Raw genomic sequence first — 57,671 nt, 5'->3', positions numbered from 1 at the left:
ACAATGACTAATAACAATTTCTCAATGCTCATTGATGGAGAAATAATGATGGAGAAAAGAGAGATGAAATAGATCGCCGCCTTGGGATTGAAAATATTCACGATCAATCCGCTCCAAAACGCAGATTTTGCAGCGGTGTCGCTTCCTTGTTCACCTGATGGTGCTATTTCGCCAGAGAATGACCCTTTGATGGATTTATATCCAAGAAAAACCAGATAACTCCCCCCAAAAATACCAATGCCTTGGGTCAACCACGCCGAACGCTCAAGCACCGCCGTTAATCCCGCGATGGAATAACCCATGTGAAATAGCAACCCCACACAAACTCCCACCCCGCAAAGAATTCCGGCTTTTCGGCCTGAAGCAGGGTTTTTTGAGACACCACAACGAAGTCTGGGCCGGGTGAAATAGAAGCCATTAGATGGATGGTCAGGATAGAAAACAGAGCAGTAGCGAAATCCATCATTAACCTCCGTGAATTGAATAACTAACTTTAATGCGATCTTTCTTACGTTTTATGCGGGTCACTTGAAGACCATTTAGCTCAGTGGTACTCACAACGTGCGTACCACCACAAGGTACGGGAGTAAACCCATCGATAGCGATCATGCGAATTTGGGTGCTTTGTGGAATGAATTTACACAGTAAAGGCCGCAGTGATTGCACTTCCGCCAAATCCAGCTCTATAGATTGAATGGCTCTTGGCGCTCGGTTAACCAGTAAATTAATCTGCTCGTTAATCAGCTCTACCGAGAAATTATCGTTAGTTCTCTCACTCTCAATCAGCTCAATATAGGAATCACCGGGGTAATGATGCCCTTTCGCGGGTGATAGGTTGTTATCCATCTCCTCAATGATGTGAGAAATTAAATGCCCTGCAGTGTGTGATTTGGCATTGATCAGGCGACGCTTCATGTCGATACGCTGCACACACTGCATCCCATGACTCACGAGCAGTGAAGGATGGGATTCCAACACATGGGCAATACCCTCTTCTGTCATTTCCGTATGATGAACTCGGTAAGCGACACCGTTAATTTCAAGGCTGCCAAGATCACACGGCTGTCCACCACCTTGAGGGTAAAAAATAGAGCTGTCGCAGTACACAGCAACCGTGTCATCCATTTCCACCACCTGAGTGATCGTTGCGGTACTTTCCGCTTGATAGGTATCCAAAAGGTACTTAGGTATCGTCATAGAATTAACTCCAAACTTGCAGTGCTTTGTTGTGATCTTCCAAACCAATGAAGCATGACCACGTCAATCTGGAGCCTTGTTGAATTTTCTCAACGGAATGAATACGAGTTGGGTTAAATAGAATAAGCTCACCCACTTCTGGAGTGATTTCTAAATAGCCGCCGTTCAACTGTTCAGCTTTAACACCATAGCTACCTTCAATACGTATCGCGTTGTAGGCTTCTTTAGACTCTGGCCATTCGTGCCATAAGCGTAATTCGCCACCTTGCTCCGAAGTTTCCAAATACACATTGGCGGCAAGCTGGTTGGTAATACCGGAATGCATTCCACTCACCAAGTCCCAGCTCAGCACATCATTGTGTGGCTCAGCATAAGAACCCGCTTTGAACTCTCTAACTAATCCAGCAAAAAGCTTATGACCACCAATTTCGGCAAGGTTGCAGTATGAAGGCCACACTTCACTGAGTTCTAACCGCAAACGGTCAATTGGAGAAAGAAATGGACTCACTTCCTTGCGCATTTCTTTAATCCAGATGTTTGCGAATTCACGATAACGGCTCAAAGAAACCTCATCATTCTGACATTCGAAAAACGCCTGACCTATGCGACCAATTTTCGGCGCGTTAACGTAATTACCAAAGAATGCGCTGCGCTTAATTTTGTTAGCGATGTCGTGCGCGGCCTGTTGCGAGAAATATCCGGGCACGCGAACCGCATCAATGGTTCGATCGAATAAACCATCCAAGTGCCATTTTTCGAGCTCACTGGTGATGATGATATTTTCTGACTGCCGGTACTTGAGTACAGAGGCAAGATTAGATGGGGACATTGAATTACCTAGCGTTGTGTCGTTGTTTTAGTGATTGACATGCTAAGTAATCGTTAGAAATGAATAAAATACAGATAAATTCAGAATAAAAAGATAAAACTGGAATAGTTCCAGTGATGCCGAACAAGCCATGATGGAAACGTCACGCGCTACCCTCACCCACGCACCCAAGTTTGCGTGATTGAAGGTCAGCCCATATCAATGATTACAGTTCGCTCGAAGCTCAAGGTTAATGGTGTAGTTGGGTGCTTAACCACTCGATAAACGCAGCATTTTTCGGCCTATGTTGCTGACCATTCAAACAAATTAAGTCGTATCCTCGCCCTGCGCTTACACGTTCAAAAGGCGCAACCAGTTCACCATTGGCTAAACTGGTTTGCACTAATGACTCTCGTGCCATTGCAACCCCCATACTATTTTGGGCGGCGATCATCGCCATGTCTGAGTGATTAAACAGGTAAGTTCTTTCCATCACATCAAGTGATTTAAGTTCGATATTATTCTGGCTTTCAAGCCAAATTTTCCATTCATGATTGGGTTCACTTGCTTCGAGAGATTCAGTGCAATGAATAAACGTCATCGAAGCAAATTGGCTAACAGAGTCACCATTCTCAGAGAAATGTATATCGTAGTATTCTGGGTTACAAACAGGGACTAACACTTCATCAAACAGTCTTTGGTGATAAAAGCTCGGATGCTCGCTATCACTGTAGTAAATCGCGATATCCACTGGTTCATGCTGGAAATCTAATCGGCTGGCTTTCACTCGCAGCTTAACATTGAGAGAAGGATACAAACGCTGGAACTCAACCATACGTGGTAATAGCCAACTCTGAGCAAACGTCGGAGCAACTCCGATATAAAGTTCGCTACGCAACTCGGAAGCAGCATGTGAACTAATGAGCTCCATTTACAACGATAAGCGTACCATCATGCACGTGAACACGCGCAACAATGGCACGATTGCTGGCTTGCCAGACGACTGCACGGTTGAAGTGAGTTGCATGATCACACGATCAGGGCCTGTGGCATTAAATGTTGCACCGTTTCCGTCAGATACTCTGCGTTTAATTCAATTAATGAAAGAATTTGAATCACTTACCGTAGACGCTGCGGTGACTGGTAACCGAAATGCAGCACACCGAGCCTTGATTCTCAATCCATTGTCCACAACTGGTACGGTTCTAGAAAAAGCCTTGGAAGAGACGATTGAAGCAAACCTCGATTATATGCCGCAGTTTCGTTAATCCTCAATAAAGCAGAAGGGATGGTTGATGCCATCCCATTCTTTCCATCAATCTCATATCTGTGATCTTACTGCTTTCTCTATGCTTTCGCTGTTGATGTTTCGTTCAATAACGTCATTATCTACCACAAAATAAATGCGTTACATCGTTTACTAAGCGGTCAGAATTTCTGTGGTTTCGGTGTGGCTTAATAAGAACATTACGTTACCTATCGAGGTATAACATGCAATTTTCTATGCTTTCGCGCACGCTGTTGGCGGTTTCAACGCTGACTCTGGCTATCCCAACTCATGCGATAAAAATGACAGATAAACAGATCGAACTGAGCATCAATACTCAGATCGCTTGGATGAAAGATGAAGGGGCTTTTACCGATATGGCCGCCTGCAGTGGCAAGCCAGAAGACACCATCATTAAAGGCATCCGTAGCCTACTTGAGAAATGTATGAAAGGTGATGAGAGTCAATATGAGATCTGTTACAGCAATGGATTTAAGTCTGTGCTCGGGGTGACAGATGCACGCTTAGAAGCCTGCATGGATCAATACGGCGACGATGACGAAGAGCAGTATTACGCGCTACAAGAGAAAGAAGAGAAGTTAAGGGCTGAGCTCGATGAACTGCAAAGCCGCAATGACAATTCAGACGCCCATTGGAATAAAATCGAAGCGCTCGAGCAGCAACTGCAAGATCTCTATCGAGAAATGGAACCGCTGGAGCAAGCAGAAGCTGAGCGAACCAAACGTGAGTGGGAGTTAGCGACAAACGAAGTGCGTAAGATGAACAAAAAGCTCGCTCCGCTGAAAGACCACCCAGAACACAATATGCCGCTCGGCCTTGATGAACCTTGGCGAGGAATGAAACCCAGTTTTGACCACCTTCCTCCAGAACAAGCAATGGCGAAAGAAGCACAATGGATGATTTGTTCCCAAATGGTCAATGATGTGACCCTATCAGCAGAAAGCATTGGAGCGGTAAAACATCAGCCTGAAGCGTACGGCATTACCGATGAGCAAAATCAGCAAGCGCTACGTGAACACTACCATGCTTCGAGTGGCACTTTCCTCGATAAGATAGATGAGAAAATCGTCGAAATTAGCTTAAATGATTGGGAATTTGCGCATACCGCCAAAGGCATGTACGACATCTCGAAAAAAGCATGGGACTGGTGCCAAGCACAACCCGCGGAGAAGTTTATCGATGTAGATGATTCTCGCCTGTAATCGCGAGTAATAAAAAAGCACTGAGTGAGTCCAGTGCTTTTTTGTTTTCGGCTATTCACAAGCTTAACGTGGTGTAGTTACCCCAAATGTCATCTTATGGTTCCGGCCACAAATGGCTTACTTAGCTCGAGGCACGGATGGTTTCGACTTACCTTGAAACTGCTTAACGCTCTTTTTATTTTGCGTGCGGCGATTAGCTTGTTTATCACGCGGAGCACGTTTGCTTTCACCTGTTGATGGCTGATCGGTCACTGGGAAACCTTCCAGATTCTGCACAGGTAATTCACGTTGGGTTAGGGTACGAATGGCATTCAGTGCATCCATTTCTCCGTGACACACTAACGAGAGCGCAATGCCTTGCTGCCCCGCTCTGGCGGTGCGGCCTACACGGTGTACGTACGTTTCCGCATGCATCGGCAACTCAAAGTTGATCACAACGGGAAGCTGCTCAATATGAATGCCGCGTGCGAGCAGATCGGTGGCAATCAACACTTGGGTTGTGCCGTTTTTAAACTCTGCCAGTGCGGTTTCACGCTGCGCTTGGTTTTTATCACCATGCAGCGCAATGGCTACAACTCCAGCTTTATTGAGTTTTTTGGTCAATGCCATCAGCATTCTCTTTTGCGCCGATAAATACCAGCACTTGCGGCCATTGGTGCTGCTTTAAAAGGGCCACCAAGGCTTGTGTTTTACTGCCTTTGTTCACCAAATACAGCGTTTCTTGCACTGCTTGGTTGATGCTGTTTTCAGGATTGGCGGAAACTTGGGTTGGCGCATGCATCAATTGCTGCGCTTTAAGTTTCAAATCATCAGAGAAGGTCGCAGAACACATCACGGTTTGGCGCACACTGGCGGTTTGGCTTGCTAGCGCTTGCACTTGCGGCCAAAAGCCCATGTCGAGCAGACGATCGGCTTCGTCTAACACCAGCGTCGTTACGCGGTTCAAGCTCAATCCACTTTGAGTTAAATCGAACAAACGTCCCGTCGTTGCCACCAGAATATTCGGGTTCTCAGCCAGCGCATTTTGCTGCTCAGTCTTATCAACCCCACCGCACAAGCAGAGCGTGTTCAGCCCTAACGGCGTACCAACGTGAGTGAGCACTTCGCTCACCTGCATTGCTAATTCACGCGTGGGTACTAACACTAAGGCTTGCTGCTCAGGCTAGTTTTTAAACGTTCAAGCAGAGGCAGACCGTAAGCCAAGGTTTTTCCACTTCCCGTATTCGCCAACGCCAACACATCTTTGCCCGTTAACATTGCAGGGATCACCAAAGTTTGAATGGTTGTGGGCTGGGTGATCTCTTTAGGCAGAGCTTGGATTACATCAGCGCTTAACGCGAGAGAAGAAAATGACATGGGTTGGGTACCTGAATATTCAAAAAACAATTTGGGGCGAATTATCGCAAGCGTGGACTTTACCACAAGCCTATTTGGGAAGTGTCACTCTTTTCCGCTCAAGCATATGACCAAACGTTAAAACGAAAAACGCAGAGCCGAAGCTCCGCGTTTATGGGGTTGCGCTTTATGTTACTCGCGCAAGATTAGATTTTAGTAAAGAAAGCGCGCTTGAGGGCCATTTCAAGGCCACGCACTTCGGCTAACCCTTTCAAGCGGCCGATTGCCGAATAACCCGGATTGGTCTTTTTCTTCAGGTCATCCAGCATTTGATGGCCGTGATCAGGACGCATCGGGATCAAACGATGATCGCCTACTTCGGCGCGGCGGTGTTCTTCATCCAGAATCGCCATCACTACGTTGTACATATCCACATCGCCATCAAGGTGAGCCGCCTCATGGAATGTCATCGGATTGCTCTCTTCACGTTTGGTTGAACGTAAATGCGTAAAGTAGATACGCTCGCCGTGCTTTTTGATCATCTTGACCAGATCGTTATCTCCGCGCACACCGTACGAACCGGTACACATGGTTAAGCCGTTCATTTTGCTTGGCACGTTTTCGGTCAGCCAATCAATGTCTTCAATCGTTGAGACAATACGTGGCAGGCCAAGGATCGGGCGCGGTGGATCATCAGGATGTACCGCCAGTTTCAAACCATAAGATTCACAAATCGACATTAGTTGTGAGAGGAAATACGCCATGTGCTCACGCAACTTATCTTTGTTAATGCCGGCATAACGATCAAGCTGGGCTTGGAACTCTTCTAAGGTGTAACCTTCTTCCGCTCCCGGTAAACCCGCAATAATGTTGTTGGTGAGCTGCTGAATCTGCGCTTCACTCATGTTGTTGAAGTATTCCAAGGCTTGCGCTTGTTCTGCTTCGGTATAATCCGCTGCCGCACCTGGGCGTTTGAGAATATGCAGCTCAAACGCAGCAAACGCGATTTGGTCAAAACGCAGCGCTTTTGAACCATCGGGCATTTCAAATTCCAGATCGGTACGCGTCCAATCCAGCACTGGCATAAAGTTATAGCAAACCGTATCAATACCGCATTCCGCTAAATTACGCAGGGTTTGTTTGTAGTTTTCGATCCACTGTTGGTAGTTGCCGGTTTGAGTTTTAATTTCTTCATGGACAGGCACACTTTCCACGACAGACCAAGTCAGCCCTTTCGCTTCAATGATCGCTTTACGTTTTAAAATCTCTTCTTTTGACCACACTTCCCCGTTCGGGATGTGATGCAAAGCATTCACGATGCCCGTTGCGCCCGCCTGACGAATATCGTCTAAAGAAACGGGATCATTCGGGCCGTACCAACGCCAAGTTTGTTCCATGACACTCACCTTTTTTAAAACGCACTTATCCCGCTCGAAAATTTCAAGCTCAGTGCGTAACGACTTCTTATTATACGGTTGCAAAAACAACCGCGCTGATCAGTGCCAGCTTACGCTGGCAAGCTAGTTATCTTTTTTCAGCACCCAGTAGAACCACTGGGTTTGAGCTAAATAAGTAACCATCAAAGTTAGGATCGTCGACGTCGGACAACGCCAGCAGGCGCTGCTTTACGTTTTCAAGGTGTTGCCACATGGCACTTTTGGCCGCGATAGGATCTTTACGCTGCAAAGCGGCAAGAATTTTGGCGTGATCGTCAAGCCACTCTTCACGGTAGTCTTGACTGCTGATGTGAGAATGCAGTTTTTTCCACATCGGGCTTTTTTCGCGTCGTTCCCATGAATGTCTCAACATGTCCACCAGCACAGAGTTTTGGGTTGCCTCTGCAATGCACATATGAAACCTTTCATCACCGTGACACTCTTGTGCGCCACTCACCAGTTCATCACGTTCCAGTTTGAGTGCGGCACGCATCTTCACGATGTCTCCCGGCGTGACTTGTGTTGCGGCAAATTCAGCAATATTGCTTTCGAGCAACTGTCGCGCTTGGAGCATTTCGAACGGGCCAGCATCATCGCTGATCACATTCTCACGAGCGTTATTTTTCGATGGAATATTAATGACATAGACACCCGAGCCTTTTTTCACTTCGACTAAGTTTTCCAGTTCCAACATGATGATGGCTTCACGCACTACGGTACGGCTGATGTCTAAACGTTCAGCAATATCGCGCTCAGGCGGAAGTCTATCCCCCACTTTATAGTGGCCGTTGATCAACTCTTTTCTTAGTACTAAACCAATCTCTTGATACGGTCTTTTCGGTTCAAAAGGCATCATGATGATATTGTCACTGTATTTCATCTAACTACTCACGCCATCATAATGACCAATAATAATTGGTCAACCTATATGTACCAGTATGTGGTAACACCTTGTTTTAATTTTACAATTACGACGATTTTAATGAATTACTGAACGGCCTTAATACGTTCAACCAATTGATTTAATTCAGGATTGTTCTTTTCAATCTCTTGATACATTGGTTGAACGGCTTCCACGAAGGCCGCTTTGTTAGGTTCAACAAACGTTACGCCCATTTTTTCTGCTTTGGCGCGCTCTTTCGCTTCCGATTCTGCCCAAAGCTTCTTCATGTATTCCGAAGAATCCGCTGCGGCTTTCATTAATGCTTTTTGCTGCTCTGGCGTTAACTTGTCGTAGGTCTTAGTCGAAATCACCAGTACATCTGGAACCATGGTGTGTTCGTCTAAGCTGAAGAATTTGGAAACTTCGCTGTGTCGACTCAAGCTAAACGATGGAATGTTGTTTTCAGCGGCATCCACTACGCCTTGTTGCAGCGCGGTGTAAAGCTCACCGTAAGCCAGTGGCGTTGGGTTACCACCCAGAGCCTTCACCATCGCGATAGCCGATGGGCTTGGCTGAACACGAACTTTCAACCCTTTCAGATCCGCTGGCGTATTAATAGGTTTGCTGGTGTAGAAGCTACGTGCACCCGCATCGTAATAGGTCACGCCAATAAAGCCGCTGCTTGCCGATGAATCGAGGATTTCACGACCAACTTCGCCATCCGTTACTTTGTAGTAATGCTCTTTATCACGGAACAAGTAAGGCAAGTTGAAAGCAGAGTAAGCCGGTGAGAAAGCCTCTAACTCAGCCGCATTGCTTTTCACCATATCAAGCGCGCCGTTTTGCATCAGCTCCATCGACTCACGCTGTGTGCCTAGCTGCGCATCAGGGTAGATACGAATACGCACTTCCCCGCCCGTCAATTCATTCACTTCTTTTGCCATGTAATCCATCGCTTTATGCACCGCATGGTCACGAGGATGGTTATGGCTCAGTTTTAATGTGGTCGCAGCATAAGCAGAAGCTGTGGCGCCGAAGGTCATTGCAGCACCCACAAGGGCACTTAATAGAGTCTTACGCGTCATCATGATTCTTGTCTCCGTGGATTGGTTATCCAATGTGTAGGGTAATTGTTCTTCTCTAACGAATATTGTTGTTTCGATGGGCATGTTGACCTTCAAAAAAGTCATCGTCAAAGCAAAAGATCAAATTGATTGACCACTATCACACTAATAACCCTCAAATTGGTTAACCAATTCATTTGTGAAGCCGCTCACGTGACAACCAAATCGACTAACTTATAATCCGCTCAAAAATACCCTACACATTTTGAGACCACACACAAACACGCGACCCAAAGTGGTAAACCAATTGTTATGAGATACGCGTGTTTACTTTAAGGAAATGAAAATGAATAAATTGGTCACATACATAAACAGAGGATTGGCGGCGTTCACCATTTCTCTTTCAAGCTTTCTTGTCTTTTGTGTTGTTTGGCAAGTGCTGTCTCGCTATGTACTTGGTAAACCAAGTACCGTCACGGATGAACTCGCGCGTTATCTGTTTATGTGGGTCGCTTTGATTGGTGCAGCCTATACCACGGGGCTAAAACGCCATCTTGCGATTGATCTGTTGACCATGAAACTGACGGGGAAACGCAAACTGATTAATGAAATCGTCATCCAAATCGCCATCGCCCTTTTCTCTTATGTAGTTTTGGTTCACGGCGGCACCCAATTAGCTTTAAAAACCTTAGCCACTGGCCAATTGACTCCCGCGTTAGGTTTAGAGATGGGTTACATCTATTTCTGCTTACCGATCAGCGGAGCACTAATGATTTTTTATTCCGCCATCTTCACTTATGAGCGCGTTAAGCAGCTCATCCTTGGTGAAGCCCTACTCACCAACTCACCACTTAACTCATAGAGGGTTCCATCATGGAATGGCAATTAATTCTTACCCTGTTTGGTAGCTTCGCCGTTTTACTCGCAATTGGTGTACCGGTCTCATTTGCAATTGGTTTATCCTCGTTAGCCACCATTTTGATGGGCTTACCGCTTGAACCCGCGATTGCGGTGGTTGCACAGCGCATGGCGGCGGGTTTAGATAACTTCGCCCTGCTAGCCATCCCATTCTTTATTCTGGCGGGCAACATCATGAACCAAGGCGGTATTGCTTTGCGCCTGATTAACTTCGCCAAAGTCTTAGGCGGCCGACTGCCAGGTTCACTCGCCCACGTTAACGTGATGGCAAACATGATGTTTGGTTCGATTTCAGGTTCAGCGGTCGCTTCTGCCGCCGCAGTGGGTGGCACTATGTCTCCGCTGCAAAAGAAAGATGGTTACGATGAAAACTTCTCTGCCGCGGTGAACATCACCTCTTGTCCATCAGGTTTGTTAATTCCACCCAGCAATACCTTGATTGTGTTCTCGCTGGTTTCTGGTGGTACTTCGATCGCGGCGCTGTTTTTAGCTGGCTACATCCCGGGTATTTTGATGGGGCTGAGCATCATGGTCGTGGCAGGCATTATCGCCAAACGCCGTGGCTACCCAGTGGCAGCGCGCCCAACGCTCGCGATGGTGTGGGATACCTTCCTCAAAGCGGCACCTTCACTCGCGCTAATCATAGTGATCATGGGCGGCATTATCGGCGGGATTTTTACCGCAACGGAAGCGTCTGCGATTGCGGTGGTGTACACCTTTGTGCTCGCGGTATTGGTTTACCGTGAAGTGAAGTGGCGCGATCTACCCAAGATCATCCTTGAATCGGCGGTAACCACGTCCATCGTGCTGCTGTTGGTTGGCGCGTCTATGGGTATGTCTTGGGCGATGGCCAATGCGGATATTCCTTACATGATCGCCGATGCTCTGCTTGCGATTTCCGATAACCCAATGATGATTCTGCTTATCATCAACATCATCCTGTTGATTGTCGGCATCTTCATGGATATGACTCCAGCGGTGCTGATCTTCACGCCAATCTTCCTGCCTATCGCACTCGATATGGGCATCGACCCTGTGCACTTTGGCATCATGATGACCTTCAACTTGGCGATTGGTATCTGTACTCCGCCAGTCGGCAGTGCGCTGTTCATTGGCTGTTCGGTGGCTAATGTGGCGATCGATAAAGTGATTAAGCCTTTGCTGCCTTTCTACGCGGCGCTGATCTTGGCGCTGATGGCGGTGACCTTTATTCCTGAACTCAGCCTGTTCTTACCAAACCTAGTTCTTGGCTACTAACTCTTTCAATGAATCATCCGCAGAGCACTCTGCGGGAGAAGGGAAATAAAATGAAAACCATTGCAAACTCCACACTAAATGCTGCTGTTTCACTGCCAGATTACGACCGTTCAGCCCTCAAAAGCCGCATTGTTCATCTTGGCTTTGGCGCTTTCCACCGCGCTCACCAAGCCCTATTCACCCATGAAATGCTCAGCAAAACAGGCTCTGATTGGGGTATTTGTGAGATCAACCTGTTTGGTGGTGAAGATTTAATTCAATCACTGCGCGCGCAAGATCACCTCTACACCGTCGCGGAAAAAGGGGCGCAATCCACAGAAGTCAAAGTGATCGGCTCCGTCACAGAATCTCTCCATCCCACTTTGGATGGTATTCAAGCGGTACTGGAAAAAATGGCCGAGCCGCAAGTGGCGATTGTTTCGATGACGATTACCGAAAAAGGTTACTGCGCCGATCCTGCCACCGGCACATTGGATAAAAACAATCCGTTGGTGATTGCCGATCTAGCCAATCCACGCGCGCCAAAATCGGCACTGGGCTACATTGTTCAAGCGCTGAAACTGCGCCGCGATCGTGGTTTGAAACCTTTTACTGTGATGTCTTGCGATAACGTGCAAGAGAACGGCCATGTCGCCAAAGCCGCGATTCTCGAATTTGCTCAACTGCTTGACCCACAATTGCACGACTGGATTGAAACGCATGTGACTTTCCCATGCACCATGGTGGATCGCATTGTGCCTGCCGCGACCGAAGAAACACTCACCGAAATCGCACAGCTGCTGGGCTGTGAAGACCCATGTGGCATCGCTTGCGAACCTTTCCGCCAATGGGTAATTGAAGATCACTTCGTCGCTGGTCGCCCAGATTGGAATGTGGCTGGCGCAGAATTTGTCGCCGATGTTGTGCCTTATGAAGAAATGAAACTGCGCATGCTCAACGGCAGCCACTCATTCTTAGCTTACTTGGGCTACTTGGGCGGCTACGCGCACATTTCAGACACCATGACAGACGAAGGCTACCGCAAAGCCGCTTTCGATATGATGATAAAAGCGCAAGCGCCATCCCTCACTATGCCAGAAGGCACCGATTTAGCAGGCTACGCCAAGCTGCTGATCGACCGTTTCACCAACCCAAGCCTGAAACACAAAACGTGGCAGATTGCGATGGATGGCAGCCAGAAAATCCCACAACGCATGGGCGGCAGCTTACGCTTCCACCTCGCACAAGGCTCTGATTTTTCATGGTTAGCCACCGCGATTGCTGGTTGGATGCGTTACGTAGCCGGTGTTGATGAACAAGGCAACGACATTGACGTTCGCGACCCGATGGCCGCAACTCTGCGCCAAATTTGCGATGAACATGGCTTAAACGTTTCAGTGGTACCAGCCCTACTCAGTGTCGAAGCGATTTTCCCTGCTGAATTAGGCCAAAACGCCAAAGTAATTGAAGCGGTCAGCCGCGCTTATCAAGCTCTACTGGATCACGGTGCACGCGCCACTGTGGCAGCGTTGTAAAAGGAAAGAACCATGAAGAATTTTTTGTGTGAAGATTTTTTACTCTCCAATGAAACGGCGCGCCGCTTGTACCACGAGCATGCATCTCATCAACCGATTTATGACTACCACTGCCACCTTAATCCGGCAGAGGTAGCGCAAGATCGCCAGTTCGAGAATTTAAGCCAAATTTGGTTGGCCGGCGATCACTACAAATGGCGCGGCATGCGTTCCGCAGGCATTGAAGAGCGTTTGATCACTGGCGATGCGAGCGATTACGACAAATACATGGCGTGGGCGAAAACCGTACCGCAAACCTTAGGCAATCCGCTGTATCACTGGACGCACCTCGAACTGCGCCGTCCATTTGGGATTACGAATACGTTGTTAAGCCCGAAAACGGCCGATCACATCTGGCACCACTGCAATGAACTGCTGGCCACACCAGAGTTCAGCGCTCGTGGCATTATGCAGCATATGAATGTGGTGATGGCAGGAACAACGGATGATCCGATTGATTCACTCGAGCACCATAAAGCGATCGCCGAAGATGACACTTTCAATGTGCAAGTGCTGCCCAGTTGGCGTCCAGACAAAGCGTTCAAAATTGAGTTTGCGGGCTTTGCTGATTATCTCAGCCAACTCGGTGCCGTGGCGGATATTGAAATTCGCCGTTTCAGCGATTTACTCAATGCCTTAGATAAACGCTTGGCGCACTTCAATGCACACGGCTGTCGCGCGGCCGATCACGGGATTGAGATGGTACGTTACGCCCCAATTCCAACCGAGCAGGATTTGGATGCATTGTTAGCTCGCCGTTTAAAAGGCGAAGTGCTTTCTGAGATCGAATGTGCACAATTCTCCACTGCGGTTCAGGTTTGGCTTGGCAAGCGTTATGCGCAATTGGGTTGGGTGATGCAGTTGCACATTGGCGCGCAGCGCAACAACAACACACGCATGTTCCAATTGCTGGGAGCCGATGCGGGTTTCGATTCGATTGGCGATCGTCCGTTTGCCTTTGAGCTGGCGCACCTACTGGATGAAATGGATCAAACCAATGAGTTGCCTCGCACGATCTTGTACTGCTTGAATCCGCGTGATAACGAAATGATGGCGACCATGATCGGCAACTTCCAAGGTGGGGGTATTGCAGGTAAAGTGCAATTGGGCTCGGGTTGGTGGTTCAACGATCAGAAAGACGGCATGCAACGCCAAATGGAGCAGCTCTCGCAGCTTGGTTTGCTCAGCCAATTTGTCGGCATGCTGACTGATTCGCGCAGTTTCCTATCGTACACACGCCACGAATATTTCCGCCGAATCCTGTGTGATATGGTCGGCCGTTGGGCAGAAAATGGCGAAGTACCGAATGATCTATCTCTGCTTGGCCCAATGATTGAAAACATCTGCTTTGGTAACGCTAAACGCTATTTTGAAGAGAGGGCGTAACGAATGAAACATATCGCCATTATGGGTGAATGTATGATTGAGCTGAACGGTAAACCGTTTGGTTCTATGCATCAAACATTTGGTGGTGACACTTTAAATGCCGCGGTATATCTGCGCCGCGGCTGTGAAGCCAATACTAACCCGGACGACATTAAAGTCTCTTACGTGACCGCGCTCGGTACCGACCCAATCAGTTCAGGCATGCTGTCGCGCTGGCAAGAAGAAGGAGTTGCAACGGAACTCGTGCTGCGTGATCCCACTCGAACGCCCGGTTTGTACCTGATCCAACTTGATGATCAAGGCGAACGCACTTTCTTGTATTGGCGAAACCAATCTGCGGCGCGTTACCTGCTGCAACACCCAGATTTTAGCCGGATTAAGCAAGCGTTAAATCAGGTCGATATGGTGTTTCTCAGCGGAATCACTCTGGCGATTTTGCCTGTCGAAGATCGTATTGCCCTGCTCAACCTGTTGGTTGAACTCAAAGCCAAAGGGGTTGAAATCGCGTTTGACAGCAACTTCCGCCCTGCCCTGTGGCCGCAAGATGACAACCATACGGTGAAAGAAATATACCAAGTCATGTACCAACTGACGGATGTAGCGCTCGTTACCTTTGATGACGAGCAGTGGATTTGGGGAGATAACACTCCAGAGCAGACCATTCAACGCCTCACCGCACTTGGCATACAAAAATGCATCGTCAAATTGGGGTCCGAGGGCTGCTTGATTCAAGATTCCTCGACTTCAATTTTCGCTCCACAAGCAGTGCCAACCCAACCGGTAGAGCAAGTAGTGGATACCACTTCCGCGGGTGACTCCTTCAATGGTGGATTCCTCTCGGCCTACTTAGCGGGTGCAGATTTAGCCACCGCATGCCAACGTGGTAACGCACTGGCCGGCACTGTGATTCAGCATCGCGGAGCCATTATTCCCAAAGAATTCACACAATCGGCGCTTGGCGTCGCTTAAGGAACCAACATGTCTAGCATTAAACAACAACTGAAAGCTCTGAAAGTGATCCCAGTGATCGCCATCGACAACGCCGAAGACATCATCCCACTGGGTAAAGTGCTGGTAGAAAATGGCCTGCCTGCTGCCGAAATCACCTTTCGCTCAGAAGCGGCGGTAGAAGCCATTCGTCTGCTGCGCCAAGCACAACCGGACATGCTGATCGGCGCAGGCACTGTGCTCAATCGTGAACAAGCGATTGCAGCCAAGGAAGCAGGTGCGACCTTTATTGTCTCCCCTGGCTTTAACCCTAATACCGTCAAAGCGTGTCAGGAGATCGGCATCGATATCGTACCGGGCGTGAATAACCCGAGCACGGTTGAAGCGGCACTGGAAATGGGCTTAACTACGTTGAAGTTTTTCCCTGCCGAAGCCTCTGGCGGTATCAACATGGTGAAATCCCTGCTCGCGCCGTATACCGATATTGAGCTGATGCCCACTGGAGGTATTAGCCCTGCCAACATCAAAGATTACTTAGCGATCCCACGTGTGTTAGCGTGCGGCGGTACTTGGATGGTGGATAAAAAGCTGATTGAAGCAGGAAACTGGGAAGAACTGGCTCGGCTGACTCGTGAAGCCGTTGCGTTAGTCAACTAACCCTCTGACTGGGCTTAACCCTCTTTACGCCCCCTTATTTAAGAGGGGCGCTTTCACTGAAGAGACACAAAAATGGACAACGCGTTAGCGCAAGGCATAGGTGGTATTGCGTTTCTGGTCGGTGTGATGGCCTTTTGGCAAAAAGACGACATGCGCTTTCGTTATCAGATGGTCGCATTTTGCTTCATCATGGGCATTCATTTTGCCTTGTTGGGTGCGACCGTCGCCGCCATCGGTGTCGTTATTAACGGCATTCGCAGTTTTGCTTCGATCAAAACGCAATCGCGCAGAGTCATGTGGTTTTTTATCGCTTTGATGTGGCTGATGACGCTGCCCAACATCACCCACTTTTTCGAGTTTATGACCGTGTTTGGATCGTCAGTGGCGACTTGGGCCCTGTTTTCTAAACGAGGGGTCGCCCTACGCAGCCTGATTCTGTTTAACTCGCTGTGTTGGGTTAGCCACAATATTTGGCTTGGCTCCATCGGTGGCACGCTAGTGGAAAGCACCTTTATTGTGACCAACCTGATGACCATTTATCGGTTACACAAAAGCGCCAATCCATAATCAGAAAACCGCGACGACATGGGCTCATGCATTTTCTGAATGCTCTTTGCCAGCCAAGCGTAACGAGCACTGCTCGATCAAAAAGTCGATAAACAATCGCAGGCGTTTGGGCTGGTATTGCCGGCTGAGATAAAGCACGTTCAAATCCGCCCCTGAGGCAGACGTGGAGGCGTTAAAATTCTTCATATAACCATTTAAGACAGTAACCAACCGCTTCTGATTGAGATCTTCCTGCACATCGAGGATCGATTTCAACGCGATCCCCATTCCCGCTAAAGCCCACTGGCGAATCACTTCCCCATCATCCGCAAAACTCTTGGGTACTACCGTGATCACCTTGTGCTGCTCATTATCTTGGAAGTACCACGTTTTCATCTCTTCATTGCTTCGGACCATGGCCAAGCAGTCGTGTTGAGCGAGATCTTGCGGAGTTTTCGGTGTGCCTTTACGCTCTAAATAAGCCGGAGAAGCGCACAACACTCGGCGACTCGCCGCCAGCTTGCGAGAAATCAGGCTACCGTCGGCCAGTTCACCGTAGCGAATCACCACATCCAAACCTGATTCCGCCAAATTCGAGATGTTGTCATTGAGGTAGAGATAAGGTACCACCTCCGGATATTGCTCAGTGAAGGCGGCAAGAATTGGAGCGATATGTTGTTTCCCGATGTCACGCGGAGCAGAGACTTTTAGCGTTCCCCGGACTTCTTTGCTGCCTGTTTGCAGCAAATTTTCTGTCTCGCGCACGCTATTAAGAATCTCAAGGCAAGCTTGATGATACAAAACGCCAGATTCGGTTAAGGAGAGATGGCGAGTGCTGCGATTGAGCAATTTGACTCCATAGCGATCTTCCAGTGCTTGTAGCCTTGCCGTTACTGTCGCGGGCGATAAACTCAACTCTCGGCCAGCCGCAGCAAGGCCTTGGTTTTTGACTATGCTGGCAAACAGCACCATATCTGCAAACTTATCCATAACACCTCCCTAAATCCTGATTATTCAATATAACCGAACAATCAATTCAGTTTCTCGCCAATTATCAATTTTTATGCGAGCAATATACTGCCTCAATCTCAACTGGATTAGGAAATCGCCATGAAACTCTATATTTATGAACACTGCCCTTTCAGTGCACGCGTGCGCTACGTGGCAGGAATGTTGAACATTCCACTTGATGTGATCATCCTTGATTACGACGACGACAAAACCACCAATGAGATCATTGGTAGCAAACAAGTGCCTTTGCTGATCAAAGAAAGTGGCGAAGCATGGCAGAAAGTCTCGACATCATTCAATTCTTGCTCGAATCGGTTAACTCAAGTGAAACCGCACAACCTGCACAAACCACGTTGGATTGGCAGCGCAGCGCATTCTTGCCTTTGCAAAAAATCGGCTATCCACGCTGGTTTAAGCTGGACTTGCCAGAGTTTAAAACCGCATCGGCTCAACGCGCCTGGCAAACGAAAAAAGAGACAGCCGAACTCAACTTTGAAACCCTACTGAACGACACCCCGCAGATTGCTCTGCAAGTGCAAGCCTGTATCGAAGCGGCTAAGCCACTGCTGAAACTCCGATCTTACCGACATGTCAGCCTGATTGATGAAGCAATTCTGTTTTCAATCCTGCGTGGTTTCTTCAGCGCCCCGGAAATCCAGTGGGACAGTGAAGTCAAAGATTGGATGGAATCTGTCAGTCAGAAAACCCAAGTCCGCTTGTTGCAAGAGACATCGCGACAAGACCCCTTGTTGCATCAACCGTTGCAAGTTACATCGCAAAAATAAGGAGGCAAAATGAGCAGATTATTTGAACCAACCGATTTAAAACAACTCACGCTACAAAACCGTGTGGTGATGGCTCCGATGACTCGCGCACGCAGTAGCCAACCGGGAAATATTCCGAACCCAATGATGGCAACCTATTACCAACAACGCGCCAGTGCAGGGTTAATCATTTCCGAAGCGACCCAGATCTCCGATGATTCGCAAGGCTATTCATTCACTCCCGGCGTTTATACCGATGAGCAAGTTTCAGGTTGGAAAACCGTAACTCAAGCGGTCAAACAACAAGGTGCAGCGATGTTTTGCCAACTTTGGCATGTCGGGCGTGTTTCTCATCCTATTTTTCAAAAAGGGGAGTTGCCGATTGCTCCGTCAGCCCTCAAACCGGTTGAGACTCAAGTTTGGATCGCCGATGAGCAAGGCAATGGCCACATGGTGGATTGCGTTGAACCCCGTGCACTGACTCAAGCCGATATTGATCGAGTGGTGAATGACTTCGCTCGGGCTGCAAAATGCGCTATTGAAGCAGGGTTTGATGGTGTGGAAATCCACGGCGGTAATGGTTATCTCATCGATCAATTCCTACGTACCAACTCGAATCATCGTACCGATAGTTATGGTGGCAACCGTGAAAATCGAATTCGATTTTTGCTCGAAGTGGTTGATGCGGTCAGCAAAGCCATTGGTGAAAACCGTGTTGGCGTCCGCTTAGCACCGTTTATTACCTTCAAAGATATGAATTGCCCCGACATAGTGCCTACGATTTTAGAAGCATCGAAGGAGTTGCAAGCACGAGATATTGCGTATCTGCACTTATCAGAAGCGGATTGGGATGATGCTCCTACCATTCCAGAAAGCTTTCGCATTGCGCTACGCGAGCATTTCACTAACGCCATTATTGTCGCAGGTCGCTACACACTTGAGCGCGCGGAAGAGGTGCTACAAAAAGGCTATGCCGATTTAGTCGCATTCGGGCGTCCTTTTGTCGCTAATCCAGATCTGGTTTCTCGCCTCAAGCACCAGCAACCACTGGCGCAGCTGGATGGAAAGACACTCTTTGGTGGTGACGAACGCGGTTACACGGATTATCCAAGCAATCCCTAACAAGCAAATCTAGCTCTATCGGATTTGCACCATCCCCACCACTTTATCCACCCATTATGGCTAACGGAGAAAAGTGATACAGGGGTAATCTAAAGGGAGATATCCCTAATCTCCCTTTCTTTTTGTGAATAACCTTACTTTTGTTTTGGTAAGAACAGCTCGGCCAGCATGCAGCGCACACTGCCACCGCCAATGGTTTCTATGGTAGGCACGGAGAAAGGCAGTAACTTACCGTGGGTCGCAAGTTGGTTGAGCTGCGCGGGTGTAAATGCCTCATAAGCCGATTGCGACATGGCGATCACTTTCTGCCCGTCACGAGTTTCTAATTGCAAGATGTTGCCACAGAAGCGATTCATCTGCTCAATTGAGATCGAAATCACCTGCTTATCTTTCGCCAGCGATTTCACGACAAAACGGCGCTCATATTCCGGGATCGCTTCATCACATATCACACAGAAGCGCTCGCCAATCGCCATCATCACATTGGTGTGATAAATCGGCGAGCCGGAAGGCAATCGGGTTTGGAATGACACCACTCGTGAGTAACCAATTTGCTCGGCATACACTTCTAGCACTTCGCGATCACAGCGCTGAGACAACCCCGCATAAATCGTACGATTGGGATGATCGATCACCATCACGCCAGTGCTTTCCAAAAACGCTTGTTGCTCGGTAAACGCGAGCAACGAGTGCTGCTTTATCACGGCAAAACCATGTTGTTGCAAACGCTCGACCAAAGCTTGCGGGCGCACTTCCAAACGTCGATTCGCACACGCCATTGGAAACAAAAACAGCTCGCCCGCTTCGGTGGTGCTAAACCAGTTATTGGGAAACACGGCATCCGGCGTTTCACTGCTCGCCAAAGGATAATCAAAGACGACAACTTCAACCCCAGCTTGGCGAAGGCCGCTTACCATGGCGTTAAACTCAGCCATTGCGCGCTGCAAAATAGTTTCACCGCTTAAAGCCAGTGGGTTTTGAAACGCATTATCTTGCGCGGTTTGCGCATTAAAACCGAACTCTTTCGGTGGCACCATCACTACGGCACGCGCATTTTGCACCACAGGGGACGTTATCGATACATTGGCTTGTTGATTGACATTCATAGACAGACACTCATCACCGATTTCACCCCAAAAGTGTAAACAGAATGTTAACCAAAGATTTGCTGATTTTGATTTATTTCAGCCAATAAACTGTCATTTTTGACTGTGAAAATCATTTATTGCAGTAAATATCACTCATGTAGTGAATTACATCCGTTAGATTCACTTCGAAACAGGTCGCAAAACTTAGAGGCTGAATCGGCATAACTTCAAGTCCCCTATGGATGACGTTATACTGCTTGCGTTTGAATAAAAAATGACATTTTGGCGGACGCTCGAACGCGTGTTCTCTCCCTCACTACCGCCCAATTCACTGCAAGGATCTTCTCATGTTTAAGCTATTCGAAGGTTTCACCGAGCCTTTCCCGAAAGGTGATCCCCAACGTCCACCCGATACCCTGTGGGCGTTTTGCCGCCACTACACCCGCGGTTTTGAAAAACCACTGATGGTGATGGCGTTACTCAGTACTTCGATCGCGATTATTGAAGTATCACTGTTTGGTTTTATGGGAAAACTGGTGGATTGGCTTTCCACCAGCCATCCAGAAACGTTTTTAGCCGAAAATCAGAGCACATTGATTGGATTGGGCTTGTTGGTGCTGGTCGGCATGCCTTTGTTGATCGGGCTATATTCATTGCTGATCCACCAATCTTTGCTCGGCAACTATCCGATGTCGATCCGTTGGCTGGCGCACCGCTATCTGCTCAAACAAAGCGTATCGTTTTATCAAGACGAATTCGCAGGGCGCATCTCCACGAAAGTGATGCAAACGGCGCTCGCGGTTCGTGAAACCGTGATGAAATGAATAGATGTGTTTGTGTATGTGATGGTGTATTTCACTGCTATCGTGGTGATTTTAGCGCAGGCCGATTGGCGCTTAATGATCCCTATGCTGATTTGGCTGACGATCTATGTCACGGTGCAAATGTATTACGTACCTAAGCTGAAAAAGGTCGCTTCTGAGCAAGCCGATGCCCGCTCACTGATGACCGGACGCATTGTCGATAGCTACACCAACATCATGACGGTGAAGCTGTTTTCTCACAGCCAGCGCGAAACTCAGTATGCCGAAGAAGGTATGCAAGATTTTCTTGGTACCGTGCATCGCCAAATGCGTTTGGTGACCGGCTTTAATATTTGGGTTGAAATGGCCAATTATATATTGGTGTTTACCATTGCCGCGCTGTCGATTTACCTATGGACGACCAGTGCAATCAGCGTTGGTGCCATTGCAGTAGCAGTAAGTTTATCCTTACGTATCAACGGCATGTCTAAGTGGATCATGTGGGAAGTCAGTGCCCTGTTTGAAAACATCGGTACGGTAGTAGACGGCATGACCATGCTCGGTAAACCGATCACAGTGACGGATAAGAAGGACGCTAAACCTTTGGTGGTTCAACACGGCGGCATTACGTTTGATGATGTCAGCTTCCACTATGGTGAAAACAAAGGCGTGATCAACCATCTCAATCTCAACATCAAACCGGGAGAAAAAGTCGGTTTGGTGGGTCGTTCGGGAGCGGGTAAATCCACCTTGGTTAACTTGTTACTGCGTTTCCACGATGTGGAAAGCGGCCGGATCCTAATTGATGGTCAGCCGATTTCGGACGTGACGCAAGAATCGCTGCGCAGCAAAATCGGCATGGTGACGCAAGATACCTCGCTGCTGCACCGCTCAATCCGCGACAACATTTTGTACGGCAATCCGAATGCGACGGAAGAACAACTACTGAAAGCCACGGCGCAAGCCCATGCTCATGCGTTCATTCTTGGTTTGACCGATCCGCACGGCAACAGTGGTTACGATGCGCAAGTGGGTGAGCGTGGGGTCAAACTCTCTGGCGGACAACGTCAGCGCATTGCGATCTCTCGCGTGCTGCTGAAAGATGCGCCACTGTTAGTGTTGGATGAAGCCACTTCCGCGCTCGATTCCGAAGTGGAAGCAGCAATTCAAGAAAGCCTCAATGAACTGATGCAGGGCAAAACCGTGATTGCGATTGCGCACCGTCTTTCCACTATCGCCGCGATGGATCGCCTGATCGTGCTCGATAAAGGCCGCATTGTAGAGCAAGGCACACACCACGAATTGATTGCGCAAAACGGCATTTATGCTCACCTGTGGGCGCATCAAACGGGTGGCTTCATCGGCTGTGATGAAGAAGAAGTGGAAGAAGCCGTACTCGCCTAACTTCCTTTCTCCCTACTGCACCCAAATGACATGGTGTTGCAGCTAGACTGCAAGTACGAAGGAAAAAGCCCGCGACTGTTTCGCGGGCTTTCCTCTTTCTGGGATTTTGACTTAGAATTCCGCTACTTTTTCCATGCATTAACCTGAAAGCGGTTGGCCGTTATGTCAACGTGAGACTTTGAGTAACCAAGAGAACACCATGAACAAAAGCCTTATTACCAATTTAGTGGCGCTGGCACTGATGGGTGTCGGCTATTTCCTGCCTAACAACTATGCTTTTTACGCTGGCCTGTTTGCCTTTTCCGGCGCGATCACCAACTGGCTCGCCATTCATATGCTGTTTGAAAAAGTGCCGGGATTGTACGGCTCAGGCGTGATTCCAGCGCGTTTTGAAGATTTCAAAGCCGCAATCAAACAGCTGATGATGGAGCAATTTTTTACCGACGCGAACATCGACCGCTTCCTCAATAAAGAGATGAATGGTGCGATGAACCTCGATCTGCAACCTGTGATCGCCAAAGTCGATTTCAACCCGACGTTTGATTCTCTGGTTGAAGTGATCAGCCAATCCTCATTCGGTGGCATGTTGGCGATGTTTGGCGGTGCACAAGCGCTTGAGCCATTGAAACAACCATTTGTGGAGAAGATGCAAGATGCGATTGTTGAGATCAGCCAGAGCGAGTCGGTACGTGAAGCACTAAAAGGGCAATTAGAATCCCCTGCCATGCTTGATGAGATTAAAGCCAATATCGAAGGCATCATCGATCAGCGCTTAAATGAACTGACCCCGCAATTGGTCAAAGAAATCGTGCAGAAGATGATTAAAGAACACCTTGGCTGGCTAGTGATTTGGGGCGGCGTGTTTGGTGGCTTGATCGGTCTAGTTTCCGCCTTCGTGGTTTAATCGGTGACAATAAACCTAGACCGATAATTATTGGGGTCGATTCGTTAACCGAACTCGCATACCCAACACTAAACACAAATAAAAAAGCCATAGGCGTAAGTCTATGGCTTTGACATTACTAGGTGACACCTAAATAAAATCGCTCAGCATCCAAAGTGCCAGCAGCAAAAATACCCCACCCATCACTTTGTGTTGATAAGTGCGAAAGCGCTGGTTGTCCAGTAATGAGCGCCCAAACACACCAACCAACGCCACCAGCAGCAAGTTAAACAGCAAGCCGCATACGTTCAGCACAAGCCCAAGCGCGAGCATCTGTTCAGCAGAGCTTGCGGCAATATTGGCGGAAACAAACTGCGGTAAAAACAGCACAAAAAACACCAAGGCTTTGGGATTAAGAAGATTGCTGACCAAGGCGCGTTGGTAGAAGGTTTTCGCCACCGCTTGTGCATCTTCTAAAGTTGGTGCTTGCGCCGCATCCGCGCGTAGGCAATCCCACGCCATTTTGAGTAGGTACGCCCCACCCAACAAATGCAGCACGTTAAGCGCTAATGGGTTCATGGCAATCAGCGCCGATACTCCCAAAGCCGCGAGTAAGGTTAAAATCATCCTGATGTGGCATTGCCCAAGCTGGCAAACAAACCAACTCGTCGTCCGTAGCTCATACTAGAGCTGGCAATCAGCAGCATATCTGGCCCAGGGATCAGCAGCAGCGCCAATACCGCGGTGAGATATACCGGTAATACCGAAACATCAATCATGTTGAAAATCTTGTTAAAACAGGAAAGCGGCGGATTTTATAGGAGAGATACCGCTATTTCCATCTTAAAGATAATCCAATCTCATTCATTTCTAGCCAGAGATAAAAAGACATCGCCTACCTGCAACTCCAAGTAGTTTGAGGATCGATGTATTTATTCGTAGCTTAAGAGCAATTTTGTACAAAAACTTCCACTCAATTTGCAGTAGACTCGCTAAGAGAAACCACAAGGAAGCGGCATGAGCGATTCAGCAGGCAAAAATAAAGAACAAGCAAAATTCCAGATTGCCGAAGAATTTGGCGGTCTAGAGCTGCTCGATGCGCAATACGAAACGCAAAACTTTTCTCGCCACAGCCATGAAGGGTACACAGTCGGAGTTATTGAGCGCGGCGCACAATGTTTCTACCGTACAGGTGGCAATCATATTGCTCCGCAAGACAGCATTATCTTGGTCAACGCCGACGAAGTGCACACCGGGCACTCTGCAGTGGAAGGCGGTTGGGCCTATAAGGCCATGTATCCACTCCCAGAGCAGTTTGAGTCAGTGGCCAAAGAGCTTGGCGCTAACACAGGTGCGCCTTATTTTCCGCAAGCTGTGGTTTACGATCCTGAACTCGCCAACCAACTGCGCTTAGTGTTTGATACGCTCGAAAAATCCACCAACCGTTTACTGCGTGAAACGTTGATTTATGCCAGCTTGGTTAAGTTGATGACGCGCCACAGCCGCACGGCTCCGAAAGCCGATCAGCCTTTATCGGCACTGCGACCGCTTCTGTTGGTAAAAGAGTTTCTCGACGATTTCCCACAAGCGGATGTCTCACTCGAAGAGTTGGCTCAACTGGCTGGATTAAGCCCTTTTCATCTGGTACGCACTTTCCAAAAACAGTTTGGTTTACCACCGCACGCCTATCAGATCCAAGCACGCTTGCGCCTCGCCAAAAAACTCTTAAAACAGGGTTTAAGCATTTCGAATACCGCGCAAGAGTGCGGCTTCCACGATCAAAGCCATCTGCATCGCCATTTTAAAAAGGCACTGGGGATCACCCCAAAGCAGTACGCAAGACCTTAAATGTTCAGAATTCTCTGCATGCTTGCCGCGCAAGATTATCCAAGCTTGTGACTCATGGCTGTGCTCTGATATACCCTTCCTGCTTGGAGTTTCAAGTCGGATGGGTATAAAGTTTTCTCCTATGAATTGGAAAGAGTATGAATAATTCCGTGTTAACGATTAATGATTCTCCCACGCCTGCTCGACTGTTTTGGCAAGGAACGGTCGCCATGCTGCCTCTGAGCATTGCGGTATTGCCTTGGGGTTTGCTGGCAGGTTCGTTTGCGATTGAAGCTGGCTTGTCAGTGGTCGAAAGCCAAGCACTCTCAGCCGTGTTGTATGCCGGGGCTGCGCAACTGGTCGCCATTGGCATGTTTAAAACAGGGACTGGCCTCATCACCTTGCTGCTCGCAACCTTTTTCATTACTTCGCGTCATTTTCTGTACAGCGTGTCGATGCGCAGCAAAATCAGCCCACTTCCCTTGCGTTGGCGGCTCACTTTGGGCTTTCTGCTTACTGATGAATTGTTTGCGATTTGCGGCTCACAAACCGACAAGCAGTTCAATCGCTGGTATGCATTAGGGGCTGGGCTCAGTTTTTATCTGATTTGGAATTTGGCTAGCTTGGTGGGCATTGTCGCGGGGCGCTATTTGCCCGATCTCAATCAGTGGGGATTGGAATTTGCTGTCGCTGCGACTTTTATCGCGATTGTGATCCCGAATATCAAAAGCTGGCCTGTGTTGATTTCGGTACTGACGGCTCTGGTTTTATCAGTCGCACTCACAGTGATGGGAATTGAAGGAAGCCTGATGTTTGCCAGTATTGGCGCGATGCTCGCAGGCTACGGTGCAGAACGTTTGATAGGAGGTCGCCCATGATCATGCTTTCGATATTCGCGATGACAGCGCTGGTATTCCTCAGTCGTTATCTGTTTCTTGAACCCAAACTGCCACTACGCTTGAGCCCCACATTGCAACGCTTACTCAGCTACTCAGGGCCTGCAGTACTGACCGCGATTTGGGCACCGATTGTGTTTATGCCCGAAAAAACGCTGTGGCTAGAGTGGAACAACCCTTACCTACTTGCAGCGCTTCTCGCGGGTCTATTAGCTTGGGTGAGCAAAAACGTGTTACTCACCACAGTCGTGAGTATGGGATCTTTCCTGCTGCTTAAATTAGTGGTTTTTGCGTAACTTTTTGACCTACCCATGATCGCGATGCACAAAAAAGAATGGCTGGTTACTCAGCCAGCCATTCCACTTCAATCAAGGTATGCTCACCGCATTTGAGACGCCCAACAAAGAGATCACCTTGATGTACTTCGCCCACGCCTTGTGGTGTGCCAGTCATGACGACATCACCATCTTCCAGCGTCAGATAGCTTTTCAGCTCTTGCAACACGGTTTGTGGTGAGTAAAGCATCTGTTTGACATGCCCTTTTTGTACACGGACACAGTTGATGAGCAATTCGAGATTCAGATCGGTGACATCCAGCCCTTCCAAAGGCACAAAACGGCTCAGTACCGCTGCGCCGTCGAAAGCTTTGGCGCGTTCCCAAGGCAATCCCTTGGATTTGAGATAACTCTGCATTTGTCGTTTGGTCAGATCTAAGCCTATTCCTACGCCCACATACTGACCTTTCTCGACCACGAAACAGATCTCCGCTTCGTAATGCAAAGGCTCTTGGTGAAAGGAACGCAAATTCGAAGTAACCGCTGAGGAAGGCTTATGAAACAGCACCATTTGCTCAGGAATGCTATTTTGCAGCTCCTGAATATGCTCAACATAGTTGCGCCCCACACACAGCACTTTACCGACGGATAAACTTCGGTTGGCAAATTGGATATGACTCATCTCTCTTCCTTGACCAGACACAAAACGGCGATTCTAAACTAGCCACTGAAAAAGTACGCAGAAATGAGTCACACAATTATCGAAAATGCGCGCTTCAGTCCATTAATCTTTCTGTCCACTAATCAAGAGTGTGCAGAATTTTTTCACACAGTGACTTCAGTGTAACGAGCTCATCCACACTGAGATTTATTTTACACAACATCTGTGTCGGAACTGCTCGCGCTTGCTGCTGCAGTTCAAACCCAGCTGGCGTGAGAAATAACTCGCGCACTCGCTCATCACTGCTACCGCGTCGACGCTCCACAATTCCTTTAACTTCCAGTCGTTTCAAAAGTGGCGTTAAAGTCCCGGAATCCAAGTGCAACTTTGCGCCGAGATCTTTCACATTGATGCCATTTTGCTGCCAGAGCACCAACAGCACTAAATATTGCGAATACGTGATATCCAGTTTATCGAGCAAAGGACGATAAGCCCGGATCACCGCATTCGCCGCGCTGTAGAGCGGAAAACAGATTTGATTTTCCAACAATAGTAGATCGCCAACGGGGGCTTGGCAGCCGATATTGGATGCGGCCATGGTTTACCCTCAAAAATTAAATTGCACACAATATACTTGCAAACAACAAAAGACTCGATATAAGATTGCAAGCAATTAAATTGCACACAACTTAAATGAGGCATAAAAAATGAATACCATTTACCAAACTTCAGCTACCGCTTCTGCAGGACGTAACGGTGTCGTCAGCACTCATGACAAACTTCTGGAACTGAACCTCAGCTACCCAAAAGAAATGGGCGGTAACGGCACAGCCACAAACCCAGAACAACTGTTTGCCGCAGGTTACGCCGCCTGTTTCTCAAACGCGATTTTGCACGTTGCCCGCGAAGCTAAAGTCACATTAAAAGAAGCGCCTGTAACGGCAACCGTGGGCATCGGCCCAAATGGTCAAGGTGGCTTTGCCCTTACAGTAGCTCTTGAAGCACACATCGCTTTGGAAGATGAACAAGCCAAACAGTTAGTGACTGTCGCTCACCAAGTTTGCCCTTACTCTAATGCAGTACGTGGCAATATTGATGTGAAAGTCAGCGTTAATGGCTTTGATCTCTAAGCAAATCCTTGAATTGATCTCTTCGGCGAAGCTCGCGACCATTAGGTCGGGCTTCGCCTTCTTCTTTTGGCTTTGTCATCCCGTCGCCATAAAAACTCAATTAAAACGTCATTAAACAGCAACGAATTATTCATTTTTAATCAGTACCTTAGCGTCATCACAAGTCGGGCAGTAAGCCCATCAATTCAAATAAGGTAAGTAAAATGAAAAAGGCAGCAGTTGCTCTAGCCGTTCTCTCGGCAGTGGTATCAGGTTCTACTTTGGCAGCCACCGTTTATGATGCGGAAGGCACTTCTCTGAATGTAGGTGGTCGTTTGGAATTCCGTGGTGACTTCGGCGGCGCAAACATCAGTGGTAAAGAGATTGAAGGCTCAATGCAAAACAAAAGCCGTATGCGTTTGAATGTGGCCGGTGAAACCTCTCTGACTGAGGGCTTAAAAGGATTTGGTTTTTGGGAAGCAGAGCAAACCGTTAAATCCTCGGCTGACAACGATGCAAACAGCAGCTTCAAACAACGTTATATGTACGCGGGTTTGAAAGGTGATTTCGGTGCGGTTTCTTTTGGTCGTCAAAACACGGCGGGTGTACAAATTTCTGATATGTCCGACATCGCAACCTTTACTGGCGACCAAAAAGCCTTTATCAACTCAGGCAATGAGCAAGTGAACAATACTTTCCTCTACGCTTACAACATGGAAAGCCTCAAGCTCAAAGCAAGCTACATTGCTGGCGAAGCGAAAGACACTGACGGCTACGGCATTTCAGGTCTCTATTCTTTACCTTTCGGCCTGGATATTGGTTTGGGTTACTCAGGTAACGACAATGGCACTGGTGCTGGCTCTGCCGATCAACTGATTGCGGGCTTAGGCTACACCATGGATGCGTTTTATCTGGGTGCCACTTACACCTCTGGCGACATCGACGACAAAACCAAAGAAGAGTTTGATGGCGTGGAAGTTTCTGCTCAGTACAAATTCACCAAAGAGTTCCGTTTGATTGCGGCTTACCAAAACCGCCAAACTGAAATCAGCAATGTCAAAACTGACAAGTCAGATTTCTTCGAGCTGACTGGCCGTTACGACTTCAACAAAAACTTCCGCACTTACGTCGCGTATATGCTGAACAATTTGGATGACAACAAAGTTGGCTACAAAGTAGAAGATACGATTCGTCTTGGTTTACGTTACGATTTCTAATCACACTGCTTAATTCCTAAATTGTCCTTCTTGGCCAAGCTTTCGCTTGGCTTTTTTGTTTTAGGATTTCGACAATCTTGAACAACCGCAACGATTGGTTTTCCCATGATTACCACGTATGATTCAGACCAACTTTTCGACCACCTCTTTGATTCATGAGTATAAAACACCACCCAATCCAAGGTGCGCTTTGGATGCTGACCGCCGGTTTATCTTTCGCTGTCGTGAATAGCATTGCGCAGTACGCCAGTATTGAATTTGGCCTCGCCTCCACTACCGTGGCGCTGGTTCAATACGCCATTGCGATTGTTGTCATTCTGCCTTATCTCAAAACTCTGGGCATTCGTCAGTCGCTTCGCACTCAGCGCTTTGGGGCGCATTTACTGCGCGTGTTTTTAGCCGTGATTGGCATTCAACTCTGGTTGTGGGCGTTGGCCTACCCAGTACCCATTTGGCAAGGTATCGCGCTGTTAATGACTTCGCCACTGTTTGCCACCATCGGCTCCGGTTTGTGGTTACGTGAAAAGGTAGGCATGGCGCGTTGGTTCGCCACCCTCACAGGTTTTGTGGGCGCCATGATCATTCTTGAGCCATGGGCGGATGATTTCAATCTGGCTTCACTCTTACCTGTTGGTGCAGCTTTTTTCTGGGCTTGCTACTCACTCATGGTTAAAAAACTCTCGGCACACGATTCACCTTCTACCATGGTGGTTTATTTACTGCTGCTGATCACACCATTTAACTTACTGCTTGCCCTCCCCGACTGGCAAATGCCGAGTGGCCAAACTCTATGGCTATTACTGATAGGGGCTGGGGTAATGACAGCATTGGCTCAGTGGGCGATTGCTAAAGCCTATTCCGTTGCAGATGCCTCTTTCGTACAACCGTTTGATCACGCCAAACTGCCGTTAAACGTATTGGCTGGATGGCTGGTATTTGGATGGGTGCCTCCAGGTCGGTTATGGCTTGGTGCGGCGATCATTGTGCTTTCCGTGGCATTCATTACTCAGTGGGAAACAAAAAAATCTCGGCGTGAAAGAAAAATTGCGTAGAACCTTTCCTATCTTTTAATGAAAAGATTTGCATGAGGAATGCCTTGATGACCACACCAATTAAAGTGACACTTTACCGCTGGGCAGGCAGTTTTGGCCCATTTAAAGTCAACATCCCCTGTGGGGAATGCACATTGACCAAAGATATTTTGGCCGATACCTTTGCTAATGAACTGGCAGGTGTTCCGATTGAATTGGAAGTAAAAGATTGGCTTTCTTACTGGTGGGAACCATTAAAACTCGGCGCATGGCATGCCCCCATTGTGGTGGTCGCAGGTAAGGTGATCAGTCAAGGCGAGGCCCTCAATCGCGGTGTATTGGTGCAATCGATCATCAAAGAGTGGACGAAGCAAGACACACTACAAGGCAATATCGTCTTTGGTAAAGCCACTTGCCCTTACTGCGTGAAAGCCAAGCAGATGCTGGATAATGCCGGTATCGACTATCGCTATCACGATGTAGTGAAAGAAAGTGCAGCACTGTACCGCATGATCCCCGAAGTGAAGGCGATCATCGGTGAGAAAACGCCGGTCACCGTTCCGCAAATCTGGTTAAACGGCCAGTATATTGGTGGCAGTGATTCGTTGGAAAAATGGCTGAAAGAGAATCCGCACCCAGTACCGGATAACGTGGTGGAGATAGAAACCACTCGCGTTGCGCAGTAAGGCTAACCTCTATTTTTGCAGCAACAGGGATTGATTGGTTGCAATAACCCCCTAAAAAAATCGCCCCACGAATCCGTGGGGCGAAATATTTCTTGGCGTAACTTTTCTTTCTCTCGCTTATCTTAAGCCTTCTGAAAGAAGCTGCTGGAAGGCTTATTCAAACCGTTTATTGGCTGAACTTCTGGCGCATTCTCTGTAATAAAGAGCGCTTTTTCGTTTTGCTTTTGCCAAATTGAGCCTGATGCATTGCTTGCTTAGCGATCAGTTGACCAAGGTAAACCGAACCCAGTTCATTATTCATAACGCATGCCTCTGTGTTATTGAGTGACATTTGGCGCTCAATATAACAGCGAAAAGCAACAAAAAAAGAGTTGCATCACGTTTTTATGTAATTTAATTACAAGCTAGCTGCGTTTTGGTTGCTTGTAGGTTTTACCTGCCGCTTGGTAAATCTCTTTTTGTTTGATATCGAAGAAACCTTCAAAGAACCAAGCCACAAATTTAACCACGTCATCACCTTCGTTCATTATGTGTTCGACGTACTCTTGCTCTTCACCCTGTTCATCCACTTCGGTCGTCACATGGTAAATACGTTGCTCACCTTCCACTTCCGCTAAGGCAAACTGACCAGAGAGTGATTGCGCCGCTTCGGCAATCGCTTCATCTTCGCTGTTTTTCAGCAGCTCTAATGCCTGCGGTAAAGTAGGTTGTTCACATAAAAGTTTAACTAAGGCTTCAAATTGACTCTGTTGCATGATGTTCCCCGTAGAAAGTGCTTCCCCGTAAAAATGAGCGCCGATTATATACGCTTCCGCACTAAAGCGTCAGCGAATCCTATCAGCTCAAGGTAAACAGATGAGCTGACCAAACAAAAAGAGGATCAAGCCTCTGGAGTATTGAATGGGCTTTGGGCATTTGTGAGTTTAGCCAGTAGTCCACCGACTCGCTCACGCATATCACGTCTATCTACGATCATGTCGATAGCGCCATGCTCTAAAAGAAACTCACTGCATTGGAAACCTTCAGGCAATTTTTCGCGCACGGTTTGTTCTATCACACGACGTCCCGCAAATCCGATAATCGCTCTTGGCTCAGCAATATTAATGTCTCCAAGCATGGCTAAACTCGCAGAGACCCCGCCCAGTGTTTGGTCGGTTAATACGGAGATATAGGGTAAGCCTTCACTTGATAAACGATTTAATGCCGCTGAGGTTTTTGACATTTGCATTAACGACATTAAAGATTCTTGCATACGTGCTCCCCCGCTAGCTGAAAAACAGACTAAGCTGCATTTTGCATCAATCGCGGCTTCCACTGCCCGAACAAAGCGGGCACCGACAACGCTTCCCATTGACCCTGCCATAAAAGAAAATTCGAATGCGCAAGCGACCACAGGCAAGCCCAAAAGCTTTCCTTGTATCACCACTAAGGCATCCTTTTCTCCTGTGCTTTTCTGAGCAAGTACAAGGCGCTCCTTGTAACGCTTTAAATCCTTAAAGTTTAAAATATCTTGGGGTTCATACTCGTCCCCGATTGAAACTCGGTCACCTTTATCCAGAAAACTATCCAAGCGGCGGCGTGCCGTAATCCTCATATGATGATGACACTTCGGACATACATCTAAGTTCTCCAGAAGAGCTAAACGGTAAAGAATTTGCTCGCATGCCGGACATTTATCCCATACCCCTTCAGGAATTGACGTTTTACGTGTTCTGACAATGTCCTTTTTATCCAACAGTTTCTCTAACCAACTCATGGGCAACCTTTCACCAATAACTTTCATCAGTGGCATTGTATAAGCCTATTTATGGCAATAAAGTGGCTTTATTGGGTTTAATAATCCAACTTTTTGGGACAAATAAAATGCTTGAGAAAATAGATCAACAGTGGCTGAAAAGTTTCCACTGTGTTTATGAGAACAATAGCTTTAAGCGAGCCGCTGAATTTCTCAACCTGCCGACGTCCAATGTCAGCCGTCATATCGCTTTATTGGAAGATCGATTGAGTACTCGGCTATTTGATCGAACAACCCGCCGGATCACCCCAACTCATGCAGGAGAGCATCTTTATCTGCGTACTCAGCCGTTGCTGGACAGGCTTGGTGAGGCTCTTGAAGAAGTCACGCAGCATTCCCATGAGATCGTTGGGCAACTGAAAATCCTGATGCCCGATTCACCGGCTTTAGCCCAAGCCGTGGTTTCGTTCTGTACTCTTTATCCTTCCATTTCTTTGTGCTGCGATACCAGTATCAGTCCGAAAGAAGATCTCCTCGATGGGTTTGACGTTATTTTGAGTTTTCACCGAGGGAAACTAGAGGACAGCAGTTGGGTAGCAATGGAGATCAAGCGTTGGCCGAGTGCGGTTGTTGCTTCTCCCCAATTTCTTCAACGTTATGCAAAACCTTCCCAGATTACTGATTTAAAATACCTTCCGTGCATCAGCAGCTTTACCTCACTAAATGGGACACCTTGGGTTTTCAAAAATATGAAAGGGGAATGCATCACCCAAAGGGTAAAGTCTTCTTTTAAGGTGAATAGTGGTTATCTTGCCAAATCAGGGGCATTAGCGGGGTTGGGGCTTGCGATACTGCCCATTGAATCCTGTCGCGATGAAATAGCTGCAGGGACCCTGGAAATGTTAGAGCTGGAATACAAACCTGAGGATTTAGTTTTGTATGCCTTTTACGCTTCGAGAAAACACTTGGCGAAAAGAATACCGATGTTTATTGAACACTTACGACACCAAGCGAATATGGAGAGGAACATCTAGGCAACGTCCTGGTATATTCCTTTTGCCGTCATGTATAGGTCTCTGTTTTTCGTCGCACAAGTTTACCTTGGAAAATCACTTTAACCTGAACAGAAAGAGCAATACGCCAAAGACTTGAAGTCAAAATGGCGTATTGAACGTATTAGCCAGCACCTTGCGAAGTTCGAGCAGCCTAGATACCCGCCATCAACCAATGGCGAGTTTTGTTTCTGCATAACGGAGTTTTTTCTGTCTTGGGCTGGCTAAAAATACGCCAGTGTCAGTGGACCTAAGCGCCCCATAAACATCATAAAGGTAATGATAAGTTCTCCGGCTTCGGTAAGGTTGCCCGTTAATCCGCGCGACAAACCGACCGTACCCAAGGCCGAAACCGCTTCAAATACGATATCGATCATGGGGCATCTTCACTGAGTAGTAATGCGAAGATAGCCAGCCATGTCACCACCACAGAAATCATTGTCAACGCAAGTGCTTTACTGACGGTCTCTTTGGCGATTTCTCGTTTGAACACATACACCTGTTCATCCCGTCTTAAATAGGCATAAGTAGACAAAATCAGCACCATAAAGGTCACTACTTTGATGCCACTTGCGGTACTGAGTGAGCCGCCACCAATAAACATCAGGACAAGGATGATGGAGGTTGTTGCATTCTCCAGTTGATCAATCGCCAGTGTATTAAATCCGGCGGTTCTTGGTGTTACAGCCTGAAACCAAGAGGCCAACCATTTTCCTGATTCACTCAGCGGCGCTAAAGTATTGGGGTTATCGTGCTCAATCAGATAGATCGCGATCAACGCGACGGCATTGATCAATACCGTGCCCGTGATCATCATTCGGCTATAAACCGTCAATTTCGACCAGCAACGATGACGTTTTAAATCCATCCATACGGAAAAGCCCAACCCACCCACAATAAACAGCCCGGTAATGGTGAAATTAATAACGGGATCATCCACATAAGGCATCAGGCTATCGGCGCTTAACGCAAATCCCGCATTGTTAAAGGCACTGATGGTATAGAAAAAACCGTGGAACAAACTGATTTGCCAGCCCAGCTCACCACTCCAGTGCCAAGTCAGTATTGCCATACCAAACGACTCAACAACCAGCGCAAACACCAGTACCGATTTCGCCGTCGCCACTAAAGTGGACGAGTCAGTTTGGTTAAAGGCTTCTCTGGCAACCGTGCGCTCCAAAAAGCCAATTTTTCCCCCTAAGGCGATCAATGTGACTATGGTAAAAGTCATTAACCCAAGGCCGCCGCACTGAATCAGTAAAGCAATCACCACTTGGCCAAACACCGTAAACTGCGTGCCGGTGTCAACAACCACCAGCCCCGTAACGGTAATCGCTGACGTCACCGTAAATAAGCTTTGTATCCAAGTGATCGGTTCATGGGTTGCAATAGGCAATTTGAGCAGCACGGTTCCAAGTAAAATGAGTAACAGAAAACTGCCACACAAAATCAATGGCGGAGCTCCCACTAACTTTCTGCCGGATTTCGGTTTGCGCTCAATATGCCTTACCGATGGATGCCACAACACCATGTCACACCAACCTTGGGGCTAAATATTTCAGCTCTGCTCGTGTGCCACAAAGCAGGATGATGTCATTCGCATTTAATATGAATTCGTGGTCGATCTCATTGAGCATTTCTTGATCGCGCTTTATGAGCACAGGCCGAACACTTCTTTTTACATCACCAAGAATTTGCCCAATCGATGTAGCGTGCAATGACGGTTTAATGTGAATTTCAACCACATACAGCCCATGACCTAAGGATAAGTAGTTGTTAACCATCGGGTAATTCAATGCTTGTGCAACGCGTACCCCCATTTCTTCTTCGGGGTGAATAATGCGTTGCACACCCAATTTAGAAACGATCGTGTGGTGTGCTTTGGTACTGGCCTTGACCCAAATCTCTTTCACGCCCAGATTCTTCAAGGCTAAGGTACAAAGCAAACTTGATTGCATATCTTCCCCGATAGCCACAAGCACCGCTTCGCTGCTGGCGAGATCCAATTCTCGCAAAGCATTCTCATCGGTCGAATCACAGATGATCGCTTGAGTTAACTCCTCGACATACTTTTCGACAATTTTTGGATCATGCTCAACGCCAGTGACCGTGTGCCCAAGATGAATTAACTCAAGGCTGGCAGCAATGCCAAAACGCCCAAGTCCAATGACAGTAAAATGTGCCATGACGATTCCTTAATGAATTTTCCATAAATGCGGCAAAAGCGTGGCCAGCACAGTGAAACACTGCGATAAGCCAAAGATCTCGCCAAGTTAACTATTTCTATGTCTGATGCAGGCTCCAAATGACGCGTGACGACGCCAAATGAACCGAAACATTGATGTACAAAGCTGCCGCTGAGAAAGAAGCGTCGCTGGAAAGATCACGACGCGCGGCCTGCTTAAAAACGCATGGATAACCTTGCTCTGGGCCAGCAAGCTCATTATCGATGCTAACCTGAAGAATCCTCCATCGAGACTAATCGGTAGCCGATCCCTGACTCGGTTTTGATCACCAGTTGCTCATCCGCACTGTCATTCAGCTTTTTACGCAATTGGCTGATGAGGATCCGCAGATAATGCGTATCTTCAGTATGGCTTGGCCCCCAAATCTCTCTTAGCAAACACGTCTGTTTGACCAGTTGACCGGGGTTCTCCATAAGCATGGCGAGAAACGCAAATTCCTTTCTGGTCAGAATCACTTTTTCGCCCGACAGCCAACATTGATGCGTGCTTTTTCTCATTTTCAGTCGCCCAAAGCTGAGTGTGTCTTCAAAAGGGAGCTCGCTGACTAAGTCTCTAACCAGAACTTTGACCCGCACGATTAATTCTCGAACACCAAAGGGCTTGCTGAGATAGTCATTTGCGCCCGCTTCAAGTAAGCGAATTTTCTCTTCTTCTTGATCGCGCGCCGTCAGTATCAAAACCGGGGTTTTACTGGTTTGACGAATGGTTGTGAGTAAGCTGATACCATCACCATCCGGTAACCCAAGATCGAGCACCACCACATGAGGCTGGAAAGTGGTGAGTTTCTCTTTCGCCATCGCTAAAGAATCAGCCCCCATGTATTCAAAACCTTCCGCGGCTAAAGAGATGCGAATAAAAGTGTGAATTTGAGGTTCGTCATCAACCACTAAAATTTTATAAGTCACTCGATGCTACCCCTGCTGACCACTTGGCAACGTAATTCGAATCAAACAACCTTGCTCTACATCGATGCACTCAATGGTGCCTTGATGGGCGGAGATCACCCCTTTCGCCACACTAAGCCCAAGGCCTGAACCTGAATCAGCGCTTTTCTTCTCTCCCCCTGAGTAGAAAAGCTCAAACATATTTTCTGCTTCATCCGGCTTGAGAGGCTGCCCTTGGTTGTAGATATCAATCACCACTTGCTCATGATTTTGCTCTACGGTCACTCTGACAGCTTTATCCTTGGGCGAATAACGCAGCGCATTATCCAACACATTGAATAACGCCTGCTCCAACAGCGCGCGGCTGACTTCTAACAATTTGACGGAGCCTTTCACGTCCACAGATACGCGTTCCGAGGAGGAAGAAAAACGTTCAATGACATTTTTTAGGATATGCAGAATGGATTCCTGCGCTTTGTTGATACGGACGACCCCATGCTGCAATTTGGTGGCCTGAAGCAAATTCTCAATGTATTGATGTAAACGATGGCTTTCCGTAATTGCGCTATCGAGCAGTTCGTTCTTTTCTGCCTCATTTAACTGAGCGCTGTACTCTTTGATTGTGGTGAGGTTGCCAATAATTCCTGCCAGCGGTGTTCTTAAATCGTGTGAAACGGAAAGCAAAATTTGATGACGAAGCCGCATCTGCTTTAGCGCATTTTGTTGGCGTCGATAACGTTCTGCGAGCTGGCTGGTAGTGAACGCGACTGCAACAAACACCACCAAGTTAATCATGTCATCCTGATGAAACATGCGCAGTGAGTAGCGAGGATCCGTAAACAGAAAATTAAAACTCAACGCTTCCGCTACCGCAGCAAAATACGCCATTCTTGAATGGCACTGCAGGGCGATGATGACGATCGAAAGCTGCAAAATAAGCAACACCGCAATGGTAGAACCAAGCGATTGATCTATGCCCAATGACACGAACATTGCGGTAATAAATACCAACACGGGTAACAAATAACGACGGTGAAGCCAACGCATTGCGATACATTTAGTAAGAAGAAACCAATGCCAATTACTCTATCAGATGCTTAAAAGTGCTTCGCGTAAAAAAAGCGTAAAAATAAGACCCTCGCTTTTAGAGCGAGGGCTCTTCTCCTGTCTTTGGGGTGACTAGTGTTTAAGACTTTTGGCCAAATAACGCCGCACTGAAACACTTCATGCTGGCCTCATGGCAAGTTCAAGCCCTTTATTCAAGCGAACCATCAGGAAAACCGCCGCAACCATCACCACAGAGGCAAAAAGAAATCCGAGCTGAGTGATACCAAAGTGGCTTAAGAAGGCAATGGCAACATAACTGATGCTTTGCACTAAAGTGGCGAACATTTGCAATCCACCATCGGCACGCCCACGTTGATCAATATTGATGCAGTGATGCATCCAATTGGTACGAGCAATGCGGTTCAACGCGTTAAATGTGCCAAAGAAAAACGTAAACAGCAGCAGCAGTTGGGGCGTGGAGGAAAAACTCATGCCGACCAATGTGGTCGCAGCCAGCCCCATTGCGCCAATCATGATCCCTTGATGTGAGCCTAAACCGAGTAATCGAGTCACAAATAACCCGGTGACCAAAGACCCCAACCCAAAGGCAATGTTGTAGCCCGCAAACCAGTCACCCGAAATGCCCATTTCAGAAAACCAAATCGGCACCAACATCCCCAAGAACGTTAATATGGGGTAACTCAAGGCAGAGAGCATAAGGAACGCATAAAAGTGAGGGCGCAGAGTGAAAATCTCGCGGCTTTCTTTCATCTGTTCGATAAAAGAAACCGATGTGAAATGGCGCAGTTGTCGGCGATAAGGCGTCAACATATAGCTGACAATGGCAATACCTGACGCAATGGCAGCAAAGCAGGAAAACTCAAGCATGCCCCACATTTCAAGCAGCACCACACCTAACGCCCCCGAGCCTAAGGTTGTACCCTGCATGATCACTTCTTGTTTTCCGGAGATCGACGCATATTCATGCTGATAAAAATTTTCTTGAGTAAACGCATTATTCGTTGACCAAGCTAAGTTACTCGACGTCCAAAACATCAACTGAGCGGCGGCTAATAACTCGTTAGACTCATACCCTGCCCCATAAACCAGTGCAATCACTGCCGCGGTTCCAGCTTGTAACAACTGAACCCCAACCAACAGCCGCTTTCTTGAAAAGCGATCAATCAAGCTTGAGAAAAATGGAGTGAGAATAAAAGAAAGCGCGGTACAAGCGAGGGCGACCATAGCCACAAAAGTGCCCATATTGGGGGTAGAGAGCATGACCCAAGGCAGCGCCATCATGAACAGCCCAGAAGATATCCCATCAAAAAATCGTCCTGTTAGATAAGAGAGTGCTCGCGTTTTATGATTCCTTTCCATATTTATATTTCCATTTGATGCCAACTGGGTGCTACGGTAATACCTCAAGTTAACTTCAGGTAAAGCGTTTTTTACAAAGCCAGTAGAGAAAAAGTAAGCAGCGAAAATGACAAGGCAAGTTGGAGAACACGATATGGAAATGACGGTAGGTGAAGTGGCTCAAAGAGCCGGAGTTAAAGTCTCAGCCTTGCATTTTTATGAGCAGAAAGGACTGATTCACAGTTGGCGTAACCAAGGAAATCAGCGTCGTTATCATCGCAGTGTATTGCGCAGAATTGCCGTGATCAAAGCAGCGCAAATGGTAGGGCTGACCTTAGAAGAAATCGCTGAATCTCTGGCTGATTTACCAAAACATCAAGCACCAACTCGCCAACATTGGGAACAGATGGCCTCCAATTGGAGCAATTTGCTTGAACACCGTATCCAACAATTGAAAGCACTGAAAGAAGATCTCGGCGGCTGCATTGGCTGCGGCTGTTTATCTATAGAATCGTGCGCAATCTACAACCCTAAAGACATTCGGGCGGTCACGTTTGCCAACAAAACGTTGCTCACTCACCCCGAAGACTGGACAAGTTAACACAACTCATCACACTGAGGCTTGCACGGCACTTTCTTGGGAACGCGGTTTTTTGGTAGCGATAAGCACCGTTAGCATGGTTAAGCTCACCAAAATATAGAACACACCCACAGCATTTTGGCTGGTAACCCAATGCTCAACCAAATAGCCGCCAAGCAAACCAGCGATCCCCATTTGGATTGATCCCGAGAGAGCCGACACCGCACCCGCTTGGGTTTTGTGAGGCGATAGTAAAAGTGTGGTGGCAAGCGGGAAAGAGATACCCTGCGCAATACTGAGCCATGTGAATGCCCAAACGAGGTTAAACACCGAAAAGTCTGTCAGTAATAACCAAACTCCCGCGAAGATCATCAAGCTGATCGCACACGCTAGCAGTTGTCGCGTGGAGAATCGCGAAGTCAGCATATTTACTACTAGGCTCCCCACCAATAAGCCCGCGGAAGGAATGATGAGAGTAGAACCATAGTCCGCCGCCGTCATGCCGAGCTGTTTTTGCAGCAGGAATGGCAAAATCGACAGCGTCACCAAGCTGGCTAAATAACTCAACCAGTTATAGCTCGCACTGCTGGTGACTTGGTGATTGGTCAGTAACTTGGCGTAGTTGACCACAATACTGCGCCACTGAACACGCCGTTTCGGATAAGGCAGCGTTTCCGGCAAAATCAAAAAACCGAGAGTAAAGATCGCCCCGATATAGATCAGCACAAAAATAAACACCGACTGCCAACTCAAGTGATACGCCATCCAGCCCCCTAACACGGGCGCAATAATCGGCATGATGGAAGCCGTGATCGACAGATAAGAAAGCGCTTTGGTGAGGTGAAACCCATCGTAGCTGTCACGCAGTACGCTCCGTCCCAGTACTGAGGCACTTCCCGCCCCTAAACCTTGCAACAAACGACCAAATTCAAGCGACTGAAAATGATCTGACATCATCACGCAGACGATCGTTCCAACAAGATAGATACCTTGACCGAGCAAAAACGTGGGGCGTCGACCTATCGCATCAGAGAGTGCGCCATAAAACAGCTGAGAACCACCAAAACCCAGTAAAAATAGAGTGACGAGCATCTGCGCACTCGCTTGATCCACCTGTAAATCGCGGCTAATCAGAGGCAGTGAAGGTAAGTAAATACTCACGCCGACTTGGCCCGTTGCGATGATCATCATCGCAAGCAACATCGGGGTTCGGCGAAAACGTGAAGGGGTTTGTGCGTTCATAGCAGAGAGTCTATATTGACAACTCTCATTTGATAATCTCGCAAATTGGAAATAAATTAGTTCCGATAAAGAATGAATAAGGCAAAGAGATGGATTGGCTACAGAGCGTAAAAACATACATCAAAGTGGTTGAGGAAGGCAGTTTCAATGGTGCGGCACGCAAGCTCAACACCACCAGTTCAGCAGTGAGTAAACGCATTCACTGGCTTGAGGAACGCATTGGTGTACAATTGCTTAAACGCACTACGCGCTCTGTCACCCAAACGGAAGCTGGCGCACTGTTTTATCAGCGCGCAAAAGCGCAACTGGAAAGCTGGCAATCGGTGGTGGATGAAACTCGCTCAGTCAACCAAACCCCCGCCGGGCTACTGCGTATAGGTGCGACTTTGGCCGTCGGTTCTAAATTTTTGATGCAGTATCTCGATGAATTTTTACAACGCTATCCTGATATTCGCATTCAGCTCATCACCACGACGCCAGGGCAGTTGCCCGAGCTGCATCTCGATCTCTTTATCAGCCGTGAGATTGATCAGCTCAATTCGCTCAGCTTTAAAGCCACTCCCCTCTTTGAACATCAAGCCGGGTTTTACGCCTCGCCCAGCTATCTTGAAAAGCATGGCACACCAAAGACGCTTCAAGAATTAACTCAGCACAATGTTCTGTGTTGGGGTGAGCAAACCTACCGGGAAGTAAAAACCGCTCAAGGCAAACGCATCACACTAACTGGCAATTTTGCCACTACGAACCCAGAAGCCCTTTTTTACGCGGGAAAAGCAGGAATGGGGGTGATTGTCACAGGGCATATCATGATTAAAGAAGAGCTTAAACAGGGTAATTTAGTGCGTATTTTGCCTGATGTTACTATAGATCAAGCGACAGTGTATGCTTACTACCCAAAATTGGAGTATCAGCACACACGAACCCAACTGTTTCTTGATCACCTAAAACAAAAGCTGGCACAAGCCAAACCACTCTAAGTGATTTATTAAAGGCCACGATTCGGTTCTCTTAGCGGATTTTTTTCCATTTTTTCACTGCGCTAAGCCGCTGAATTAAAAACGTAAGTCGGATTAACCGTACCTTAAGCGGAAAAGCAGGCTGGAAAATCACTCTGATCTCATCAATAGTAACTACATGCATATGAGAGAGTTTCGCAGCGACGAGCTCCATATTGTCAGTAACGGCTAGTGAGATCAGCGTATGTCTAACACTCAACTGGTAGCAGAAAAACTAAGCCTGGATGCCATACACCATTTCAATGGACTCTGTGGTCCAGAACTGCTCTTGCAAGTGACTCAATTTCTACATCGCACTTTCAGTAGCCACAGCTCAATGGTCATTGAGCTGGATAAACCACGTTACAAAGCTCACAACGTATGTTGTGCCAGCATTGAACCAAGCAGCTTAGAACTGCATTACGAGCTTAAAGGCACTCCCTGTGAACAACTTGGGATACAGCAACAATCCTACTGCATCTTTACCAGTAAAGTCGCCGAACTCTTCCCTACAGACACCTACTTGGTTGAAAACCATATCGAGGCGTATCTGGGAATTCCTATCTACTTTTCAAACGGCGAAAATTACGGTGTGTTGATCTCTACCTTTACCCGTCCATTGGAAGATTATGCCAATTTGGTGCTCGTTCATCAGGTCTTGGCCCAGATGATCGCTCATGATTTGGAATGCAAACAGATGACGGCTCGTTCTCAGAGCTTAGTCAATCAATTACGTCACGAAATCTCCCATGACAACCTGACCGGGTTAATGAATCGCAATGATTTGGCCGATAAACTCAATTCAATGATCCGTTGCAGCCAACAGCACTTCACTCTGGCTTTTCTCGACATTGATGGTTTCCGTTCTATCAACGATTTGTATGGTCACTATTTAGGGGATCTGGTGCTGAAATTTGTTGCGGATGCGATAGAGAAAGCCTTGTCGGAAGAGGGGCACGCGTTTCGGGTTGCTGCCGATGAATTTGCTTTTCTGACTACCGCTCATGAACCGATGAAAGTTTGCCAAGCCATCCTCAATCAACTGGCTCAAGACTACGTTGATCAAGATCGGCGGATCAAAATCAGTGTCAGCATTGGTATCGCTAAGTATGGTGGCGAGAAGCTAACCGCAGATCAACTGTTATTCAATGCCAGCCTTGCTTTAAAAGAGTGCAAACGAAACCACAACACACACATTCGTTTCTACGATACTTTGCTGAGTAACCAGTATTATCGGCGCACGCAAATTATCGACGCTCTGCGTCATGAACTGAGTAAACCTACCAATCAAACTGAATTGTACGTGGTTGTTCAGCCCATCGTGAAAAGAAACCAGCCGAATTGGGATTATTTTGAGATCCTGACACGCTGGAAAAGCAGCTCGCTTGGCTTCGTCTCTCCCCTCGAGTTTATTGAGGCTGCAGAACAATCTGGCCTGATTGTGGAGTTGGGCGAGCACATCCTCGATCTCGCCTGCATAGCGAAAACCGAACTAGAACAAAGCTTGGGGCATAAGGTGCGTTTAAGCATTAACTGCTCTGCAGATGAACTGACAAATTCTAATCGCTACTTAGAACATCTATTAAGAACTATCAAGAAATATGGTTTTCGGGCGGACGAATTCACCATTGAGCTCACCGAAACCGTGCTGTTATCGAAAGCCGCAGAGGCACGCAGCATCTTAACCATTTTGCGGGAGCTCGGTTTTAAAATTGCCTTGGACGACTTCGGAACAGGCTATTCAAGCTTGAACTATATTCACAGCTATCCGATTGACTGCATCAAAATCGATGCGACTTTTGTGCATAACTTACTGACCAATCATACCTCCGAAAGCGTGGTTTGGCTGATTATCCAACTCGCCAACCAACTCAAACTCGATTTGGTGGCAGAAGGTGTTGAGAACCAGCAAGCCTTGGATAAGCTGTACCAAATGGGTTGTGAGCAAATCCAAGGCTATTACTTTAGCAAACCCGATTTGCCAAGCATGATGGCTGAACGCTGGCAGCAACAGCTACCACAAAATAGCCCCAAGATTCAGGTCAGCAACGGTTAATCCTCCAGAAACAACAAAGCCCCAAACTGGGGCTTTGTTTTTAGAAGGGACATGCGCTCTTAATTATTGAGCAGCAAGTATGCTTTCTTGTTGAGCAAGCATTTGCTCAAGCTCTTTGCGTTTAGCGACAAATTGAGCCATCTCTTTCTTCGGCACTGAGCTCGCCATCGGAATGTTCGCTTTCATCGCATTCACTGCACGACCACGTACAATTAACTCGTAATGCAAATGAGGCCCCGTCACTCGTCCAGTATTGCCTGAAGAGCCAATACGCTGACCGCGTGACACTTTCTGCCCCTTCTTGACCAGGATCTTGCTCAAGTGCAGATAACGCGTCATATAAGTGCTGCCATGTTGCACAACCACATAGTTACCCGCATAAGGGTGGCTACGTGTCATCACAACTACACCATCTCCTGATGAATAGACTGGCGTGCCAATCGGCATCGCGAAGTCGGTACCATTATGAGGAGCAACGCGTTTGGTTACCGGATGCAGACGTTTAGGGTCGAAATTCGACGAAATACGCCATTTGCTATCAACCGGATAACGCTGGAAAGCGCGCTGTAAGCTGTCACCATTCTTATCGTAATACTGACCATCTTGATGCAGATAAGCCGTGATCTCTTTGCCGCGATTAAAAATCTTAATCGCCTGAATTTCAGAGTTACCTGTGAGCTTATCACCCACGAACTGACGCGAAAGCACCACTTCAAAACGATCGCCACGACGTAAATCGCGCCCGAAATTGATCTTGTCTTTCAGCAAAGTCACGATCTGATCGACATCGGCTGCACCTAATCCGGCACGGTTAGCAGATAGCGAGAAACTACCATCCACTTCGCCGATCAGCGGTTCAACTTTCCATGTGCCCGGGATTTTACGCTCTTCGAATTCATAGCTGCCGTCATCCAGACGCGTATAAACCGCGCGATCGACAAGGCTGAATTCTAACTCCATCTTGCTTAGCGTATTGTCTTTGCCTTTCCAAAAACGCAACACGTTGCCCGGTCTCAAAGTATCGAGAGCAAGATAGTTTAAATCCGTTTCCATGACCTTCATCAGCTCGGTATACGCAAAACCAAGCTGGCTAAAAATAGTACTCAGATTATCGCCTGGCTTAATCTCATACTCATAGTCTGGATGACCCGCTTTGATCACTTCCGTCTGTTCTGTCGCGCCTTCAGTATTTGCAAAAGGAACGAATGATGCCTCAGGGAGAGAGAGCTCAATTCGGTGTTGCCGAGTAGGACTGTTTAGCGAAGTTGAAATCGCGGCCACAGCCAAAAGCGGCAAACCTACCAATGTCACTTTCTTTCGCGTTGAAAGCTCAGAAAATCGCAAAATAATAGATTTAGATGTCACCAATTTACCTGTGGAGAAAAGCCCAAATTAGCCCAAGAGTAAGGGTTTCAGCACGGTTTGTCACCTGTGCATTCGTCAAATTAAAGCAAAAAAGGCACCAATGTGCCTTTCAAAAATAGAAGATTTTGTGTGGTGGCAGCAACTTAGTTCTTTGTGATTTTTTAGGCTTTCGCTTAAAAATGCTACTCAAATCACTGATAAGTGGTCAGCAGACAATTTTCTTCACCAAAACCATTGGCTATGTACTGATCTGCATGGGGATCATTGACCCATTCTTGCTGATCGAGCAGATAACGAAACTGAAATTCGCGATCTTTCGGTAAACGGGTTTTAAATTTAAAGGTGCTCGATTTGGCGACTTTTTTCATTGGCTCAGGCTGCCAACCTAAAAAATCAGCCACAATTGCAACTTCAGAAGCAGCCTCTGGTGCGTTGCACTCAAAGGTCACTTCTACTTCATCTTTTGTTTTAAGGAACTTCTTGTTAATCATGTCAAACTCCATCTTCGAACAAAAAACAATCAACACAAGGGATGATAGGTAATTTGTTCTCTATACTCAACCTGCAATCTATCAATTGAGTGCATATACGAGATGAGTAATAAACCACCAGATTTTCCGCATGAGATTCCGATTACTTCGACCCTACGAAGTTAACTTAGAGCAACACATTGGTTTAACGAAAGTTAATCGCATGAAATTAAAAGATTAATTTTTGAAACTTGCCGTTACTAAGGCTTTAGGGCTCTACGGAAGTATCCCTTTACAGCCTATAAAATGAGCGTAGAATCCTCGGCGTTTTCATTTCCCTATTTTTATTAAGGTGATCATTATGTTTGCCATCTATGAATCCTATAAAGCCGGTCAGTTGCAACCTAAACATTGGGTCAACAATATTACAGCAGGATTGATAGTTGGGGTGGTTGCACTGCCGTTAGCGATGGCTTTTGCTATTGCTTCCGGCGTAAAACCAGAACAAGGAATTTATACAGCAATCATCGCCGGGATCATTGTTTCCCTGTTTGGTGGTTCACGAGTACAAATCGCCGGCCCAACCGGCGCGTTTATTGTTATTCTTGCTGGCATCGTCGCTGAACATGGCATTGCTGGCCTACAAATTGCCACCATTATGGCGGGCTTTATTCTGGTGATTCTGGGTTTAGCTCGTTTAGGTAGCATCATCCGTTATATTCCCGACCCTGTTATCGTGGGTTTTACCTCCGGTATTGGGGTGATCATTTGGGTTGGCCAATGGCGTGATTTCTTTGGTCTTCCTGAGATCAAAGGCGAGCACTTCCATCAAAAATTGATAGCGATTTTCCACGCTTTCCCTCAATTTCATCTCACCACGACTCTGCTGGCGCTCTTGTCACTGGCCCTGGTAATTTTTGGCCCCAAAATCCCAAAACTCTCCAAGATTCCGGGACCTCTGCTGGCGTTGCTTGTCGTAACCACACTGCAATATGTGATTGGTTTCGAGGGTGTAAGAACCATTGGCTCGGCTTTTGGCGGTATTCCACAAGGTTTGCCTGAGTTTGCTTTACCAGATCTCAGCCTAAGCCAGATGATTCAGCTGATTGGCCCTGCGTTTGCCATTGCAATGCTAGGTGCTATTGAATCTTTACTCTCTGCGGTGGTAGCAGATGGTATGGCGGGCACTAAGCACAACTCTAACCAAGAGCTGGTCGGCCAAGGCATCGCTAACATCGTTGCTCCGTTGTTTGGCGGGATTGCCGCAACAGGGGCGATTGCACGTACCGCAACGAACATCCGTAACGGCGGCACAAGTCCGATTGCGGGGGTAATGCATGCGTTAACCCTCGTCATTATCCTCCTAGTTCTGGCTCCTTTGGCGGTTAATATTCCTCTGGCAACATTGAGCGCTATTTTGTTTGTGGTGGCTTGGAATATGAGTGAAGCCCCCCACTTCATCCAGCTGGCAAAACGTGCACCGCGCGCAGACGTGGCCATTCTGCTGCTGACCTTCGGTTTAACGGTATTTGCGGATCTCGTGGTTGCCGTCAATATCGGTGTGATCATTGCTATGCTGCACTTTGTAAAACGCATGGCTTCGAGTGTCGAAGTGAAAGCCAACGGCTCGCAAGATATGAGCTACGAGCTGGCTCAGCAAGGTAAAACCGCCCTGCCTCGTGAACTGGCTGTATACGCACTGGAAGGGCCTTTCTTCTTTGCCGCGGCGGAAACCTTCGAGCGAGTCATGAGCAGTATTCAGGAAACACCACAGATACTGATCTTACGCTTAAAATGGGTGCCGTTTATGGATATAACGGGCATTCAAACGCTGGAAGAGATTATCCAAAGTTTCCACAAACGTGGCATCAAGGTACTGATTTCTGGCGCTAACAGCCGTGTTTCTCAAAAGCTACTCAAAGCCGGCATTGTCGGACTGGTCGGAGAGCAAAATGTTTACCCTGCGTTTGAAGGCGCACTCAGTGCAGCCCTGACTGAAATTGATGCTAAGCAGACGGCAGAGTAAAGCGATAATATCCATCTGATGTAGAACTTTCATTTTCTAAGCAAAAAGCCCTCTATTCACAGAGGGCTTTTTTTGTTTATTCGCTTAGTCAAACGCCATCAAAGTGAGCTTCCATGACGTGAATTTCACCCTGCCAATGATAAATTTAACAATATTTATACAAAACTCCGCCTAATTTAGAAACATCAGGAAATAAATTTGAATGTATACCCAAAATAAATGAATAGTATTGCGAAGGGTGTAAAAAATAGATATTCTTGCGCCCACTGACTAAATACGGAAGTGCAGTGAATTTTTATGCCATGGTGTGGCGAATTTCGACCGACCAATGCGTCAGCATGACGCAGTATTAATAGAGAAGACGAATGCAAGATAATACGCAAACCCTAGAGCCGCCGGTAAAGAGTAACTCGGGCAATCTGTGGATGTTCCTGATCCCTTCATTGATCGGGCTTTTCCTGTTTATGGCGCCCATCAGTTACGATGGTTCCTTAACCATTCCTGTTGCCGTATTAGCGAAATCGGTTCAAGCGTTATTTGGTGACTCTCTCGTTACTGTGGTCACTGTGATCATTGCATTTATGTCGGCCGCTTCCGTAGTGACAAAACTGTTTCAGCCAAGCTGGGTAATGAACCGCCCTTTCTTAAATAGTTTGTTCAATCCTTCTTGGTTATGGTTAACCGTACGTGTAATTGGCGGAGCTGCCGTCATCATGACTTTCTTCCAGATCGGTCCGAAAGCGATTTGGGAAGAAAATACTGGCGGCTTGGTGCTGGAAGGTTTGCTTCCAACGCTATTTTCTGTGTTTATTTTTGCGGGCTTACTGCTACCGCTGCTGCTCAATTTCGGTTTACTGGAACTGTTTGGCAGCCTGCTGAGCAAAGTAATGCGCCCAGTGTTTAACCTTCCTGGTCGTAGTGCGATTGACTGTATGGCGTCTTGGCTTGGGGATGGCAGCGTGGGTATTTTGCTAACCAGTAAGCAGTATGAAGAAAAGTTTTACACACAGCGTGAAGCGGCCGTGGTCGGTACCACGTTCTCTGCTGTTTCAATCACTTTCAGTCTGGTGGTTATTGCGCAAGTTGAACTAGAGCACCTATTCCTGCCTTTCTACGGCGCAGTGTGTTTAGCAGGCTTTGTTGCCGCGGTGGTGATCCCTCGCCTACCGCCACTGTCATGGAAGAAAGATACTTATATTGATGGCAGCAAGCCTCATCCTGATGCGGATGCTGTTCCAGAAGGTCACACTGCATTCTCTTGGGGTATGGAGCTGGCATTGGCTAAAGCCGCCAAAGTAAGTTCAGTGAAATCCGTGATCGGTGAAGGCGTACGTAATGCGGTTGACATGGTGTTCGGTGTACTTCCTGTCGTTATGGGGCTAGGTACCATCGCTTTGGTTATCGCTGAATACACCTCTGTTTTCTCACTGCTTGGTCAACCTTTCATTCCATTCTTGGAACTGCTTGGTGTACCTGAGGCGGTTGCCGCCTCAAAAACCATTGTGGTCGGTTTTGCGGACATGTTTATCCCTGCCATTTTGGCGGCGTCTATCGACAACGAAATGACACGCTTTGTGATTGCTGCGATGTCAGTTACCCAGCTCATTTATATGTCTGAAGTGGGCGCACTGCTGCTTGGTAGCCGTATTCCAGTGAATATTTTCGAACTGTTTGTGATCTTCATCTTACGTACCCTCATCACTTTACCTGTGATTGCAGCGGTAGCACATCTGCTGTTCTAAACCGTCTCTCAATTAAGAAGCGCCATCAATATGGCGCTTTTTTAACTCAAAATCTCATTTCTGATTCTTTTTATCATCAATTTTATTAATATCAGTGATTTTCATATCAACCAACTCCGCCTATAATTCAACCAAAATATGGCTACTAACCCATCGAGTTATCGTTTCCAAACGATTTGACATCACACACTCAGTGAAACTCATCACAAGATCGGAATAGCCCACATAACGTTTTCTCACTTCTAGTTTTGACTGACTGGAAGAAAAGTGGGAGCTTTGTCAAACAGCACGGAATAAAAAATCATGAGATGGATGTGGCTGATATTGACCTTATTGTGCAGTTCTTTTGCTTTTTCGTCGGACATCACGATACAAGTTGCAGACGCGCCACCTAAGGTTCTTTCGCTGAAAGAGTTAAGTAGTAAGTTGCCTCAGGTTACTTTTACCACTCAGTTGCCATGGCTTTATAGTGAGCATCGCTTTACTGGCTTTAAGGTCAGTGACTTGCTCAACTATTTGGATCAGGATCAGGTACGTTCAGTAACTTTTATGGCACTGAATGACTATGCTGCTAATATTTCGATAGAGGATATTAATCAACATTCCCCGATTGTGGCGTACTACATGGATGGTGCCGATATGAAAATTCGCGATAAGGGGCCATTTTGGTTGGTATATAACTTAGATCAGAATCCGAAATTGAATGCTCCCATTTACTACAGCCATATGGTTTGGCAGATCAGTCATATCCTAATTCACAAGAAGCCATGAACACACAAAACCAGAAAACACTGCATCCAATGATATTGCACGCCAAGTCGTTACTGATCGTCATGTCGGCAATTCTGATTCTGGCTAACCTATATTTGCTCAATACCACCCGTGAATTGTCTAAATCCTACTCTTCACAAACCAATCAAGCGATCTGGTTTTTATTCCAACTCAATAAAGAATTCACCGAGCTGATTGCCCTTTCACCTTATCTGCTGGAATCTGAAAGCAACCGCAAGCAAGTTATGGTGAAATATGAACTCACTTGGAGCCGGTTTGATTTGATCCTCAATAGTCCCGAGGCAGATAGCATCATCGGCTTGCCCAATACCCGTGATTTTTTCCAAGCTGCATTTTCCCGCTTTAAGCAGCTTGAACCCTTACTGTTGGCAGCCAATGACTCTAAAAGTTTAAAAGACTTTATTTTAGCAACCGAAACAGAACTCGATATTTTCATTCAATTTATTAATCGGACTTTTGGGGTTCAAAGCCCTCTGTACATGGAGCAAAAAGAGCAGGTCAATTACCTGAGCCGGATTCAATTCATGCTGATGCTTCTGATGTTCGGGTGTGTCGGGCTCGTCAGTTTTATCCTGCATAAAGAAGCTGCCTATCACCGAATTTTGGCACTGACGGACCCGTTAACGGGTTTAGAAAACCGCACTGCCATGTTCACCGAGCTAGAGCGCCATCGCCGCAGCGGCGGTTTCTCACTGTTTCTGATTGATCTCAATGGCTTTAAGTTGATTAATGATACCTATGGGCACCAAATGGGTGACATCGTACTCAAACAGGTAGCCGATCGTTTAAATCACTCAATTCCGGCTTTCGATTACCGCGTCTTCCGAATGGGTGGCGATGAGTTTGCCTTGATTTTGAGCAGCATTAATTCCACAGAACAGATGATGATGCAGCGCATGATCAAAGAGTGCTTTGACCAAGAATTCGAATTAAATGGTTCTTTAAACGCCAAACTGAGTACCAGCGTAGGCATCAGTACTTACCCGCTTGATACCACCAACCTTAACCAGTTGATTCATTTGGCCGATAAAAACATGTATGAGATGAAGTTTCTACAAAAAAGCCCCTCATCGTGAGGGGCAAAATTTACCATCGCTTATAGTTATAATTCGTTTATATGGATTAACCGAAGTCACCGTTTACGTAACCACGGGTACGATCGTCGCGCGGGTTACTAAAGATCACTTGTGTCTCATTGTGCTCGACCAATTCGCCCATTAAGAAGAAGGCGGTGCGGTCAGAAATACGACGTGCTTGCTGCATCGAGTGAGTCACAATCACTATGGTGTAGTTTTTCTTCAGATCTTCCATCAATTCTTCAATTTTGTGCGTCGCAATCGGGTCGAGGGCTGAAGTCGGTTCATCCATCAAAATCACATCAGGCTCCATCGCAATGGTGCGCGCAATACAAAGACGCTGCTGCTGACCACCTGATAGACCAAAGGCATGAGACTTGAGGCGATCTTTCACCTCATCCCATAAAGCCGCACCACGCAATGAGCGTTCGACCACTTCATCAAGATGCTTTTTGTCCTTAACGCCTTGTGCACGTAAGCCATACGCTACGTTTTCATAAATGCTCATCGGGAATGGGTTTGGCTTTTGGAAAACCATGCCTACGCGAATTCGCAGGTCTGACACATCAATGTTGCCATACACATCTTGGCCATCCATGGTCAGTTTGCCAGTAATTTTCACCCCTTCAATCAGATCATTCATGCGGTTCAAGCAGCGAAGTAGGGTTGATTTACCGCAGCCCGAAGGGCCAATCAGCGCGGTGACTTGACGAGTAGGAATCGGCAGATTGATCGATTTCAGTGCTTGGTTCTCGCCGTAGAACAGATCAAGGTTTTCGATATTGAATTTGGTCGTTTTCATTGTGTTATCTCTAAATTCTGTCAATGACTTAATAGGTCGCAGTATTGAATCGTTTGGCGATTAACTTGGTGATCATGTTGATCAGCAAGACCACAACAATCAGCACTGTCGCCGTGCCATAAGCTTGATTCCATTCATCAATGGTGAAGAGCTCAGTCGTCAGTTTGTACAGGTGTACGGTCAGTGTGCGTCCAGAATCGAGCAGAGAATCGGGAATACGCGCCACCATACCTGCGGTCAAAAACACCGGTGCGGATTCACCAATTACCCGGCCAATACTCAAAATGACAGAAGTTAAAATCCCCGGCATCGCACTAGGCAAAATCAGCCGACGGATGGTGTAAATTTTTGAAGCACCCACACCATATGAGCCTTCACGATAAGTCTGCGGTACCGCCATTAAGGCTTCTTCGGTCGTACGGATAATCACCGGCAGGATCAAAATACTCAGCGTCAATGCACCAGAAAGAATCGAGAAACCAAGCCCCAAAATCGCTACGAAGAAGGTCATACCAAACAGACCAAAGATGATCGATGGGATACCGGCCAGTGACTCAGTACAAAAACGGATGATTTTGACTAAACGGCTGCCCACCTTGGCATATTCGGTGAGATAAATCGCCGTCATGATGCCGATAGGCGCAGCAACCGCGATGGACGCTATCACCATATAAATGGTTGAAACGATCATCGGGAAAATACCGTGTTCATCCCCTGTGTGGGTGTAGTTGTCGGTAATGAACTTCCAGTCAACGTGCTGCAACCCGTTAGACAAGATGTACCAGATAATCCAGAACAGGAAACCCACGGTTAACGCCGCTGAAAGCCAGATAAATGCGCGTAAGACATTGTCTTTCACTACGCGCGCTTGTTTGAGTTTTACGCGATCCATGTCCACTACCTCGCTTTTTCACGGTTCAAGTACAGCAACGCCGCGTTCAGCATCATGATAAACACCAGTAACACCACACCAGTTGCGTAGAGCGCATTAGCATGAACACCACTGGCGTAAGACATTTCAATCGCAATATTGGCGGTTAAGGTACGTGCCGAATCGAGCAGACCTTCGGGCATTGCAGGGGCATTCCCCATCACCATGATGATCGCCATGGTTTCACCCAGAGCGCGGCCGATACCCAAAATAACACCCGTCATGATCCCCGAACGCGCTGCCGGAACCAGCAGTTTAAAGATGGTGTAAATGCTTGAAGCGCCGAGCGCGAGTGAGCCCTCTTTATAGGCACGAGGTACTGCACGGATCGAGGTTTCGGAGACAGTGATCACTGTAGGCAGAATCATCACACCAAGCACGATAATCCCAGCCAGAATCGTGTTCCCCGCGGGAACATTAAATACGTTTTGGATCAATGGCACTATGATGACCAAGCCAAAGAACCCGTAAACCACTGAAGGAATACCAGCAAGCAGCTCAACCGCAGGACGAATCACATCTGCGACACGCTTGGGCGCAACCTCAGCAATGAAAATGGCAGTGAGAACCCCCACTGGCACACCGACAATTACGGCGCCAAAAGTGGAGACGATGGAAGCGACAATCATGGTCGCGACACCATACAGTGCAGGGGGTAACCAGTCTTGTCCAAGCACAATGCCTGACAATCCTGCTTCTTCGAACGCAGGGATACTTTCACGAACAATGAAGTACGCAATGATGGCGAGCGAAACAATGCCAATCACGGCACTGGTGAGAAACAAACCGTGAAAGATGCGTTCTTTCCAGTCAACACGTCGTTGCTCACGCAGACTACGCATAGAGGTATTATCCATAGGCTTGTCACTACTTGTTGCGATGGTCATACAATCACCTATCGAACTGATGTCGATGTAAACAAAGTACCCGACCCAATTTGGGTCGGGAAAAGAGTGTGGAGCAAATTAGTTAACTGTGATGTAGCCTTTGTCAGCAACAATCTTTTGTGCATCACCAGAGAGCATCCATTCTAGGAATTTCTGTGCTTCTGCTGATGGCTTACCTTGCTTGTAAAGCACGAGGAATGGACGTGAAACCTTGTAAGAGCCGTTTTTCACGTTATCCACGTTGGCTTCAACGCCATTCACAGACAAAGCATGCACTGAGCTATCTACCGTACCGAGCGAGATGTAGCCGATAGAGTAAGGGTTAGATGCCACCATGGTTTTCAGCGCACCGTTGCCGTTTGCCACTTGAGCACGTTGAGAAATGGCCGACACTTCTTTATCAGCAATTTTCTTTTTCAGTTCCATGATGTCTTCGAATGCACCACGAGTACCTGAAGCCGTGTCACGAGTGATCGCAACGATTGGCTTATCTTCACCACCCACTTGTTTCCAGTTGGTGATTTCGCCTTTGTAAATTTCAGAAACTTGCTCTGCGGTCAGACCTTTTACCGTGTTGCTTGGGTGAACCACCACCGCGATACCATCCAAAGCGATTTTCTCTTCAACCAGATTGGTTTCTTTTTCAGAATCTTTCAGGTTACGCGATGACATACCGATATCCGCGCTGCCGTTTTTAGCCGCTTTAATGCCTGCTGATGAGCCAGGGCCTTGTACTTCAATGAAAACTTCAGGATTCATTTTTGCGTAGGTTTCAGAAAACACTTCCATCAGCGGAGTAACACTGCTTGAGCCCACTGCTGAGATTGTCTCTTTCGCCATAACTGGAGTTACTGCAAGTGCGCCCATAAGAGCGATAGCACCGATTACTGTCTTTTTCATCACAAATTTCCTATAAGTGGCTTTGTTGCCGTTGTGTTTCACTTGAACGAGGCTCACTTTAGGCCGTGAATATGACAATTATGTTTCACTTAATTGAACCCTCTATGACACCTCCAACTTATTGTTCATTAAATCCACACACATAGCGTTTTCACCTAAGTGCTTATCAGGCTCGCAACAAAAAATTCACCACCAAGCTTTAATATTTCTTCTATCGAAATAAATTGCGCAAAAGTGTGATCTTAATCCCTTCCTTGTTGTAACCAAGGGTTTACCAACGATTGCAATCTCACCAACGATACATATTATCGAGGGGCAATACATTCTAAATAACAATAATTATTCTTACTTACATTTTTCAGAAGAGGACCACCATGCGCCAGTTACTCAGCGGTTTGTCTATCAAACTGCAGGTTGTAGTACCTGTGTTTTTCACAATGCTTTTACTCGTTACCGGGATCGTGTTCAGTACATCCACACTCAAAACCGCGTTTAGTCAGGTTTCAGACTCCACTGAACATCTTATTATTGATAAGGACAATCTCACCGCTATTATCGACAACACCTATGCCATGCGAATCAGCGCAATTTACAGCCTGTTTCGTCCGGATGAAGTGAAAGTTCTGCCCTCCGTACTCAAAGACAGACAAAGCCAAAACTTACAGCTGATGCGTGCTTTCAGTGATAACCCAGAGCTGCAAGATGAAGTCCGCGCTTTAACCAAAGCGATGCAGAACTATGTGGATTACTCCATCAACACCATGATCCCACTGTTGAATACCCGACACACCACAGAACAAACCAGTGCTGAGTTTGATCTTCAATACCAACAAGCCTCTAACGCTTACCGCGCAGCAGGCAATGACATGGTCAAAGCGATCAGTGATCTTTCCCAATCACTGAATAAACTCGCGATCCGCACCATCAAAGAGAGTGAAACACAACATGATTCCGTGCTCAGTAACTCCACGATTTCTCTGATCGCCATACTGGTTGCCGCAGCACTATTCAGCTGGATTTTGGCAGGCATTATTGTGAAACCACTGAGCCAGCTGCAACAAACCATGCGTGCCGTCGCCAGCGGCAACTTGCTTGTTAAAGCAGAAGAAGAGGGTAATAACGAAATCACACTGCTTGCGCGAGATGTCAATGCAACAGTTGACCAACTGCGCCAAACCGTCGAAAGCTTAGTACGCATCAGTACCGATGTGGCTTCGGCTTCCACCGAATTAGCCGCCGTGATGACGCAATCCAGCGTCAACTCAGATCAAGAGAAACAGGAAGTAGAACTTGTGGCATCGGCGGTGAATCAGCTTCAAAGCACTGCGCAAAGTGTCACCGACCATGCGCACAGCGCAGATGGTGCCGCGCAACAAGCCACTCAGCTCGCGTCACAAAGCTTGCGTATGTTTGAAGAAAGCCATCGAGCTACCGCGAAAATGGCGGATCAGCTTGCCGAAGCGGCGCAAGTCGTGAATCAGCTAAAAGAGCAGTCTGAACGCATCGGAAACGTGACGGAAGTGATCCGCAGCATCTCCGAGCAGACCAATCTCTTAGCTCTGAACGCCGCCATTGAAGCCGCGCGTGCGGGTGAAAGTGGACGGGGTTTTGCCGTTGTTGCTGACGAAGTACGTATGCTAGCGGCGAGAACGCAAACCTCAACTCAAGAGATCCAAGCCATCATCGAAGAGTTGCAAAACCAGTCCAACACCGCCAACAGCAGCATGCACTCTAGCCTGCGTTTGCTCGAGCAGAACCAATCCTTGGCCGCTAAAGTCAGCACATCGCTCAGTGAAATCAGTCAATCAATCGACGCACTGGGGCAGATCAATGCGCAAGTTGCCACAGCCTCGGAAGAACAAAGCCAAGTGACAAAAGACATCAACCGCAATCTGAGTAACATCTATGAGCTAGTGAGCCAAAATGTCACTGGGATCACTCAGTCAGCCGCCGCCAGCCAAGAGCTTTCCAATCTTGCTGAACAACAAAACCAGCAGTTGCAATACTTCCGGGTATAACACGCGCAGCTCTGAGTTAATCCGCATAAAAAAACCGCCAATACTGGCTGTCTCTTGATCACATTTCATGCTCAAGAGACATTGCAAGCTCGTAACCTTCAAGGATGGTTTGTAGTTTGAACCATCCTTCCCAAAGTCGCTCCCAGCCCACTATTCCTGTTCGTTTACTATCGTGCCACCCAGCTAATTTCCCTAAGCCAAGATAAGCCCA

The 57,671-nt window shown here is 47.3% G+C and carries 50 protein-coding genes and 8 pseudogenes (1 of these 58 running past the window's edge); 29 read left to right on the top strand and 29 right to left on the bottom strand.

The features are described from left to right. The 4 genes and pseudogenes from D908_RS0119200 to D908_RS11740 form a co-directional block, all read right to left on the bottom strand. Positions 1–320, bottom strand: partial view of a LysE family translocator gene (locus D908_RS0119200; RefSeq protein WP_235047347.1) — the 5' portion only. It extends 169 nt beyond the left edge of the window; the window shows 320 of its 489 coding nt (coding positions 1–320); the start codon lies at positions 318–320; the stop codon falls past the left edge of the window. Positions 321–465: 145 nt separating this feature from the next. Next, positions 466–1,197: an alanyl-tRNA editing protein gene (locus tag D908_RS11730; protein WP_005523969.1), complete on the bottom strand. Its 732-nt coding sequence runs from the start codon at positions 1,195–1,197 to the stop codon at positions 466–468. A gap of 4 nt (positions 1,198–1,201) precedes the next feature. Then, on the bottom strand, positions 1,202–2,026 hold the full coding sequence (locus tag D908_RS11735; protein ID WP_005523966.1) for a 2OG-Fe(II) oxygenase: 825 nt from the start codon (positions 2,024–2,026) through the stop codon (positions 1,202–1,204). 229 nt (positions 2,027–2,255) lie between these two features. Beyond that, positions 2,256–2,909, bottom strand: a pseudogene (locus tag D908_RS11740) (LysR substrate-binding domain-containing protein); the annotation flags it as partial. On the opposite strand from D908_RS11740, the pseudogene D908_RS11745 reads away from it, so the two are divergent. Together D908_RS11745 and D908_RS11750 are read left to right on the top strand one after the other, a co-directional pair. Next, a pseudogene (locus D908_RS11745) lies at positions 2,905–3,273 on the top strand (family 4 glycosyl hydrolase); the annotation flags it as partial. The pseudogenes D908_RS11740 and D908_RS11745 overlap by 5 nt on opposite strands. A 223-nt stretch (positions 3,274–3,496) precedes the next feature. Beyond that, a complete protein-coding gene (locus tag D908_RS11750) occupies positions 3,497–4,495 on the top strand; it encodes an AAA family ATPase (protein ID WP_005523963.1) in 999 nt (332 codons plus the stop codon). Between the two features lie 117 nt (positions 4,496–4,612). Here D908_RS11750 and D908_RS0119195 read toward each other — a convergent pair. From D908_RS0119195 to D908_RS11765, 4 genes and pseudogenes are all read right to left on the bottom strand, one after another. Continuing rightward, positions 4,613–5,851 (bottom strand): annotated as a pseudogene (locus tag D908_RS0119195) (DEAD/DEAH box helicase). Positions 5,852–6,036: 185 nt separating this feature from the next. Next, positions 6,037–7,227 carry a mannonate dehydratase gene (uxuA, locus tag D908_RS11755; RefSeq protein ID WP_005523962.1) on the bottom strand — a complete coding sequence of 397 codons (1,191 nt, stop codon included), beginning with the start codon at positions 7,225–7,227 and terminating at the stop codon, positions 6,037–6,039. A 127-nt stretch (positions 7,228–7,354) separates the two neighbouring features. Next, entirely contained in the window at positions 7,355–8,146 is a 792-nt protein-coding gene (locus tag D908_RS11760) for an FCD domain-containing protein (RefSeq protein WP_000877539.1), read from the bottom strand. Between the two features lie 107 nt (positions 8,147–8,253). Next, a complete protein-coding gene (locus D908_RS11765; protein WP_000989017.1) occupies positions 8,254–9,237 on the bottom strand; it encodes a TRAP transporter substrate-binding protein in 984 nt (327 codons plus the stop codon). A gap of 322 nt (positions 9,238–9,559) precedes the next feature. Here D908_RS11765 and D908_RS11770 point away from each other — a divergent pair, with 322 nt between their 5' ends. The 7 genes from D908_RS11770 to D908_RS11800 all read left to right on the top strand — a co-directional run bounded on the left by D908_RS11770 (position 9,560) and on the right by D908_RS11800 (position 16,499). Beyond that, positions 9,560–10,075, top strand: coding sequence for a TRAP transporter small permease (locus D908_RS11770; RefSeq protein WP_001038354.1), 516 nt, complete (start codon positions 9,560–9,562; stop codon positions 10,073–10,075). Positions 10,076–10,086: 11 nt separating this feature from the next. After that, positions 10,087–11,388: a TRAP transporter large permease gene (locus D908_RS11775; RefSeq protein WP_005523961.1), complete on the top strand. Its 1,302-nt coding sequence runs from the start codon at positions 10,087–10,089 to the stop codon at positions 11,386–11,388. Between the two features lie 50 nt (positions 11,389–11,438). Next, positions 11,439–12,902 carry a fructuronate reductase gene (locus tag D908_RS11780; protein ID WP_005523960.1) on the top strand — a complete coding sequence of 488 codons (1,464 nt, stop codon included), beginning with the start codon at positions 11,439–11,441 and terminating at the stop codon, positions 12,900–12,902. A gap of 12 nt (positions 12,903–12,914) precedes the next feature. Next, positions 12,915–14,327, top strand: coding sequence for a glucuronate isomerase (uxaC, locus tag D908_RS11785; protein ID WP_005523959.1), 1,413 nt, complete (start codon positions 12,915–12,917; stop codon positions 14,325–14,327). A gap of 3 nt (positions 14,328–14,330) precedes the next feature. After that, positions 14,331–15,296, top strand: coding sequence for a sugar kinase (locus tag D908_RS11790; RefSeq protein ID WP_005523957.1), 966 nt, complete (start codon positions 14,331–14,333; stop codon positions 15,294–15,296). Between the two features lie 9 nt (positions 15,297–15,305). Then, positions 15,306–15,932, top strand: a complete 627-nt coding sequence (locus D908_RS11795) for a bifunctional 4-hydroxy-2-oxoglutarate aldolase/2-dehydro-3-deoxy-phosphogluconate aldolase (protein WP_000094948.1) — start codon at positions 15,306–15,308, stop codon at positions 15,930–15,932. A 72-nt stretch (positions 15,933–16,004) separates the two neighbouring features. Further along, on the top strand, positions 16,005–16,499 hold the full coding sequence (locus D908_RS11800) for a YgjV family protein (RefSeq protein ID WP_005523955.1): 495 nt from the start codon (positions 16,005–16,007) through the stop codon (positions 16,497–16,499). A 24-nt stretch (positions 16,500–16,523) separates the two neighbouring features. On the opposite strand, the gene D908_RS11805 is transcribed toward D908_RS11800, so the two are convergent. After that, on the bottom strand, positions 16,524–17,468 hold the full coding sequence (locus tag D908_RS11805; RefSeq protein WP_005523954.1) for a LysR family transcriptional regulator: 945 nt from the start codon (positions 17,466–17,468) through the stop codon (positions 16,524–16,526). Positions 17,469–17,588: 120 nt separating this feature from the next. Between D908_RS11805 and grxB the strand changes: the two are divergent. Next, positions 17,589–18,274: pseudogene (gene grxB, locus D908_RS0119190) on the top strand (glutaredoxin 2). A gap of 9 nt (positions 18,275–18,283) precedes the next feature. Then, positions 18,284–19,375 carry an alkene reductase gene (locus D908_RS11810; RefSeq protein ID WP_005523948.1) on the top strand — a complete coding sequence of 364 codons (1,092 nt, stop codon included), beginning with the start codon at positions 18,284–18,286 and terminating at the stop codon, positions 19,373–19,375. Between the two features lie 134 nt (positions 19,376–19,509). On the opposite strand, the gene ctlX is transcribed toward D908_RS11810, so the two are convergent. Further along, positions 19,510–20,481, bottom strand: coding sequence for a citrulline utilization hydrolase CtlX (gene ctlX / locus D908_RS11815; protein WP_005523946.1), 972 nt, complete (start codon positions 20,479–20,481; stop codon positions 19,510–19,512). Between the two features lie 329 nt (positions 20,482–20,810). On the opposite strand from ctlX, the pseudogene vcaM reads away from it, so the two are divergent. Together vcaM and D908_RS11820 are read left to right on the top strand one after the other, a co-directional pair. Continuing rightward, positions 20,811–22,670 (top strand): annotated as a pseudogene (gene vcaM, locus D908_RS0119185) (multidrug efflux ABC transporter VcaM). A 199-nt stretch (positions 22,671–22,869) separates the two neighbouring features. After that, the gene (locus tag D908_RS11820; RefSeq protein WP_005523945.1) at positions 22,870–23,574 is read left to right on the top strand and encodes a DUF445 family protein; all 705 of its coding nucleotides are present in this window, start codon (positions 22,870–22,872) and stop codon (positions 23,572–23,574) included. Between the two features lie 129 nt (positions 23,575–23,703). Here the strand turns inward: D908_RS11820 and D908_RS0119180 are convergent. Then, a pseudogene (locus D908_RS0119180) lies at positions 23,704–24,332 on the bottom strand (LysE family translocator). 238 nt (positions 24,333–24,570) lie between these two features. Here D908_RS0119180 and D908_RS11825 point away from each other — a divergent pair. From D908_RS11825 to D908_RS11835, 3 genes are all read left to right on the top strand, one after another. After that, positions 24,571–25,401, top strand: a complete 831-nt coding sequence (locus tag D908_RS11825) for an AraC family transcriptional regulator (protein WP_001283942.1) — start codon at positions 24,571–24,573, stop codon at positions 25,399–25,401. A 137-nt stretch (positions 25,402–25,538) separates the two neighbouring features. Beyond that, on the top strand, positions 25,539–26,258 hold the full coding sequence (locus D908_RS11830) for an AzlC family ABC transporter permease (RefSeq protein ID WP_032467570.1): 720 nt from the start codon (positions 25,539–25,541) through the stop codon (positions 26,256–26,258). Next, positions 26,255–26,572, top strand: a complete 318-nt coding sequence (locus D908_RS11835) for an AzlD domain-containing protein (RefSeq protein WP_000605635.1) — start codon at positions 26,255–26,257, stop codon at positions 26,570–26,572. Before D908_RS11830 ends, D908_RS11835 begins: the two co-directional genes overlap by 4 nt. 46 nt (positions 26,573–26,618) lie before the next feature. Here the strand turns inward: D908_RS11835 and D908_RS11840 are convergent, their stop codons facing one another. Beyond that, entirely contained in the window at positions 26,619–27,233 is a 615-nt protein-coding gene (locus D908_RS11840) for a fumarylacetoacetate hydrolase family protein (protein ID WP_000018320.1), read from the bottom strand. Between the two features lie 118 nt (positions 27,234–27,351). Further along, on the bottom strand, positions 27,352–27,810 hold the full coding sequence (gene ohrR, locus D908_RS11845; protein WP_005523943.1) for a transcriptional regulator OhrR: 459 nt from the start codon (positions 27,808–27,810) through the stop codon (positions 27,352–27,354). A gap of 109 nt (positions 27,811–27,919) precedes the next feature. On the opposite strand from ohrR, the gene ohr reads away from it, so the two are divergent. The 4 genes from ohr to D908_RS11865 all read left to right on the top strand — a co-directional run bounded on the left by ohr (position 27,920) and on the right by D908_RS11865 (position 31,255). After that, positions 27,920–28,342: an organic hydroperoxide reductase Ohr gene (gene ohr / locus D908_RS11850; RefSeq protein WP_005523942.1), complete on the top strand. Its 423-nt coding sequence runs from the start codon at positions 27,920–27,922 to the stop codon at positions 28,340–28,342. A 203-nt stretch (positions 28,343–28,545) separates the two neighbouring features. Continuing rightward, on the top strand, positions 28,546–29,538 hold the full coding sequence (locus D908_RS11855) for a porin (protein ID WP_005523941.1): 993 nt from the start codon (positions 28,546–28,548) through the stop codon (positions 29,536–29,538). A gap of 194 nt (positions 29,539–29,732) precedes the next feature. Beyond that, a complete protein-coding gene (locus tag D908_RS11860; RefSeq protein WP_000954348.1) occupies positions 29,733–30,590 on the top strand; it encodes a DMT family transporter in 858 nt (285 codons plus the stop codon). Between the two features lie 47 nt (positions 30,591–30,637). Further along, positions 30,638–31,255 (top strand): glutaredoxin family protein, encoded by a 618-nt coding sequence (locus D908_RS11865; RefSeq protein WP_000211013.1) that lies wholly within the window; start codon positions 30,638–30,640, stop codon positions 31,253–31,255. Positions 31,256–31,421: 166 nt separating this feature from the next. On the opposite strand, the gene D908_RS22940 is transcribed toward D908_RS11865, so the two are convergent. From D908_RS22940 to accD, 3 genes are all read right to left on the bottom strand, one after another. After that, on the bottom strand, positions 31,422–31,556 hold the full coding sequence (locus D908_RS22940) for a hypothetical protein (RefSeq protein WP_005516220.1): 135 nt from the start codon (positions 31,554–31,556) through the stop codon (positions 31,422–31,424). Between the two features lie 103 nt (positions 31,557–31,659). Beyond that, a complete protein-coding gene (locus D908_RS11875; RefSeq protein WP_001187744.1) occupies positions 31,660–32,010 on the bottom strand; it encodes a hypothetical protein in 351 nt (116 codons plus the stop codon). A gap of 125 nt (positions 32,011–32,135) precedes the next feature. Beyond that, positions 32,136–33,011, bottom strand: coding sequence for an acetyl-CoA carboxylase, carboxyltransferase subunit beta (gene accD, locus D908_RS11880; protein ID WP_032467584.1), 876 nt, complete (start codon positions 33,009–33,011; stop codon positions 32,136–32,138). A gap of 107 nt (positions 33,012–33,118) precedes the next feature. Between accD and D908_RS11885 the strand changes: the two genes are divergently transcribed. Beyond that, on the top strand, positions 33,119–34,024 hold the full coding sequence (locus D908_RS11885; RefSeq protein WP_032467583.1) for a LysR family transcriptional regulator: 906 nt from the start codon (positions 33,119–33,121) through the stop codon (positions 34,022–34,024). 186 nt (positions 34,025–34,210) lie between these two features. On the opposite strand, the pseudogene D908_RS0119175 reads toward D908_RS11885, so the two are convergent. From D908_RS0119175 to D908_RS11905, 5 genes and pseudogenes are all read right to left on the bottom strand, one after another. Further along, positions 34,211–35,573 (bottom strand): annotated as a pseudogene (locus tag D908_RS0119175) (TrkH family potassium uptake protein). Position 35,574: 1 nt separating this feature from the next. Beyond that, the gene (locus D908_RS11890; protein ID WP_005523936.1) at positions 35,575–36,228 is read right to left on the bottom strand and encodes a potassium channel family protein; all 654 of its coding nucleotides are present in this window, start codon (positions 36,226–36,228) and stop codon (positions 35,575–35,577) included. Between the two features lie 266 nt (positions 36,229–36,494). After that, positions 36,495–37,193: a response regulator transcription factor gene (locus D908_RS11895; RefSeq protein ID WP_005523935.1), complete on the bottom strand. Its 699-nt coding sequence runs from the start codon at positions 37,191–37,193 to the stop codon at positions 36,495–36,497. Between the two features lie 6 nt (positions 37,194–37,199). Next, positions 37,200–38,219, bottom strand: a complete 1,020-nt coding sequence (locus tag D908_RS11900; protein ID WP_005523934.1) for a sensor histidine kinase — start codon at positions 38,217–38,219, stop codon at positions 37,200–37,202. Between the two features lie 177 nt (positions 38,220–38,396). Beyond that, complete coding sequence (locus D908_RS11905; protein ID WP_005523932.1) at positions 38,397–39,599, bottom strand: MFS transporter; 1,203 nt, start codon at positions 39,597–39,599, stop codon at positions 38,397–38,399. A gap of 133 nt (positions 39,600–39,732) precedes the next feature. On the opposite strand from D908_RS11905, the gene soxR reads away from it, so the two are divergent. After that, entirely contained in the window at positions 39,733–40,179 is a 447-nt protein-coding gene (gene soxR, locus D908_RS11910; RefSeq protein ID WP_000426191.1) for a redox-sensitive transcriptional activator SoxR, read from the top strand. 9 nt (positions 40,180–40,188) lie between these two features. Here soxR and D908_RS11915 read toward each other — a convergent pair whose 3' ends face one another. Continuing rightward, positions 40,189–41,400: a multidrug effflux MFS transporter gene (locus D908_RS11915; RefSeq protein ID WP_005523930.1), complete on the bottom strand. Its 1,212-nt coding sequence runs from the start codon at positions 41,398–41,400 to the stop codon at positions 40,189–40,191. A gap of 89 nt (positions 41,401–41,489) precedes the next feature. Between D908_RS11915 and D908_RS11920 the strand changes: the two genes are divergently transcribed. Both D908_RS11920 and D908_RS11925 read left to right on the top strand, forming a co-directional pair. Continuing rightward, on the top strand, positions 41,490–42,377 hold the full coding sequence (locus D908_RS11920) for a LysR family transcriptional regulator (RefSeq protein ID WP_005523928.1): 888 nt from the start codon (positions 41,490–41,492) through the stop codon (positions 42,375–42,377). Between the two features lie 223 nt (positions 42,378–42,600). Beyond that, positions 42,601–44,451: a putative bifunctional diguanylate cyclase/phosphodiesterase gene (locus tag D908_RS11925; protein ID WP_005523926.1), complete on the top strand. Its 1,851-nt coding sequence runs from the start codon at positions 42,601–42,603 to the stop codon at positions 44,449–44,451. Positions 44,452–44,514: 63 nt separating this feature from the next. Here the strand turns inward: D908_RS11925 and D908_RS11930 are convergent, their stop codons facing one another. Together D908_RS11930 and D908_RS11935 are read right to left on the bottom strand one after the other, a co-directional pair. Continuing rightward, positions 44,515–45,816 carry a peptidoglycan DD-metalloendopeptidase family protein gene (locus tag D908_RS11930; RefSeq protein WP_082320928.1) on the bottom strand — a complete coding sequence of 434 codons (1,302 nt, stop codon included), beginning with the start codon at positions 45,814–45,816 and terminating at the stop codon, positions 44,515–44,517. A 191-nt stretch (positions 45,817–46,007) separates the two neighbouring features. Then, on the bottom strand, positions 46,008–46,307 hold the full coding sequence (locus D908_RS11935) for an isoamylase early set domain-containing protein (protein ID WP_000608716.1): 300 nt from the start codon (positions 46,305–46,307) through the stop codon (positions 46,008–46,010). A gap of 340 nt (positions 46,308–46,647) precedes the next feature. Between D908_RS11935 and D908_RS11940 the strand changes: the two genes are divergently transcribed. The 4 genes from D908_RS11940 (at position 46,648) to D908_RS11955 (ending at position 51,922) form a co-directional block, all read left to right on the top strand. After that, on the top strand, positions 46,648–48,312 hold the full coding sequence (locus tag D908_RS11940; RefSeq protein ID WP_005523922.1) for a SulP family inorganic anion transporter: 1,665 nt from the start codon (positions 46,648–46,650) through the stop codon (positions 48,310–48,312). Positions 48,313–48,677: 365 nt separating this feature from the next. Beyond that, positions 48,678–50,054 carry a YjiH family protein gene (locus D908_RS11945; RefSeq protein ID WP_005523916.1) on the top strand — a complete coding sequence of 459 codons (1,377 nt, stop codon included), beginning with the start codon at positions 48,678–48,680 and terminating at the stop codon, positions 50,052–50,054. Positions 50,055–50,357: 303 nt separating this feature from the next. Next, the gene (locus D908_RS11950; protein ID WP_005523914.1) at positions 50,358–50,825 is read left to right on the top strand and encodes a putative pterin-binding protein; all 468 of its coding nucleotides are present in this window, start codon (positions 50,358–50,360) and stop codon (positions 50,823–50,825) included. Next, on the top strand, positions 50,822–51,922 hold the full coding sequence (locus D908_RS11955; RefSeq protein ID WP_005523912.1) for a GGDEF domain-containing protein: 1,101 nt from the start codon (positions 50,822–50,824) through the stop codon (positions 51,920–51,922). Before D908_RS11950 ends, D908_RS11955 begins: the two co-directional genes overlap by 4 nt. 46 nt (positions 51,923–51,968) lie before the next feature. On the opposite strand, the gene pstB is transcribed toward D908_RS11955, so the two are convergent. The 4 genes from pstB to D908_RS11975 form a co-directional block, all read right to left on the bottom strand. Next, positions 51,969–52,724 carry a phosphate ABC transporter ATP-binding protein PstB gene (pstB, locus tag D908_RS11960; protein WP_000858871.1) on the bottom strand — a complete coding sequence of 252 codons (756 nt, stop codon included), beginning with the start codon at positions 52,722–52,724 and terminating at the stop codon, positions 51,969–51,971. A gap of 28 nt (positions 52,725–52,752) precedes the next feature. Then, entirely contained in the window at positions 52,753–53,616 is an 864-nt protein-coding gene (pstA, locus tag D908_RS11965; protein WP_005523910.1) for a phosphate ABC transporter permease PstA, read from the bottom strand. Between the two features lie 5 nt (positions 53,617–53,621). Continuing rightward, complete coding sequence (gene pstC, locus D908_RS11970; protein WP_000150764.1) at positions 53,622–54,542, bottom strand: phosphate ABC transporter permease subunit PstC; 921 nt, start codon at positions 54,540–54,542, stop codon at positions 53,622–53,624. Between the two features lie 78 nt (positions 54,543–54,620). After that, complete coding sequence (locus tag D908_RS11975) at positions 54,621–55,442, bottom strand: phosphate ABC transporter substrate-binding protein (protein WP_005523907.1); 822 nt, start codon at positions 55,440–55,442, stop codon at positions 54,621–54,623. Between the two features lie 374 nt (positions 55,443–55,816). Here D908_RS11975 and D908_RS11980 point away from each other — a divergent pair, with 374 nt between their 5' ends. Then, positions 55,817–57,460: a methyl-accepting chemotaxis protein gene (locus tag D908_RS11980; protein ID WP_005523905.1), complete on the top strand. Its 1,644-nt coding sequence runs from the start codon at positions 55,817–55,819 to the stop codon at positions 57,458–57,460. Between the two features lie 58 nt (positions 57,461–57,518). Here D908_RS11980 and D908_RS11985 read toward each other — a convergent pair. Next, positions 57,519–57,671 (bottom strand): annotated as a pseudogene (locus tag D908_RS11985) (IS4 family transposase); the annotation flags it as partial.

It is taken from the genome of Vibrio mimicus CAIM 602, assembly GCF_000338875.1.
GTDB lineage: Bacteria > Pseudomonadota > Gammaproteobacteria > Enterobacterales > Vibrionaceae > Vibrio > Vibrio mimicus.
This window is presented reverse-complemented; position numbering and strand designations above follow the sequence as displayed.

Bases quoted from the DNA above. Each gene is read 5' to 3' on its own strand.
- D908_RS11730 (WP_005523969.1), bottom strand. From the start codon at position 1,197: ATGACGATACCTAAGTACCTTTTGGATACCTATCAAGCGGAAAGTACC.
- D908_RS11735 (WP_005523966.1), bottom strand. From the start codon at position 2,026: ATGTCCCCATCTAATCTTGCCTCTGTACTCAAGTACCGGCAGTCAGAA.
- D908_RS11750 (WP_005523963.1), top strand. From the start codon at position 3,497: ATGCAATTTTCTATGCTTTCGCGCACGCTGTTGGCGGTTTCAACGCTG.
- uxuA (WP_005523962.1), bottom strand. From the start codon at position 7,227: ATGGAACAAACTTGGCGTTGGTACGGCCCGAATGATCCCGTTTCTTTA.
- D908_RS11760 (WP_000877539.1), bottom strand. From the start codon at position 8,146: ATGAAATACAGTGACAATATCATCATGATGCCTTTTGAACCGAAAAGA.
- D908_RS11765 (WP_000989017.1), bottom strand. From the start codon at position 9,237: ATGATGACGCGTAAGACTCTATTAAGTGCCCTTGTGGGTGCTGCAATG.
- D908_RS11770 (WP_001038354.1), top strand. From the start codon at position 9,560: ATGAATAAATTGGTCACATACATAAACAGAGGATTGGCGGCGTTCACC.
- D908_RS11775 (WP_005523961.1), top strand. From the start codon at position 10,087: ATGGAATGGCAATTAATTCTTACCCTGTTTGGTAGCTTCGCCGTTTTA.
- D908_RS11780 (WP_005523960.1), top strand. From the start codon at position 11,439: ATGAAAACCATTGCAAACTCCACACTAAATGCTGCTGTTTCACTGCCA.
- uxaC (WP_005523959.1), top strand. From the start codon at position 12,915: ATGAAGAATTTTTTGTGTGAAGATTTTTTACTCTCCAATGAAACGGCG.
- D908_RS11790 (WP_005523957.1), top strand. From the start codon at position 14,331: ATGAAACATATCGCCATTATGGGTGAATGTATGATTGAGCTGAACGGT.
- D908_RS11795 (WP_000094948.1), top strand. From the start codon at position 15,306: ATGTCTAGCATTAAACAACAACTGAAAGCTCTGAAAGTGATCCCAGTG.
- D908_RS11800 (WP_005523955.1), top strand. From the start codon at position 16,005: ATGGACAACGCGTTAGCGCAAGGCATAGGTGGTATTGCGTTTCTGGTC.
- D908_RS11805 (WP_005523954.1), bottom strand. From the start codon at position 17,468: ATGGATAAGTTTGCAGATATGGTGCTGTTTGCCAGCATAGTCAAAAAC.
- D908_RS11810 (WP_005523948.1), top strand. From the start codon at position 18,284: ATGAGCAGATTATTTGAACCAACCGATTTAAAACAACTCACGCTACAA.
- ctlX (WP_005523946.1), bottom strand. From the start codon at position 20,481: ATGAATGTCAATCAACAAGCCAATGTATCGATAACGTCCCCTGTGGTG.
- D908_RS11820 (WP_005523945.1), top strand. From the start codon at position 22,870: ATGAACAAAAGCCTTATTACCAATTTAGTGGCGCTGGCACTGATGGGT.
- D908_RS11825 (WP_001283942.1), top strand. From the start codon at position 24,571: ATGAGCGATTCAGCAGGCAAAAATAAAGAACAAGCAAAATTCCAGATT.
- D908_RS11830 (WP_032467570.1), top strand. From the start codon at position 25,539: ATGAATAATTCCGTGTTAACGATTAATGATTCTCCCACGCCTGCTCGA.
- D908_RS11835 (WP_000605635.1), top strand. From the start codon at position 26,255: ATGATCATGCTTTCGATATTCGCGATGACAGCGCTGGTATTCCTCAGT.
- D908_RS11840 (WP_000018320.1), bottom strand. From the start codon at position 27,233: ATGAGTCATATCCAATTTGCCAACCGAAGTTTATCCGTCGGTAAAGTG.
- ohrR (WP_005523943.1), bottom strand. From the start codon at position 27,810: ATGGCCGCATCCAATATCGGCTGCCAAGCCCCCGTTGGCGATCTACTA.
- ohr (WP_005523942.1), top strand. From the start codon at position 27,920: ATGAATACCATTTACCAAACTTCAGCTACCGCTTCTGCAGGACGTAAC.
- D908_RS11855 (WP_005523941.1), top strand. From the start codon at position 28,546: ATGAAAAAGGCAGCAGTTGCTCTAGCCGTTCTCTCGGCAGTGGTATCA.
- D908_RS11860 (WP_000954348.1), top strand. From the start codon at position 29,733: ATGCTGACCGCCGGTTTATCTTTCGCTGTCGTGAATAGCATTGCGCAG.
- D908_RS11865 (WP_000211013.1), top strand. From the start codon at position 30,638: ATGACCACACCAATTAAAGTGACACTTTACCGCTGGGCAGGCAGTTTT.
- D908_RS22940 (WP_005516220.1), bottom strand. From the start codon at position 31,556: ATGAATAATGAACTGGGTTCGGTTTACCTTGGTCAACTGATCGCTAAG.
- D908_RS11875 (WP_001187744.1), bottom strand. From the start codon at position 32,010: ATGCAACAGAGTCAATTTGAAGCCTTAGTTAAACTTTTATGTGAACAA.
- accD (WP_032467584.1), bottom strand. From the start codon at position 33,011: ATGAGTTGGTTAGAGAAACTGTTGGATAAAAAGGACATTGTCAGAACA.
- D908_RS11885 (WP_032467583.1), top strand. From the start codon at position 33,119: ATGCTTGAGAAAATAGATCAACAGTGGCTGAAAAGTTTCCACTGTGTT.
- D908_RS11890 (WP_005523936.1), bottom strand. From the start codon at position 36,228: ATGGCACATTTTACTGTCATTGGACTTGGGCGTTTTGGCATTGCTGCC.
- D908_RS11900 (WP_005523934.1), bottom strand. From the start codon at position 38,219: ATGCGTTGGCTTCACCGTCGTTATTTGTTACCCGTGTTGGTATTTATT.
- D908_RS11905 (WP_005523932.1), bottom strand. From the start codon at position 39,599: ATGGAAAGGAATCATAAAACGCGAGCACTCTCTTATCTAACAGGACGA.
- soxR (WP_000426191.1), top strand. From the start codon at position 39,733: ATGGAAATGACGGTAGGTGAAGTGGCTCAAAGAGCCGGAGTTAAAGTC.
- D908_RS11915 (WP_005523930.1), bottom strand. From the start codon at position 41,400: ATGAACGCACAAACCCCTTCACGTTTTCGCCGAACCCCGATGTTGCTT.
- D908_RS11920 (WP_005523928.1), top strand. From the start codon at position 41,490: ATGGATTGGCTACAGAGCGTAAAAACATACATCAAAGTGGTTGAGGAA.
- D908_RS11925 (WP_005523926.1), top strand. From the start codon at position 42,601: ATGTCTAACACTCAACTGGTAGCAGAAAAACTAAGCCTGGATGCCATA.
- D908_RS11935 (WP_000608716.1), bottom strand. From the start codon at position 46,307: ATGATTAACAAGAAGTTCCTTAAAACAAAAGATGAAGTAGAAGTGACC.
- D908_RS11940 (WP_005523922.1), top strand. From the start codon at position 46,648: ATGTTTGCCATCTATGAATCCTATAAAGCCGGTCAGTTGCAACCTAAA.
- D908_RS11945 (WP_005523916.1), top strand. From the start codon at position 48,678: ATGCAAGATAATACGCAAACCCTAGAGCCGCCGGTAAAGAGTAACTCG.
- D908_RS11950 (WP_005523914.1), top strand. From the start codon at position 50,358: ATGAGATGGATGTGGCTGATATTGACCTTATTGTGCAGTTCTTTTGCT.
- D908_RS11955 (WP_005523912.1), top strand. From the start codon at position 50,822: ATGAACACACAAAACCAGAAAACACTGCATCCAATGATATTGCACGCC.
- pstB (WP_000858871.1), bottom strand. From the start codon at position 52,724: ATGAAAACGACCAAATTCAATATCGAAAACCTTGATCTGTTCTACGGC.
- pstA (WP_005523910.1), bottom strand. From the start codon at position 53,616: ATGGATCGCGTAAAACTCAAACAAGCGCGCGTAGTGAAAGACAATGTC.
- pstC (WP_000150764.1), bottom strand. From the start codon at position 54,542: ATGACCATCGCAACAAGTAGTGACAAGCCTATGGATAATACCTCTATG.
- D908_RS11975 (WP_005523907.1), bottom strand. From the start codon at position 55,442: ATGAAAAAGACAGTAATCGGTGCTATCGCTCTTATGGGCGCACTTGCA.
- D908_RS11980 (WP_005523905.1), top strand. From the start codon at position 55,817: ATGCGCCAGTTACTCAGCGGTTTGTCTATCAAACTGCAGGTTGTAGTA.